The organism is Gracilibacillus massiliensis (assembly GCF_001458115.1).
GTDB lineage: Bacteria > Bacillota > Bacilli > Bacillales > Amphibacillaceae > Gracilibacillus > Gracilibacillus massiliensis.
Genome location: NZ_CZRP01000013.1, coordinates 288,358 through 344,649, shown reverse-complemented (window position 1 = coordinate 344,649; position 56,292 = coordinate 288,358). Strand labels below are relative to the sequence as shown.

The following is a 56,292-nucleotide window of genomic DNA, read 5'->3' as shown; positions in this document are numbered from 1 at the left end:
GCCTTTGATTTAAGAGTCTTTTTGCTAAATCAATCGATTCAATATCCAAAAAATAGCGTGCTTGCTTATTCGTAATGGTTGGTCCAAAAATCAATGCCCAATCCTTCAATGCTTTGACATGCATGTTTTTGTCTTTAGTTCCGCATTTAGGACAATACCAAGTGCCATAGATTCTTGTTACTTTTACTTGGACACATTTGGAACAAAAAACACCACGCTTAATTGTTTTGGGAGAGATCTTAAATTTTGCTAATATATCTGTTTGTCTTTCTTGATGATTTTTCGAGAGAAAGGAAGTGAGTTTCTTCAACTGAGAGGTAGAAAATGGAGTTGCTTTACTATCCAATAAAATCTCTTTCATTCTAATAGGTAATTGTTGAATAGGGATAATGTCTGGCTGTTGGAAGTTAAGATTGGCACCAGGGTGAGTAAAAACAATGACAGGATGAATCGAAGGTGATTGGAAACCACTTGAAGAGAGGAAGGATTCAAGTTTATCTTTTTGATACTGTGCTTGAATTAATGGATTATCATATACCTGTATTTGTTCGTTTTCTGTTTCCTGAATAAGCTGATTTGATTGATTCAGCGTGATTTTTCCCTTTAAATGTTTGACTTCACAGATAAATATCTTTTTTGGAAAAACAACTAAACCGTCAATTTGAAAAAAGTGATGCTGAAAGGGAAGGCGTATTCCGAATAGTCGACTTACTGATGGCAGTGAATCTAAATAATAGGGCAAGTTCTTTTCGCCAGTATATCCTGCTATTTCGCGACCAAAGGATTTTTCAAGTTGCACACAATCATGGTGAGATAACCGTTGGATCGTTGCTTCAAGCTGTTGTAAATAAAAAGATTTATGGGGAATGGAAAGGTTCAATACATTTCACCTTCTTCTATATTTGGTTTATTCACAGCGTTTGCTACCCCTCAATCCAAAAACGTTTGACGACATTTCCGTTTTCCTCTATAAAATCCTTATCCTCCACGCCGTTATTTTTTAAAATAGCTTTCCATGAAGCGATGTTGTTTTGATCGCAAGTTACTAATATTTTCTTAATGCCTAATTTGCGCGCCTCTTCGATTGATAACCTCAGTAACTGAGTAGCATAGCCCTTCTGTCGCTGACTAGGACGTATACCATAGCCGATATGTCCACCGATATTCATTAAATAATCAGTGAGCTGGTGACGAATATTAACGACACCTAAGACTTGTTCTTGTTCATTTATCAACCAGTAAGTGGAATCTGGAACCCAGCCTTCAGGTAAATGCATCCCGTTTTTATGTTCATCAAAAAAAGTTAACATTTTTTCAATATCATATGGATATTTGTCGATCACCCAAGGAATTCTAACTTCCCCACTATGTATCCACTCTTTGTAAAATCAAGATAAGCATCATGTAATTCTTTAGCTGGTTCTACTAATTTTACTTTTTGCATTTTCTGTAGCTCCTTCAATAAAATATTTTATCTTCTTTCCTTTTCTTATATTGAAATACAACGACATTGATAAAAGATAGGACTACGATCGCTATTACGTAATAAAAGTCATTTAGATCTCTAGGCAAGTTGAGCTCATCAACGATTTCCCCACTCATATATAAAGTAACATTTGCAAGGATAATAAACGAGATAGCGAAGGCAAGGACTGAGAAGGTTGTAAGTAACTTATGCTGAATTAAAATTACTAGAAATAATAATAAGAGAAGTATGATCATGGTGATAAAAATAGGTCGTATGTAAACAAAGATATCGATTCCCATCACCTCCATTTTCTATATATTAACACAATATGCCAATCACACAACAATCGAACGTGCATTCTGATTTATGCTCTGCTACAATAATAGAAAAGGTAGGTGAATCTTTTGAAAAAACAATTAACCTTTCTTCATTGTGCGGATTTACATTTGGATAGTCCTTTTAAAGGATTAAGTGATATACCGTCCAATATATTAGCGGATATTCGAGAGAGCACATTTACAGCACTAACTAATCTGACCAACCTTGCTATTCAGGAAAAAGTTGATTTTGTCCTATTAGTAGGTGACATTTTTGATCAAGAAGAACAAAGCATGCGAGCACATATTGCATTGAGAAAAACACTAGAAAAGTTAAACGAACATGATATTAGCGTATATATTTCCTTTGGTAACCATGACTATATAAACAGTCAGACCTTTCCAAGAAATTATCCCGATAATGTCTTTGTGTTTGAAAAAGAAAAAGTAGAAGCATTTGAATTCATAAAAAATAATGAGCAAATAGCCAAGATTTATGGCTTTAGTTATGAAGAACGAGCAGTTATCGAAAATAAATCATTGCAATTCCAAAAAACAGAAGAATCGATTTATCATATCGCAACATTGCATGGTACCTTTGGCAATGTAAAAACTGAAGAACATACACCCTATGCACCTTTTCAACTTTCTGATCTCAAACAGGCTGGATTTGATTATTGGGCACTTGGTCATATTCATAAAAGAGAAGTTTTATCTAAAAAACCGAGTATCGTTTATCCTGGAAATATCCAGGGGAGATCAATGAAAGAAACGGGAGAAAAGGGCTGTTACCTAGTTACTTTAACAGAGACAGAGCAACAGCTTGACTTCCATCAGCTTCACTCTATTCGATTTGAAAAGTGCACGATTTCAACTGAATCATGGACAGATATTCACCAAGTACTTGAAGACATTGAAAAAAAGTTAGCTGAATTTTCATCAGGAATGCATGTAGTCGAACTGCAGCTCCAACAGGTAACTACTACTGTGCAAGAATGGATCAACAACGGTTCATTTGATGAAATACTCGAGATTATCAATCAATCAATTGAAACAAAAGAGTGGACTTATATTAGTGGTTACAAATGGCAGAAAAAGCAGCAACGATCAGAGTGGATACAAGATGGCGGTTTTTTACAAGAACTAGCTCAATCCTTTTCTACAAAAGAAGATTTAGTAAAAATGTTGGCAGAACTCTGGCAGCATCCTGAAGGACGTAAGTGGCTAGACAAGCTCGAGAAAGAAGAAATCGAAGTTACTATTATGGAAGCAGAACAACTGTTAGATCAATTATTACATGAAAAAGGAGGATAGAAGAATGCGTATTGAAAATATACATATATATGGCTTTGGAAAGTGGCAAGATCAACGATTTAATTTTTCAGGCTCGACAGATATGATTGAAATTTCAGGGAATAATGAATCGGGAAAATCTACATTACGCCAATTTATTTTATATGTTTTATTTGGTGAAAAACCTGCAAATTTAAAACGCTATATTCCCAAACAAGGTTCAGCAATAGGCGGAAGAATCATCGTTTCAGATTTGTCTTCACAATCTGTCACGATTGAAAGAGTCGATGGGAAAAATAAAAATAAGGCTCTCGTATTTATTGAGGGAGAAAAGCAAGATGAAGACTGGTTACAAGAAAATTTAAAAGGGATGGATCGAGCACAGTATGAAGCTATTTTTACCTTCGACGCAATCGATCTTCAACAGATTCAGCAACTAGATAATCATGCAATACATGATATATTAATTGCGATAGGTATGTCAGGATCTGATCGTATATACCAAGCAGAAAAAAAGTTAGACAAAAGCTTAGCAGATTTATTTAAACCATATGGTAAAAAACCTGAGATCAATCAATTCTTTCAAGAACTCAAAGAATTAAATCAACAGTTGGCAAAGGCAAAACAAGAAGAAGCGACATACCGTGATCAAGTGGAAGAAATCAATCAATTAAAGACAACACTGCAAGATCGACTAATCGAAAAAAAAGAATTAACTGAAACTTACCAACAATTAGAAAAGCAGAGTACCCATTATCAGCTTATCAAAGACTTCTATTTCGCTTCAAATGAACTAAAACGTCATAACAAAACAATTACTTTTCCGACGGATGGATTGGACAGACTGAATCAATGGAAAGAAAAACTATTACCTTTACAAAGTGAACAACATGTCATTGAAAAAAATATAAAAGAAGTTGAACAGAAACAAACCGAGTTAGTTCTATTAACAGAAGAAGAATGGCAACAATTAAAACATGCAGTGCAACTAACTGAAGAAATCAATCAGATCACCTCAAAAGAAAAAAACATTTCTAATCAACTAGCAACCATTCGTAATGAAATAAACGAAAAGCTTGAAAGCATGCAAATCAATGTAACGATTGATGAATTAGAAGAACTATCCTTACCATTTTATTTAGAGGAACATTGGGCAGAACTTGCAAAACAGGCAGAAAAAATCGAATTAGAAAACAAATATGTTAAAAATGATCATACATCGAATCTGAACCATATCTCTGATTTAAAAAACGAGAAACAACAGGCAGAAGACAAGTTAGTCGATTCGGAGATTATAGAGAACTATCAAAAACAAATCGAACAAGCTGATGTTACAGTAGAACAGGAAAAACAACAAACACATTTTCAAAAATGGCAAAAAAAATATGAGCAACAGTGGAAGTTATCACTAATTGTTATGGGAATCGGACTTGTGTCCTCATTGCTTTTAGCTTTTACTACCGACTGGGTGTGGGGCGGTATCATCGCTTTTCTTGCGATCACACAATGTCTCGCAGTACGAGTTTATGGCAAAACATTTAAAAGCTGGCTTCAACCAGATCAAGTAAATTCTGTTCAATTAACTTTAGATGAGCGGCAGCAAAGAAAGAAACAAATAGAGGAACATCAAAAACAAAAAGATCTGATCGCTTCAATCGAGAAGAATATCCAACATTATCATAGTGAGCAAATAAAATTAGAGGCAAGGTCAACTTTTATAGATGAGCAACAAGTTCAGATTCATGCCAAAATACAAGATCAGCAGTCTCAATACCCTTTCTTAACAAATGCAAACATAACTTACTGGTCTAAGTTATATCAATTATTAATGATTCAAAAAGAAAGATTATTAAGTACCAGACAGTTGCTAGATGAAGTGGATCGATCTCGACAACTCAAGAAAAATAGGGAAGAGGAACGTTCCATCCTTTCTGTAAATTTAAACCAAAATCTTACTGAGACATTACAACAGGAGAAAGAAAAACGAGATGAATCAATGCGATTAGTTGAGCGATTACAAGAATTAACAAATCAGCTCAAAGAATGTAAGGAAAGGCAACAACCTTACCTTGATGAGATCGATCAGCTTTTACAACATGCAAAGGTGGAGAATCAAGAACAGTTTATCGAAAAAGGAGAAAAATATCATCAATTAGTCGAAACAGAACTAAAAAAGAATCAGCTTTACGATAGCTTAACTGTTTTATTTGAAGAAAAAACAATTCAGTCATTTGCGAATGGTGAGTTTGCAGATGAAAATAATTTGAAATTACAGATGAGAGAAGTAAAAGAAAAACTAGAGAGAATAGAACAAATGATGGCTAAGGTTCAAAAGGATTTAAGTGATCGAAAGGCAACGGTCGATCTATTAGAAAAAAAGGAAGATGTATCGATATTAACCCATCAATTATCATATAAGAAGGAGAAGCTCCAAAAATTAGCTGGGGAATGGGCGGTTCAAAAAGTAGCACACGCAAAGCTAATCAATGCAAAAAAAAACTATTCAGAAAAATACATGCCGATTGTATTTGAGAAAGCGAGTTATTATTTTAAATGGTTAACGGTTGATGGCTATCCAAATATTTATATAAATGACAATTCAAAAATTATCGTGGAAAATAAAGAAGGTTTTCAATTTGATGTGATCGATCTATCACAAGCAACGAAAGACCAATTATATATTGCGCTTCGATTTGCGTTAAGTCATGTGATGGCAAATCGGTTCGCTTTACCTTTTTTGATCGATGATGGCTTTGTTCATTTTGATGGGGAGCGAAAAGAAAAAGTATTAGAATTATTAGAAGAAATCAGTGAACAACATCAAGTATTTTACTTTACTGCAGCAAAAACAAAAAATGCCAAATTGACATTAAATTAAATGGAAAAGTATGGTGCGATAAAAACAGAAGCAGAGGGAGTGGCGAAAATGAACGATATTATGTATAAAGATGATATTACGATCACACCGATTGACCTATCTGAAATATTTAAAAGATCAGGGATTAAAAGACCTTTTGATGACCTAGATCGATTGCAGCAAATGTTGGATCATGCCAACGTTTTAGTTACTGCATGGGACGAAGAGAGGCTTGTTGGTGTTGCTAGAGGTCTAACCGACTTTAGTTATTGCTGTTATTTATCAGACTTAGCTGTTGACGAATCTTATCAAGAACAAGGGATTGGTAAAGAATTAATCCGTCGTGTGCAGCTTTTATTAAATGAAAATGTCGCGCTGATTTTACTATCGTCGCCAAAAGCGATGGATTATTATCCGAAAGTAGGATTTGAAAAAATTGATAATGGCTATAAAATAGCACGAACAAAATAAACGAAGAAAAAGTATGTATCACATTTTAGGATCATACTGCGACATAGCTGAAGAGGTAATTATGAGATTTTATATGTGCTTTGCAACCGCTACGGCTTGCCCGCTTTCCTTTCCGCAGGAGTGAAAGCTGACGCCTTCGCTTTGATATACTCGACAACTTAAGCAAGAGTATTCATGTTGGCTTTTTTTACTATTTTTTAATAGTCGCAGTTTCCATACGTTGCGCAACAATATGTATTGAATCTTTATTGTTTGAAGAAGTGGAAAATATCAGTTCATCGACTCATTTTTTAGATGGAATTTATTTTCTGCGTACTAGCTTACGAAGGATGATAATTACTAGAACAAACAATATTAGATAAATAACAGTTGAATATACTTCAAGATAATTTAGGATTTTCTCCCAAGAGGCACCTAGGGTAGCTCCTACAAAAACTAATACCGTGTTCCATATGAGTGTGCCGAGGGTAGTAAATAATAAAAATAAACCAATGTTCATGTGAGACATGCCAGCAGGAATTGAGATTAAACTTCTGATAAGAGAAACAAATCGGCAAAAGAATATGGTCCAGTAGCCATATTTAGCAAACCACCTATCTGCTTTATGAACATCCTCTTTTTTTACTCGAAGGATATGTCCCCATTTACCTATTATTTTCTCTAATCGTGCTACATCCAACTGTAATCCAATAATATATAGAACGATCGCACCTAAGACAGAGCCAGCAGTAGAAGCAAAAATGACTCCTGCAATATGCAAAGAAGAAGTTGTCGTAACAAAGCCGCCAAAGGTAAGGATAATTTCGGAAGGGATCGGTGGAAAAATATTTTCAATAGCGATTAAAAACATGATTCCTATGTAGCCGTACTCATTCATAATTTGGATTAACCATTGCTCCATTATAATCTCCTTTATTTCTTAATCATACAATCTTTTTCAGTAAAATTAAATTTTCGATAAAAATCATGAGCGTCTTTCGTAGCAAGCGCAAACTTCGTATTAATTAGATCCGGATGTTGAAGCATACACTCTATTAGCCATGTGCCAATGCCTCTTCCTTGATAGTTTGAGTCAATCACCACATCTAATATCCAAGAAAATACAGCTTGATCAGAAACTATGCGACCGAATCCAATTTGATTATTATGATGGTAAACTCCAAATGCATAGGAGTTCTCTATGCTTTTTTCGATCGTTTCAATGGCACGCTCTTTGGCCCAATATGTAGGGGAGAGGAGGTTATATACAGTCTGGATACTAATTAATTTTTTGTCATCACTTATAATGAAATCGTCTTTATAGACTTCCAAATATAGTCCCACCTTTTTTAATTGTTGACATCTTATAATAGAAAACGGAATGTTTTACTTATCGCGTAATTCCTTTAATAATTCTATCATTTCTTGGTTTTGTTGAATCATTTCACTGTTTTGATTCCTTAATTTTGTTAAATCAAAAGTTAAAATTAATAAAATAATAATTAATATGATAAAGATCATCATGTCACCTCATAAGCTTTGTTATAGCTTATTTTAGCATAATATTACCAATGTTGTTAGTTGTTTCAAAATTTAAAGTGCACAAGTACGAATAAGTTTCTGTTAATTTTAAGCGCTACACGTAAAGAAACAAGTGACTTTAAAACCGAATGTCGCTGATGTTTCACGCCAACTTGCAACTTTTGATGATATAGCTTGCGCAAACTCGTGCCTTCAGTCGTGAGTAAGCAAGCTTCGGTTGAGGCATCGTTTAGCGATGTTCATCAACCGACACGTTTTTACATCCAAGACAGATAACATTAATTCCGAACGTGCGTTTGTCGCCGAGCGATGCTATACTATAGTAGAGGAACTTTTCTGTAGGAGCTATTCATGAAGATTGAGCGTACATCCACCCATTATTCGAAAAAGAAAAAAGGAGAAGACGATGCTGCGACACAAAGCTTATAAATATAGAATTTATCCAACCAACGAACAAGCGATTCTGATCATGAAGACAATCGGTTGTGCCAGATTTGTGTATAATCATTTTTTGGACCAATGGAATACGTCCTATGCAGATACGGGAAAAGGACTAACTTATTCCGTCTGTTCCAAGCGATTAACCGATTTAAAGAAACACCCCGACACGGATTGGCTTCGGGAAGTAGACAAGTTTTCTCTTCAAAATGCGCTTCGAAACCTCGCAGATTCTTTCACACGTTTTTTCTCCCACCAAAATGGTAAGCCACAATTTAAAAGCAAAAAGAACTCCGTTCAAAGTTACACGACACACTTCACGAATAACAATATTGTCGTTTTGGACAAGTCGATTAAATTACCCAAACTTGGTTTCGTCAAATGTGCAAAAAGCCAAGAACCTCAAGGACGTATTGTCAAAGCAACGATTCGCAAACAGGCTAGTGGTCGGTTTTTTGTCTCGATTATTTGTGAAGAAGACATACATGAATTACCCAAGACAGATTCGGCAATAGGGCTGGACCTTGGCATCACAGAATTTGCAATTTTTTCGGATGGGCGAAAAGTAGACAATCATCGGTTTACAACCAAAATGGAAGCGAAACTGAAACGCGAGCAGCGAAAATTGTCCAGACGAGCATTAGTCGCTAAAAAGAACGGCATTCGCCTGTTTGAGGCGAAAAACTATCAAAAGCAAAAACGAAAAGTGGCCCGCTTACATGAAAAAGTAATGAATCAACGCAACGACTTTCTGAATAAGCTCTCCACAGCAATCATCCAAAACCACGATGTGATTTGTATGGAAGACTTACACATAAAAGGTATGTTGCGTAATCACAAACTAGCGAAAAGTATCTCAGACGTATCCTGGTCTAGCTTTGTTGCGAAATTACAGTACAAAGCGGAATGGTATGGTCGTGCCATCGTCAAGGTCGATCAATGGTATCCATCTAGTCAAATCTGTTCGGAATGTGGTCATCGAGATGGCAGGAAATCACTCGACATTCGAGAGTGGATGTGTCCTGCTTGTCACATCCATCATGACCGTGACATCAATGCGAGTGAAAATATACGAGACGAAGGTCTAAGACTCTATACGTTAGAATAGTCACGAAAACGAAGAACCGTAGGAACTACGGGGATAGCTTGGTAAATAAGAGAAACCGCTGCTTATTAGGCAAAAAATGAGCAAGTAGGTTCTCTTCCCAAGAATCTCGTGACTTTACTTTAGTCATGAGAGGTTCAAGATAGAAGTAAACAGAAATAATAGCAAATTATTATAGCTACAGGATTTAATGAAGAGTATAATTGGATCGAGATATCAGATGTGATTTCTCGATATGGTAACCTTATCCATAAATAAGGTTTCAGATATTTCTGGTTTTTATTTTTTAGGATTGCTGGTTATCGTAATGAGGTTCAGTATTCAGTTGAGGAGTTAGAACGGATGCACAAAATGTATTATCAAAAATACTTCATGAGGCCTGAAACTCAGACCTCACTATTCTTTTAAGGCTGACACATCATTAAATGGTTACCATCTGGATCCTTAAAATTGAAAAATTGATTAAACTGGATGTCAGATGTTAATTCTATCCCTTTTTCTTGAATGTATTGGTACGATTGCTCAATATTATCTGTATCAAAGTGAAAAAGGGGAGTTTGTATAATCGTTTTTTCACTATAAATCTTACTATCCAGAACAAGATTTAAATTATTTAACTCAATCACATAAAGATGTCTACCTGGAAACTCATTTATTGGTTGCACGGCTAATAAATCACAATACCAATCACGGGCTTTTTTAATATCCTTTACAGGAATAAAAATACCTGTAATTTTCTTAGATAATGGAATCATTTAATAGCTCCTTCCTGATAACAATCAGTAGGAAATCAAAAACTCTAACTGATTGAAGTCTCACTTTATTTTTGATGATCTGCTTCAGTATTTTCATACCTGCTATCTAAGTAATCTACGATGTGGATAAGGTAACCTTCTAGATTAAGAGGTTTACGCACTGCGCTACCCCATTCGGGTAAACCGTGATGACATAAGATGCAGTGTGACATGAGGTGTATTGCTTCCATACTGACCTGGATCTTGTTATGTTCAATTACTTTGGTAAGAAGTAAAACTCCATAAGGAATATGACCAATAGTAACACCTAATGGATCCATCGCAATTCCAGCTTGTTTTCTTTGGGCATCCTCGAAAGTGGCAGTAGGATACAAATAATCGAAAACGTTCATTGATTTCCCAGCATAATCGTATTCTGCCAACTTCCCAATGTCATGGAATAATATACTGGTTATTAAGGCGTTATAGTTGATCTCTTCGTATTTATGTTCTCCCATGCCTTGTAACATGTGATACAAGTGGTCGATTGCATCTTTCCATACAAATAAAGGTCGTTGTCCATCTTCTTTTAGAGATTCCCAAATTTCCTGTTTATATTGGGTTTCAACTTTATGTATGAGCTTCATAACAGCACGAAATGGATTGTCTTCCTGTATGGTAATGTAGCGGCAAAAACGCATAAGACCAACTGTATGTTTTAATAATCCTCCTAAGTAATTGTGATGAAAACCTTTTGCAGCAGGGCTTATCCGGAAAGATTCCCAAAGTTGATCCATCGCTCGAAGCGCAATCTCTTGATAAGGATTATCTAATGCATACAGATAAGCAAATAATTCTTCTGATAATTGTTGAATATCTTGTTTTGTATAGGCAAGTAGTGTGAATGGATCGATATCTTCTTTACACGGAGTCATGTCATAAATAGTCACACTTTTGAAACCATTAAATTCATCGACTTGACCTCTTATATCAAAGACTCCTACTTTTTCTAATAGCGGGAGCATTGCTTCCACTTCTCCATTGTTATCCCACATTTTTGCAGAAATATTACCTGATTGGTCACTTAATGTTATTTTTAAAAAAGATTTATTCGTTTTTGTTTTTTTAACTTCAAAATCATTTAATAACACTCGTGTTGCAACAGGGGTACCTTTTGTTAAATTATTTAGGTCTAAACCAGCAATCTCATCTGGTAGAGCAGGTGGTGGGAAGGAGGATTTAACTTGTTCACGTTGTTCTTCAGTCAATTCATAATTGATCGGAATCATGTCGTAAAAATAATTCGATTTATTCACCTTTAACACTCCAATTCATTTAAATACGTTGGTAGTATAAATATAACATAAGAAAACCCTATCCTCATAGTTGATGAAGATAGGGTGATCGATGTATTATTCTTCAGTTTCTTCTTCTGTACTATCAGATTCTTCAGTATTATCTGCTTCCTCTTCTGTACTTTCAGTATCTTCTTCTGCAGGTGCTTCAGGTGTTTCCGGTGCTTCTGGTTGTTCAAATAAATCTTCAAACTCTTCAATTTTTACATCAATATCAGCATTTGACATTAAGTCTTGAATCTTAGTTTGTAATGCTGTTTGATCAATTTTTGTTTGAGCAATTTCTCTACGCAGTTGATCTTCAACGTCTTCTAACGGTTCTACATCTTCTACTTCGACACGATCCGTTACTTTGATGACATGGAATCCATGTTGTGATTGAACCGGTTCGCTAATTTCATCTATTTCAAGATTATATGCAGCATCTTCAAATTCGGGAACCATTTCTCCAACTCCAAATTCAGGCAGTTCTCCACCATTTGCTGCACTACCAGTATCTGTTGAGTATTCTTCTGCAACAGCTGCAAAATCTTCGCCATCATTTAATTTTTCAATTACTTCGTTTGCTGTTGCTTCATCTTCAACAAGAACATGACTTGCTACTAAGTTTGTTTGCATTCTTTCGTAACGGTTTTGAATTTCTTCGTCTGTTACTTCAATGTCTTCAGTGGCAGCTTTTTCTTGTAAAAGGTTGATACGTAAGTCCTCTCGGAAAGCATCCTCATCTTCGTAACCACTTTGAGTCAAGACCATCTCAAACTGTTCCCCATATTGCTCTTTAAATGTTTCAATTTCACTATCCACTTCTTCATCGGAAATTTCATAGTTTTCTTCAAGAATAGTTTCTAAAACCATTTGTTGAAGAACTTGTCCACCATTAGCGGATTTTAATTCTTCATAAAATTCTTCTTTAGTGATATCACCTGATCCAGTTTCTACTACTGTTTCAGAATCTTCTTCTGAAGAACACGCCGAAAGCGCGAAAATACTTGCTGCAACTGTTGCAGTGATTGCTAATTTTTTCATTCTACCTACACTCCTAATTGTTTACTCATACATTTTTTTCTCTTGCAATAATATAACACACTTTTTATTAAAAAAAACAGAAAATATAGATATTACATTGTTTTTACTAATTTTATTAGGTGTAAATAACCTCTACGTAGGAGGACACTAATAATATTGTGATTAAAATATTGATGGTTCGGAAAACGTTCGGTTGTTTTTCTTTGGACATTTCCGTTTGTAAACACAGTCTCATTGTCAGTGAGTTGAAAATAAATAATGTAAAAAAAGCAAAAATGACAAAAACAAAAAGCATGAAGCCTACCTCCTTAATCTACTTTAATTACTTTAACAAAAAATCGCAGTTTTGAACAGTATGTCTTCTTTAATTAATTGAAAAAAATGTATATCGCAATTGCAATATATTCGTTTAAAAATAAATAAGACCAACATTATCGTTGGTCTTAACGTGGTATAAGAATGTCATATCCTTTTTCATCGTTAGAAATCACGCATCTTTTTGGTGCTCTCCATAGGTGTCGGATATAGAGAATATCAATATAAGACAAACTTAGATTAATCGCACCAGCTAATAAAAAGTACGGATAATACGACGGGAGAAAATAACCACCAATAATACATGGAATCGTTATAATGACTGTTGGTAATAATAAAGCTATTAATAATATTGGTTTGGTAGTATGTGAATTCTCACATAGATCAAAGTTAGGAAAAACTTTCTTTTCCCACTTCCATTTTAGTTTAATTTTTTTATTCATGCATTTTAACGGGATTATTCTTATAATTTTATGGATTAAAGGCAATATCGCTATTCCAAGCGTTAACGGGATTATTCCGTGATCCTTTACCAATGCATCTTTGTGAATTAAAGTAAATGGTACATATAATAAAATAAATGATAACAGTCCAAAAATAAAAGACATAATGATACTGCGATAAAAGCCCAACTGTTTTGTTAGATTAATGGAATCCCAACAATTCATAGGATCACCCCTTAGTTTTAAAATCCGTTTTCCTAAATAATACTACATGACTATAGTATGTTTCGTATGAAAAATCAACCGTTTTTTTGTAAAAAAAATAAGTAAACGATTCCATAAGGGAAACTTGAAGAACTAAAAGGTTGAAAAAAACTAAAAAGAGCTGGCATTTGCCAACTCTTGAGTAATGTTTAATATTCGGTTTGAGATTTTGTTTTTTCTTCTAATTCTTTTAGGCTTTCCTCAATTTGTGTTAAATATTTTTGGATGTTTTTTTGATGTGGTTCCACTGTTTTTTTCCAGGATTCAATTGATTCCTTCACATCAGCAGAAAGATCTTTAATTAATGCTGCACCTTCTTTAGAGGTTTTGGTAATTTGCTCTTTAAGATCAACACCCTCTGTTCTCAGGTTATTAATATAGTGTACAGCTTTATCACTTGTTACTTTTACATCTGTCCTTAATTCTTTACCTGCTTTAGGTGTACTTAAAAGTGTGGCAGCAGCGCTTACTAACCCGCCTGCAAGAATTCCAATTAATAATGACTTACTGTTAATCATTCCGAACACTCCTTTCTTATTATATAACATTCTCTTTTTTAGAGACAATCAAACCAGTTTTTTATAAAAATTAGATGTTTTTGTTGATGGATGAGGCAATCTCAGCTAAATTATATTTATCTTCATGTGTCTGCCATTTAGCATCAAATCCATCTTGCTCATCATATCGTGGAATTAAATGCATATGTAAGTGAAAAACAGATTGCCCAGCGGCTGCTTCATTATTATTAAGTATATTAAGACCAGCTGGCTGAAATGTTTCTTTTATTGCGTTTGCAATTTTTGGCACACGAGCGAAAAATGTGGAAGCAACTTGTTCATTTGTTTCATAAATATCTTTGGTATGATGTTTCGGTATAACTAATGTATGTCCTTTTGTAACCTGACTAATATCAAGAAAAGCATAGACATCTTCGTCTTCATAAACCTTTGCTGATGGTATTTCGCCATCGATAATTTTGCAAAAGATACAGTCCGAATGCGTAGTCATTTATCTCGCCCCTTTATTAAATAATTCTTTTTTCTCATTATACATTATTTTGCGGTTCCTTTAAAATGCTAACTATAAAAAAATAGCAGGAGTGCTATAAAACGATCTCTCGTTCAATAGCACATCCTGCTTGAAGGGGACAAGTTAGTTCTTTTTCACAAAAACCGGGGAAGATTTTTGTTAGAAAAAGGTCGTTCTAAACATTTGAAAGGATTGATACGACTCATAGCAAGGAAGAGTAAACGCTCTCCTTGTTACTTTCATGCAACGAAAGGCTTTCACCATTTCATAAACCTGTTTTCATCCAAGCTTTTTTATTGCTTCCTTGCCCCTTCATGATATAGTTTGTTCAATATCATTTTCTTTATACGCATCATTTGAAGTTTTAAATCTTCAATGTCCGACAAAGAGATATATCGCCCAAAAGGAGAAGGTCACACCATCGTTTTTGTCCGATAAAAGTATATATCACCCAAAAGGAGAAGGTCACACCATCGTTTTTGTCCGATAAAGAGATATATCGCCCAAAAGAAGAAGGTCACACCGGCGTTTTTGTCCGATAAAAGTATATATCGCCCATAAGGAGCAGCCACACCAGCTGTAATAAAGAGAAAATTCGAGAAAAGACAAGATTAATGTTTCCTTTTTCTATTACAAAAAGAATTTGGTATAATGGATAGCAATTGGTAATACTTTTTGGATAAGTAATTAAAGAAGGGACGTTAGGGAATGGAACCTTTATTACATATTAAGAATTTAGAAGGAGGTTATACGCATAAGAATGTTTTGCATGGCATTTCTTTTGACGTAAAACCGAATGAAATTGTAGGATTAATTGGCTTAAATGGGGCTGGTAAAAGTACCACCATTAAACATGTCATTGGTTTAATGCAAGCTAAAAATGGAGAAGTTTCAATAAAAGGGAAGTCATTTCAAGAGGCGCCTGAAAGCTATCGAAACCATTTTTCCTACATTCCGGAAATGCCGGTGTTATATGATGAATTAACATTAGAAGAACACTTGCGTTTGACCGCGATGGCTTATCAAATCCCAGAAGATGTCTACCAGCGAAGAGTAACCCCCTTACTAAAAGAGTTCCGCTTAGATAAAAAACTGAAGTTATTTCCGATTCACTTTTCTAAAGGTATGAGACAAAAAGTGATGATTATGTGTGCGTTTTTAGTAGAGCCTGATTTATATATCGTGGATGAACCATTTGTTGGACTTGACCCATTGGGGATTCAGTCTTATTTACAGCTGATGGATCAAATGAAGGAAAAAGGGGCAGGTGTGTTAATGTCAACACACATTTTAGCGACGGCAGAACGTTATTGTGATCGGTTTGTTATCTTACATGATGGTCAAATTCGGGCAAAAGGTACACTGGAAGAATTGCGAAAGTCCTTTGACCGACCACAAGCGACATTGGATGATCTATATATTCAATTAACGAAAGAAGCCGATTCCTATGCTTAATGACCGTCAATTGTTTACTACTCGCTTATCCGCTCATATAAAGGAGCTTAGCCGTTATTTAAGGTATATCGTGACAGGGCATATTGTGATAGCAATGGTTTTTATTGTGTCCGCAATGTCGGTTTATTATCAGCAGTTCTTAGAAAATATACCGAATTATTTTCCGTCTGCTTGGGTGATTGCGCTCGTATTAGGGTTAGTAACTTCTCATAGTCCGATTCAGACTTTATTAAAAAAGGCTGACATTGTATTTTTAATACCTGCTGAACATCTTTTGCAAGGTTATTTTATTCGCACATTAATTTATAGTTATGTTACCCAAATTTATTTGTTTATTTTAGCAATTGCAGCAATTGCCCCTCTTTATGCAGCTGCTTTTCCAAATCAGGAGACACCAGCATACGGAATGTTATTTATCGTTTTGTTAATTGTGAAGGCATGGAGTTTGGTAGCGAATTGGTGGATGCTTCGTGTTAGAGATAAAAATACCAGGTTAATCGATAAAGTAGTTCGCTACGCATTAATTGTGACATTAATTTATTTTTTTATTGGACAAGAAAGGCTTTTCCTGGCTATTATTACGGCCTTACTGATTATTCTTTTTGCAACCAATTACCTGACAGCAAGTAAACAGAAAGCTTTGAATTGGGATTTATTAATCGAGAGCGATTATTTACGGATGCGTTCTTTTTATCGGTTAGCAAACATGTTTACCGATGTACCACATTTAGAGACACCAGTTAAGAAACGCCACTGGTTAGCTAAAGCTTTAACAAAAGGTATCCCGTTTCAGCAGAAGAATGCTTATCCTTATTTATATCGCTTAACAACTGTGAGAAGTGGAGAATATTTAGGGATATATCTAAGGTTGTTAGTGATCGGTGGTCTGCTGATTTACTTTGTTCCAAATCAATGGTTAAAACTGATATTTGCGATTCTTTTTATTTACATGATCTTTTTGCAAATAGTGCCATTATGGAAACATCACGCCACATTGGTATGGCTGGATTTGTATCCAATTGCGGAGTCTGTGAGAAAGCAAGCCTTTATGAAATGGATGCAACAATTAATCGCCGTGGTCGCTATTCTTTTTACATTGTTTTTAGTAATAATAGGAGAGACGTTGATTGGCGCACTGATGGCTGTTGCTAGCTTGCTTTTTGTTTTAGTTGTCATACCGAACTATCTTAGGAAAAAACTTAAAGTGTAGATAAAAAGCCTCGTTTCCCAATTGAAACGAGGCTTTTTACACTTATCACGGTGTAATCGTCCGTAAAACCCTAAACGAAAAGAGTCGAGCGACAGCAAAGAAGCTAAGTGTGGGATAAACGGACGCTAACTTCCTGATAAGTTTCGCTAACAATCAGTGGGAGTTTAAAACACCCACTGATTGAAGTCTCACTTTATAAATTATTGACATTCCATGTAGCCGCGATCAAAGTTTTGGCAGCGATTTTCATTGCCCGTTCATCGAAATCAAACAATGGATGGTGGTGGGGAACAAAACCATTGTCAATTTGAGCACCAGTGAAGAAGAAAGCACCAGGTTTTTCTTGCAGATAATAGGCAAAGTCCTCGCTTGTCATGCTAGGTTCGACCATTTCTGCTCTTTCTACTTCTTCCACCGACTCTGCCGCCTTTAAAATCTTCTCGGCATGCTCTGGATGGTTCACAACAGGCTGATAACCTTTTGCATAATCAAATTGATAATCAACATCATACGTCATACAGGTACCTTTAATTATTTTTGTCAGCTCATCTATCATAAACTGCTGCATATTTTGATCGAATGTTCGAACCGTTCCTTCAATTGTCGTTGAGTCTGGAATGACATTATAGGCATTTCCGGCATGGAACGAACCAATCGAAAGTACTGCTGTATCTAATGGATCGATTCTTCTGCTAATAATTTGTTGCAAGTTTGTCACGAGTTGGGAACCAACAACAATAGGATCTTTTGTTTGGTGTGGCATACCACCATGGCCGCCTTTTCCCTGGATCTTGATCGTGAATTTATCTGCTGCTGCCATAAAATTATTAGGTGCTGTTTGAACGATGCCGTATGGTGTGTTCGTCCAGAGATGTGTACCATAGACCACGTCCACATTATCAAGAGCGCCATCCTTTATCATCGGTTGGGCACCGCCAGGAGCCAGTTCTTCAGCATGCTGATGAATAAATACGACAGTGCCAGCTAGTTCGTGTTGATACTTTTTTAATACTTTAGCAACCGCAAGTAATGTTGTCGTATGGCCATCATGACCACATGCATGCATTACACCATGAATCCTTGATTTGTAAGTTACCGTCTTTTCATCTTGAATCGGCAAACCATCAAAGTCAGCCCTGAGTGCCACTGTTTTTCCGGGTTTCGCACCTTGTAGTGTTGCGACGACACCATTACCTCCTAAATTTGCTTGGTAAGGTATGTTGAGTAGTTTATATTGATCTTGGATAAATGCAGCAGTCTTAAATTCTTGAAAGGAAAGTTCGGGGTATTGATGTAAATATCTCCGCATTTCAACCATTTCATCGTATAATTGATCAACTTCTTGGAATAATATCTCGCGCATTTTGTCACCCCTGATCGTTTTATTTCTAGTATATCATAGACTTATCGACTTTCTCCTGTAAAAAAGAAAACAGCCTCCATTTTTGGGAGGCTGCTCTCATCTATTTTAAAAAAAGGGAGGGGGTTAGTTATTGAAAACTTGGATCTGCTAATAATCGTTGTGTTTCTTCTTTATGTTTTGTTTCATCTGCAATCATATCTTCAAGTTGTACAACAAGTTCTGTAAAACCTAATTCATCTGCTTGTTGTTTTCTTTTTTCATAGCGGTCAATTGTGTCTTTTTCTGCTTTATAAGTAGCTTCTAACATCTCTTTTACATCTGTAAGTTGTTCTACCTTTGCAGGAGTAGTGGTTGGTGTACCACCTAAAGTTTTAATTTTATCGGATAAATATAAGGCGTGTCCGATTTCATCGTTTATTTCATCTTCAAAAAATGGTTTTAACGATGAACGATATAAGCCTGATACAACTGATGCGTGGTACGTATACATAATTGTTGCTGCATATTCATTAGCTAAATCTTCGTTTAAACCATCGAGTAAAGCTTGTAATTTTTCTTGATCTTGTGCCATTTCGACAACATCCTTTCTAAATGTGTTTCCATTATATGTCTACCCTTCTTTGCAGTAATTAAACATAAAATTTTGCTATTGGCTTATTTTTTATAGTATGTTATTCTTTTCCTGTATAAAAAAATACGATTGAACACTAGGGGAGCCATTTAATGGCTGAGACGAAAACTTCGGACCCTTTGAACCTGATCTGGTTAACACTAGCGTAGGGAAGTGGTAAAAGAGCAACTTATAACCTTGCCTTTACTAAATGCCACTTGTCCATACTGGATGAGTGGCATTTTTGCTTCCTATACAAGATGAAGGAGGAATGGCTGAAATGAAAGGAATACACCTTATTACCAATGGGAATTCAACTGAAAAACAACTTCAGGATCTATCTTTTTTGCATCAAGATCTTGACTATATCCATATCCGAGAAAAATCGAAAAACGCTCAAGAAATACAAGCTATCGTATCCTTTTTATTAGAAAAAGGCATACCCAGACGAAAAATTATGATTAATGACAGGGTGGATATTGCTGTTATCAATAATTGCCATGGTGTTCAACTCGCGTACCATAGCTTATCTGTTGACACAGTAAAAGTAACTTTTCCAGAACTATCTATTGGTAAATCTGTTCATTCCTTAGAAGAAGCGATTCATGCTGAAAAAGATGGAGCTAACTTCATCATATATGGTCATATTTTCCACAGTTTATCTAAAAAAGGATTGTCCCCAAATGGAGTCAATCTACTAAAGGAGATAACTCAGTCTGTTTCGATTCCAGTGATTGCGATTGGTGGGATAACGCCTGAAAATACTCGAACTGTAATAGAAGCAGGCGCTAGTGGAATTGCGATTATGTCAGGGGTCTGGAATGCAGAGGATTCGTTGAAAACATTAAAACAATACCAAAGAGTGTTCAATAAATGGAAGGGGGAAGGAATTGTCTAATCAATTTGATCAAATCATTGTCGGTGGCGGAATAATCGGAGTATCGATCGCTTATCAATTAAGCAAAAGAGGTTACCGTGTTCTCGTGTTAGAAGCAAAAGAGATCGGTGCGGAGGCATCTACTGCTGCAGCAGGAATGTTAGGTGTCCAAATGGAGTTTAAAGAAGATTCCCCATTATTTCAATTTGCAAAAGAAAGCAGATCTCTTTTTCCAAAATTGGCAAAGGACCTCAAACAAGAAAGTGGTATAGATATTCAATTTCGAGAAAAAGGTGCTTACAAGCTGATATACAGTGAAGAGGAACGAAATCATTTAGAAAATATCGCGCATTTTCAAACGAATCAAGGTATTGAGGTACAGATCGTTTCACCTGAAGAAATAAGAGAAAAAGAAATGTCACGCGATTTTTATCTAGCCCTTGATTGTCCAAAGGAAGGGCAAGTCTCAGCTCCGCACTTAACAAAGGCATTTGCCATCGCGGCTGAAGCTTATGGGGCCACAATATATGAGTGTAGTGAGGTCCACCAATTAGTCATTGAACAGAACAAAGTATCAGGTGTGAAGGTAGGTAATCAATATTATGCAGCGGATCAAGTCATCATCACATCTGGATTTAAGAGTCCTCAGTTTAAAGAATACATTCCAGCGTTAGATATCACACCTGTCAAAGGAGAATGTCTTTCGGTTGTAACTGAAAAACCATTGATTCAGTCCACTATTTTTACGGATGATTGTTATCTCGTTCCAAAGTTAGGAAATCGAATCATTATTGGTGCGACCTCTAAACCAGAGCAATTAGATAAACAAGTAGAAGTGGCTAGTGTGCTAAAACTATTAAACAGTGCTAAAAAAGTTGTGCCTAAAATAAGGGAAGCTTCTATTGAAAACATTTGGGCTGGAATAAGACCATTAGCGAAAAGAGGGTCTCCATTTTTAGGGGAAGTGCCAGATACATCAGGCCTTTTTGTTGCAACAGGCCATTATCGTAATGGCATTTTATTAGCACCGAAAACATCTCTATTTATGACTGATTTACTAGAAGGAATATCAGATGAACCAGACTATGTTCGCGCGTTTTCTTTGACTAAAGATTGCCATATATCTGTGTAAAGGAGGAGATACAATGGGAATTATTGTAAACGGTGAAAATTTAGAGTTGAATCAAAAAATAGCAACGGTAGAAGATTTGTTAGAGCATTTACAATTAAAGAAAAAATCATTAATTGTTGAGCACAACCAAACAATCCTGAAAAAGGAGCAACATGGAACAGCGAAAGTAACAGAAGGGGACCGATTTGAAATCGTTCATTTTGTAGGAGGAGGATAAACAATGCTTACGATAGGAAATCATCAATTTAATTCACGTTTATTTTTGGGAACAGGTAAATATCCCGATTATGATATTCAAAAGAAGGCAGTAGACGTTTCAGAAACAGAAGTACTTACGTTTTCAGTGAGACGTATGAATATCTTTGATCCAGACCAACCTAATTTTTTAGAAAAAATCGATCTGAACAAGTATCGTTTTCTACCAAATACTGCAGGAGCAAAAGATGCAGAAGAAGCGGTTAGGATAGCAAAATTAGCAAATGCCTCAGGACTTTGTGACATGGTGAAAGTGGAAGTGATCGGGTGTCCTAAAACGCTCTTACCTGATCCTGTCGAGACATTAAAGGCAACTGAAATATTGCTTGCAGATGGCTTTACTGTTTTACCATATACTTCAGATGACGTAGTCCTTGCAAGAAAATTAGAAGAGCTAGGTGCTCACGCTATTATGCCTGGTGCTTCACCGATAGGATCCGGACAGGGAATTATTAATCCACTTAATTTGCAATTTATTATCGAACAAGCGAACGTTCCCGTAATTGTGGATGCTGGGATCGGTTCACCAAAGGATGCCGCATATGCAATGGAATTGGGAGCGGATGGTGTATTACTAAATACGGCTGTTTCTGGCTCACGGAATCCCGTACAAATGGCAGAGGCAATGAAGTTGGCGATAGAGGCTGGACGGTTAGGTTACTTAGCTGGAAGAATTGACAAAAAAACATATGCGGTTGCAAGCAGTCCTGAGGATGGGATCAGTGTTGGTGGATAATCGATATTCTCGGCAAACCTTATTCGAGCCAATTGGAGAAATTGGTCAAAAGAGATTACGAAATAGCCATGTGTTGATTATTGGTGTTGGTGCCCTTGGTTCAAGTAGTGCGGAAATGCTTGTAAGAGCTGGCGTAGGGACAATTACACTTATGGACCGGGACTATGTAGAAGAAAGCAATCTCCAGCGTCAACAACTATTTTCAGAAGAAGACGCCAAAAATAAAAACCCAAAAGTAATGGCGGCCAAAAATAGATTGCAAGAAATCAATAGTCAAACAAAAATAAATGGCCAACTTACCGACGTAGGAGTAGAAGAACTTGAAGCGATTGTACATGACGTGGATGTAATCATCGATGCGACAGACAATTTCGATACACGTTTAATCATTAATGATATTTGTCAAAAATACCAAACCCCTTGGATATATGGGGCATGTGTAGCGAGCTATGGTGTCACCTTTACTGTCTTACCAAATAAAACTCCATGCTTGCAATGTATAATGGATCATATTCCAAGTGATGGTGCCACATGTGATACGGTTGGTATTATCAGTCCCACCGTTCAAATGGTGGTGGCTCACCAAGTCTCCGAGGTATTAAAGATATTAACAGAAAACTTTAGAGCACTTTCTGGTAAATTGATCGCCTTTGATCTATGGAAAAATCAAAAAATGGAGATAGAAGTGGCTTCATTAAAAGATGAGAGTTGTCCATCCTGCGTTCAAAAAATCTATCCTCACTTAGATTATCAATCACAATTGAAGACAGCGGTATTGTGTGGGCGAAACACGGTACAGATTAGAGCCGGAAAACAACGAAGTTTCCATTTTTCTGATTTTAAAAGACATTTGAAAAAAATCGATTTAACAAATTACCTTGAAAATCCTTATCTTGTTTCCTTTGAAATCAATGAGTATAGAGTAGTGGTATTTCATGATGGCCGAACGTTAATTCATGGTACTAAAAATATTCAAGAAGCAAAAAAAATCTATTATCATTTTGTTGGTTGAAGCAGTTTTTAAATCTGCTTCTTTTTTTTTCACAAATCATTCATTTGTTTTTATAGGCGGGGTATGTATAATTAATGTGAAAGGGGAATGTGAAAAATGGACAAGAAAAAAGACACATTGCTATTTATTGTCTGGGCGCAGAGCTTAGTCGCTACGATGGGTAGTTTATTTTATTCCGAAGTCATGGGATACATACCGTGTGAGTTGTGTTGGTATCAGCGCATCTTGATGTATCCACTTGTTGTAATTTATGGATATGCATTATATAAAAAAGACATACGCTTTGCCTTTCCAGGACTCCTTTTAAGCGGGATCGGTATTTTAGTATCGACGTATCATTATTTGATCCAAAAATTTCCTGGTTTACAGGACGCAGGAAGTGCTTGCGGGGTCGTTCCGTGTAATGCTACTTATGTCGATTATTTCGGATTTATTACCATTCCTTTTCAAGCATTGATAGCTTTTCTTGTTATCTTTAGCATTCACGCCTATTTAATGGTTCAACAAAGGAGAGTATAAAGTGAAAAAAATGATTATATTTGTACTAGTTCTTGTTTTAATTTTCGGAGGATTAGTATTTATTGTGAATTATCAAAATTCCAAGCAATTAGATGGTGTTGATAACCCTTATGGTAAAACGGATTTAAACCAGACAACAATTGATCAATTAGATGATGAAATCTATCAAAATCAAATATTGCCTGATGAACTAGCAGAACGGCTTGATAATGGTGAAGATACAACTGTTTATTTCTATGATCCTAACTGTGTTCATTGTCAAAAAACAACTCCTGTCCTTGTGCCTATTGCAGAGGAATATGGTGTGGATTTAGTCAAGATGAATTTAGAAGAATTTCAAGATCAATGGGGCGCCTACAATATTCAATCCACTCCAACAATGGTGCACTTTGAAGATGGAGAGGAATCAGCAAGAATCGTAGGAGAACAACCACAATCGAATTTCGAAAGCTTTTTTGAAACAGAAGTGTTGGAATCTGAATAGTTAAAAAGAGGCTGATTGCGCATCAGCCTCTTTTATATTTTAAAAATTATGTTCTTTTCGCAATTTGAATGTCATCGGAAAACACCAAAAAACATCGATCGAAATCCCGACGAGGAGCGATCTAATCGGCAAAAAAGCAGAAAACATCGATCGAAATCCCGACGAGAAGCGATCTCATCGGGAAAAAACAGAAAACATAGATTGAAATCCCGACGAGGAGCGATCTCATCGGCAAAAAAGCAAAAAACATCAATAGGAATCCCGATGAGTTTTTATTCTTCCTCTTCTCCAACGTCGAAAGTCTCTGTATAGACATCCCCAGAAATATAGGAATCCTTTTTCTTATTAGGTAAAGGTTCTGTGTTTTTCCATTTTTGAAAATACTTCTGTTCCTGCCATTCCACTAATAAGATATAAGAGTGACCACGTTCTGGCTTTAAAATTCTCGCGGCAATCACTCCTTCAACAAGAGCGAGTTCCTTTACTTTTTGTTTGAAGTCCATCTCAAAAATTGGTTTCCCTTCCTCTGTAACAGGGAGATGGGATAAGCTGCTAAAAGCTATCTCTGTTAAAGTACCTAAATGTTCAAGAACATGGTAATTTCTACTCGATTCAAATATAGACGGTTTTGTATCTTCATAATAGGCAACAGTTTTCACACCATTGTGCATAAGGAGAAAAGTTGAGAGACTGTGCTTTTCTTTTAACGTTTCTAAAAATGGATAGGTCCCATTCGTCATATAAGCTTTCATAATTTATCTCCTCCATTCTTCTCATAATTATAACATTCGTCTCTTTCTTCCATTCTATGATAAAATAAAACTATTGTCGAAATTTAGAAGAAAGGTGGTGTAACCGTTTGGAAAAAGAGAAGCTACTATCAGTGCTTCGGTCTGCATGGAGTTGGATAAAACGATATAAATGGATCACTATTACAGTGTCGGCAATGTTGTTGTTATCGGTATTAGGTTATCTTTTTATTATTTTTGGCGGACGCTTTATTTTTGATGAAAAGGCAGTTATTTTACCTGCTGCTTCTACTGTTGTAGCAGAAGATGGAACAGTAATTGGAAAGCTATATACCGAAAACAGAGACTATGTGACGATCGAGCAAATTCCGGACCATGTCGAAGAAGCATTTATTGCCATGGAAGATCAGCGTTTCTATGAACATGCGGGTATTTCTTTTCCTGCTGTTGCACGCGCTGTTTACCGTGATATATTAGCAATGAGTAAAGTGGAGGGTGCTAGTACAATTACCCAACAATTGGCTAAAAACCTCTTTTTAGTTAATGATAAAACATGGATGCGAAAAACGAAAGAAGTAATGGCATCGATTTATTTAGAGCGCAATTATAGTAAATCTCATATATTGGAATTATATTTAAACGAAATTTACCTTGCACATGGCATTTACGGGGTAGGAACGGCAGCAGAATATTTTTTTGGGAAAGATATTGAGGATTTAAATGTAGAAGAGGGTGCATTATTAGCTGCAATGGTGAAAGCGCCAAATACATACAGTCCACATAACGATCTTGAAGCGGCTAAGCAACGACGAGACCTTGTATTACAGCAAATGGCTAACAATGGTACTATTTCAACGGAAGAAATGCTTGATTTACAAGCAACATCGATCGACCTGCAATCACAAAAAGAAGAAAGAGATCCATGGTTGGATGACTACTTCGCCTATGTATTGGAGGAAGTAGAACAATCCTATGGCTTAAGTCGAGAAGCGCTAAAAAGAGGTGGTTATACGATACATGTCAATATCGATTCCACTGCCCAAAAAATTGCGTACAATCAGTTGCAAAAGAGTGATTTTTTTCACGGATCGAATCAGTCGATCGATGGTAGTTTTGTATTAATGGAACAAGAAACAGGCAAACTGCGAGCATTAATAGCGGGTCGAGATTTCGAGTTGAATGATACCAACCATCTTATTACCAAAAAACAACCAGGTTCCGTGATTAAACCACTAGCTGTATATGGACCAGCAATGCAATTAGGGAAATATTCACCCTATGATCTGATCCCTGATCAAGATATTGATTATGACGGTTACCGAGTAGGTAATGCTGATGGTGATTATGATGGCGAGGTGACGCAGTATCAAGCAGTTGTAGAGTCGAAAAATGCTCCTGCTGTATGGTTGCTAGATCAAATAGGCATCGAGTATAGTAAATCGATTTTGGAAAAAATGAATCTAAATATAAAGGATAATGGGTTAGCAATAGCATTAGGAGGACTTGAAACAGGACTTACTCCAATTCAAGTAACAGAAGGCTACCGCACCTTTATTCATCATGGAGAATGGGTCGATTCCAGTAGTATTGCAGCGGTGTATGATCGTGATCAAGATCGTCTGCAATCAAAACAACGAGAGAAAACAACTGTGTTTAATTCGCAAACTTCTTGGAATATGCTACGGATGTTGGAAGCCGTAGTTAAGGAAGGAACTGCACAAGCTGGAGATTACCCAAAAGCATTAGCAGGTAAAACAGGCTCTACTCAACATCCAAAGGTCGATGGAGCTGTGAAAGATGCATGGTTTTCTGGGATGACACCTGAATATGTGGTGACATCATGGATTGGTTATGAATCTGCAACAAAAGATAACTATCTAACAATTGGTTCAGAGGCTTCGGTTCGATTAACAAAATCGATCTTAACAGAGATTGATAAACAAGTACCACTTACAGAAGAATTCACTATACCGGATGATGTCGAGGATTTGCCGGAACCAATTGAATTACCAGTCATTGAAGACTTAACAGCGACGATTCAATTCGGAGGTTTTTCGATATTTAATGGCGTCTTAAATTGGACTCCTGCTGACGATAAGAGAATTATTTATCGTATCTATGAACAAACTGCTGAAGGAGAGCAATTGATTGGTGAAGTAGAAGGGCAAGGTTCCTATAAAATAGATCGAATCAATGTTTTTAATACAGGAGAGTATTATGTGGTTCCATATAATCCACTTACAAACAAGGAAGGAGAACCTTCTAATATCGCGTCCTTAAAGATTGACTTTTGACCAGTAACTATTTACAATTACTTTTTAGTTATAATAATTACAATTTAGTGAACATTTTTTGAAAATACTATACAGGATAGGCCAAAACTTCTATAGTAGAATGGAATGGTAAAAAAGGGTGATAAAAAATGACAAAATTCAATGATACAATTTTAAAAGCATTCAGAGGAGAAGAAACAGACTACACGCCTGTCTGGTATATGCGACAAGCGGGTAGATCGCAGAAAGAATATCGAGAGTTAAAAAAGAAATATTCTTTATTTGAAATTACACATCAACCAGAACTTTGTGCCTATGTAACTCGATTACCAGTTGAAATGTATGATGTAGATGCGGCAGTCCTATATAAGGATATCATGTCACCATTACCAGCTATTGGAGTCGATGTCGAAATCAAATCAGGAATCGGTCCAGTGATTGATAACCCAATTACTTCTCTTCGTGATGTTGAGAAATTAGGAACAATCGATCCAGAAAGCGATGTCCCATATGTAATGGACACAATTCGCCTCTTAACAAAAGAACAATTGAACGTACCTTTGATCGGTTTCAGTGGTGCACCTTTTACACTGGCAAGTTATATGATTGAAGGTGGGCCATCTAAGAATTATCATAAGACGAAAGCATTAATGTATAGTGATTCAAAAGCATGGTTTATGCTAATGGATAAATTAGCCGACATGACGATTACGTACGTTAAAGCCCAGGTAAATGCCGGAGCACAGGCAATTCAAATTTTCGATTCATGGGTAGGAGCATTAAATGTAACAGATTATCGCACCTACATTAAACCGATTATGAATCGTATTTTCAGTGAATTACGTGAAACAAATGTACCGTTAATTACGTTTGGGGTAGGGGCTAGTCATCTTATCAATGAATGGAATGACTTACCCGTAGACGTAATTGGACTTGATTGGAGAATGTCAATTGCCGAAGCACGTGATTTAGATGTTACAAAAGCACTTCAGGGTAACCTGGATCCAGCCTTTTTGTTATCGGACTGGCAAGTTGTTGAAGAAAAAACAAAACAAATTATTGACGAAGGTAAAAAACATCCAAGTCACATATTTAATTTAGGACATGGAGTAACACCTGAAATTAGTCCAGATCGACTCAAAAAACTAACTGAATTTGTTCATCAATATTCACAACGATAAAGAGAGGATGCATATTCATCATGGCAAAGAAAAAAGTAGGATTACTCGTAATGGCATATGGAACACCTTACCAAGAAGCGGATATTGAACGTTATTATACCCATATTCGTCGTGGCCGCAAACCAACCCAAGAAATGTTGAATGACTTAACCGAACGTTATCAGGCGATTGGTGGTATTTCACCTTTAGCACGTATTACAAAAGAGCAGGCAACAGCACTTGAAAAGCAGCTTAACGAAAAACAAGATGAGGTTGAATTTGTCTACTATCTTGGCTTAAAACACATTGAACCTTTTATCGAGGATGCAGTAGAACAAATGGCTCAAGATGGTATTAAAGAAGCGATTTCGATTGTATTGGCACCTCATTATTCTACCTTCAGTGTCAAGTCCTATAACGGCAGAGCACAAGAAGAAGCAGAAAAGTATGATATCGCGATTCAGTCTGTCGAAAGCTGGTATGATGCAGAAGGCTTCATCAGCTATTGGTCTGATGCCATTAAGCAGGAGTATCAAAAGATTGAGGATAAGGATAAAGCAGTTCTTGTTGTGTCTGCCCATAGTTTACCAGAGAAAATTTTACAAAATGGTGATCCATATCCAAAACAATTAGAACGAACTGCTGAATTGATTCAGCAACAAACAGGTATTCCAAATGTTGAAATTGGTTGGCAAAGTGAAGGCAACACGCCTGATCCATGGTTAGGACCAGATGTGCAAGATTTAACGAGAGATCTTTTTGAACAAAAAGGTTACCGCTCATTCATTTATGCACCTGTTGGTTTTGTTGCTGATCACTTAGAAGTATTGTATGACAATGATTACGAATGTAAGGTGGTTTGTGAGGAAATTGGTGCAGACTATTATCGACCACCAATGCCAAACGTTGAACCATTGTTTATTGAAACTTTAGCAGGAGTAGTTCTTGAAAAACTGCAAAGTGATGATCAGTCATGAAAAACATAACGATTATAGGCGGCGGTATTGCAGGGCTTACTGCCGCTTATTATTTAAATAAAAAGATAAAGGAAGAAGGCTTGGACTACCATCTGCAATTGTTGGAGGCTGGTAACCGCCTAGGCGGGAAAATTGATACAGAACGTCGGGATGGATTTACGATTGAACGTGGTCCGGATTCCTTTTTAATTCGAAAGCAATCTGCTGAACGCCTTGCACAAGACGTAGGTATTGGAGATAAGCTTGTCAAGAATGGAACAGGTAAATCCTACATTTTAGTTGAAGATGAGCTTCATTCAATGCCACAAGGTTCCTTTATGGGGATTCCAACACAAGTAAAGCCATTTCTAAACTCTAGTCTATTCAGTTTTACTGGTAAATTACGAGCAGGACTAGATTTTGTCAAACCAAAAGGTGAACCAGCTGAAGACCAATCATTAGGCAAATTCTTTAGAAGACGTTTAGGTGATGAAGTCGTTGAAAACTTAATTGAACCATTACTGTCTGGTATTTATGCAGGAGATATGGACGATCTAAGTTTGATGGCCACCTTTCCAAATTTCTATCAATTAGAACAGGAATATGGCAGTCTGATTAAAGGATTGCAAAAAACAATGCCAGCTCCACCACAGACACCAGCAAAAAAACGAAGTATGTTTTATAGTATTACTGGTGGATTACAGACATTAGTTGATGCATTAGAAGATGCTTTAGGTGAAGTAGTGTCAAAGCAAACAGAGGTTAAGGAAATTTCGAAAAAAGAAGATGGTTACCAATTAACACTGGAAAATGGTAAGGAACTGCAAAGTGATGCCGTGTTAATTGCTACCCCATATCCTGTTATGAAACAGATGCTAAAGTCTTATGATTTTGTCTCAGAATTAGCGGATATGAAAGCTACTTCAGTCGCAAATGTGGCGTTAGCTTTTGACCAATCCGCCATTAAAGAGGATATCGATGGAACTGGTTTTGTTGTATCACGTAATAGCAATTATCGAATCACCGCATGTACCTGGACCCACAAGAAGTGGCCAGAAACAGCGGCACCGGAAGGAAAAGCATTATTGCGCTGTTATGTTGGGCGTCCTGGTGACGAGGACATTGTAGACCTTTCTGATGAATCTTTAGAAGAGCTTGTATTGCATGATTTAAATAAGATTATGAAAATAGATGAAAAACCTTTATTCACTGTTGTGTCTCGTTGGAAAAATGCAATGCCACAGTATCGAATCGGACATAAGCAACGAGTCGAACAATTAGAAAACGGCTTAGCTAATCACCTTCCGGGTGTATTCGTAGCGGGCAGTCCATATCGTGGTATCGGCATTCCAGACTGTATCGATCAAGGCGAAGCAGCAGCAGATAAAATAATGAATTTCTTAGCAGAGTAACAACATGTTTCTCTGCTTTTTTTATATAAAAATACACAAAAAAAAGCAGCTAATAATTAGCTGCAGGTGTCTGTCTTTCACATATATCTCGATTAATTGGATGGGAATGTTCATCATCCTTGTTCAGCAGGATAAGAAGGATGAAAGAAACGAAAGATATGGGTGTAAAAGACATTAACAGGTTAAATGGCGGGATGACTGCAGTTATCACAGGTGTTATGATAACAGTCTGCTTGTTCTACAATATCATTTCCGCACTTGTCACACTTTTTTCTGGGAATGTTGCGAAAGAATTCTAAGATGTTGATCATTCTGATACCCTCCCAAAAGAGTGTCGTACGAATATTGTATTATAACAAAATAAAAAAATCAATACTTTGTATTAGTACAATTTCAAAAAATTGTTTTATCAACGTTGATCTTTTATACTGATAGTTAATGAGAAAAATATAAAGGAGTGTTGTTGATAGATGAAATTTATTGATAATAAAGGGATTATAGATCCACAGATAAATTTGGCAATAGAAGAGTATGTGCTCAAGAAGTTTGGGGAAGAAGATACATATTTATTATTTTATATTAATCAACCATCGATCATCATCGGAAAGAATCAAAACACAGTAGAGGAAATTAATACCGATTACGTCGATGAAAATGGTATAAAAGTAGTTCGCCGCTTATCTGGTGGAGGAGCTGTCTATCATGATGAAGGTAACTTGAACTTTAGCTTTATCACAAAAGATGATGGTGACAGTTTTCATAATTTTGCAAAATTCACAGAGCCTGTAGTGGAAGCTTTAAAGAAATTAGGAGTACCAGCTGAACTAAAAGGTAGAAACGACCTTCTCGCAGATGGACGTAAAATCTCTGGTAATGCCCAGTTCACTACGAAAGGACGTATGTTTAGTCATGGTACGTTGATGTATGATTCGGAAATCGAAAATGTCGTACGTTCTTTAAACGTAAAAACAGAAAAAATTAAATCAAAAGGTATTAAATCAATCCGCAGTCGAGTAGCTAATATTTCAGAATTTATGGAAGAAAAGCTATCGATGGATGATTTAAAAGCACATATTTTAAAACATGTTTTTGAAGTAGAGAATGTGGAAGACGTCCCGCAATATGTGTTAACAGATCAAGATTGGGACAACATTCACCAACTATCAAAAGAACGTTACCAACAATGGGATTGGAACTATGGGAAATCCCCGAAATTTAATATTCAGCATTCCCATAAGTTTGATGGTGGTTTAGTAGATGTGCGCTTAGATGTTCATAAAGGAATCATCGAGCAATGTACGATCTACGGTGATTTCTTTGGTGTGGGAGATGTCAAAGAATTAGAAGAAAAATTAAAAGGGGTACGTTATGAACGAGCAGCAATAAACGAAGTATTAAGTGAGTTAGACGTTTCACACTATCTTGGTAAAATTACAAAAGAAGATTTCCTTGGATTAATTTATTAATATTCAAACCTCTTATCAAAGGCGATAAGAGGTTTTTTGAAAAATTTTATAGTGTGATACATGTATAATGATGATAATAGATGTTGAGACTTTAATAAAAATGGAGAAAACTTATGAAAAAAATATTATTCTTATATATAGCATATCTAACAGTAGATTTCCTATACTTTTATTTCCTCTATCCATTGGACTCCTTAAGTGATTCAAGATATGGTGCAATGTCCCATGCGTTCTTTTTTGCGATGTGGCCGTTGCAACTTCTTATTTTAGCATGGCTGGTAAAACATCCAAACTTCGTAAACCGATTAGAAAAAAAGAGATATAAGTTTGTCCTGTATACTACATTTTTAATCGTACTAGATTATATCATTCACTTCCCGCTTCGAGTGATCTGGTACATACTCAGTGTTAGAGAAGGAACACGAACTCAAGGATTTATCTCATGGTTACTCGAAGGTTGGTTGAGCACGGGGTTATTTTGGGTTTCGTTATTTGTGATCGTAGCAGGGACAAGTTTTGTTATTAAAAAATGGCCAGCAATATGGGGATGGATTTTATGGGCACTATCGATTCCAATTGTGTTATTTGTTATGTTTGTGCAGCCGATTTTGATCGATCCGTTATTTGATGACTTTAGCTCATTAGAGAATGGCGAGCTAAAGCAGGGTATAGTCGATTTAACTACGCAGGCAGGTGTTGAAGATGCAGATATCTTTGTCGTTAACAAAAGTGAGAAGGTCTCTACCTATAACGCTTATGTGACAGGAATTTTTGATCATGCTCGCATTGTCTTGTGGGACACAACGGTAAATGGTATGCAAACTAGCGAGATCCTATTTATTATGGCTCATGAGATTGCGCACTATATTTATCACCATGTTTACTGGGGAATCGGATTGTATCTTGTCTTAAGTCTGCTCATTTTATTGGTACTTCAAAAACTCTCACACAATTGGATTGATGCCTATAAACTACCATCATTAACAAAGCTATTGCTTATAACAGTCATCATATTAATGGTGATGCAGCCTGTTCAGTTGTTCGTCTCACGACAAATGGAAATACAAGCAGATCGATACGCAATAAAACAAACGGAAAACCTGGAACCCGCACTAGCAAGTTATCGCCAATTAGCAGAACAATCGAAAACAGATATTTCACCGGCTTTCTGGATCAAACTTTTACGTTCCAGTCACCCGCCAATTGCCGACCGAATTGCACGAATTGAGGAAGAAATAAAAAATCGTGAAACGAATCAATAGGTCTGTTCGTATATAGTAATAGAGGTGATAGAAAAAATGGATGCATTTTATCAAAAAATCGTAAAAGCTCAAGAGGAAAAACGAAAAATCAATCGTTTAAAACACGAACGGAAAGAATTGTCGGTTGATTTAGAGAAATTAGAAAAACAAAAAAGCGAATGCTACCAAAGACTGCAAGACGAAAAGGTAGATGTGGAAAAGTTAGAATCAATCAGTATCAGCAATTTATTTTATACGGTTACTGGTAAGAAGTTAGAAAAACTCGATCAGGAAAAACAAGAAGTCGTCAGAGCACAATTACAATATCAAGAGGCAAAGGAATCGCTTGAAGACGTCAAAGAGGATATTGGTGAACTCGATCAACAGATTCGTGCTTTAGGTGAGCCTGATGTCCGTTATCAGAATTTACTAGAAGAAAAATATCACCTTTTACTAGATTCTAATCATCAGAGTGGCCAAGAGGCGTTAGATTTATTAGAGCAACTCGGTGTCATGCAGGATGAGAAATCAGAAGTAGCAGAGGCGATTGCAGCTGGAGAAGAAGTGAAACGAGCATTATCCTCGGCAACTGATTCATTAGATAGTGCAAAAAACTGGGGAACGGCTGATATGCTTGGCGGCGGGATCATTTCGACATCTTTAAAACACAGTCATTTAGACGATGCTGAACGTGCCACACATGAGGCGCAGCGTTTACTTAGAAAATTTTCCCATGAATTAAATGATATCGGAAAATCATTTAAGGCGAACATCGAAATTTCAGGTGGTTTAACTTTTGCAGATTACTTTTTCGATGGTTTAATCATGGATTGGTTTGTCCAGGATAAAATCAATAAATCGGCTGAACAAGTGAGTGATATGTATCAAAAAGTAGATCAAACAATCAGTCAATTGAAACAACTAAATCTCAATTTAAATGAAACGATAAAGAAAGCCGATCAGCAGTGGGAAACGATTGTATATAATGCTTCGTAAATAGTGATCTATTTGAATATTGTTAAAAGAAAGGGCATTACTTGATAACAGGTAATGTCCTGCCTTATTGAACTAGCACCAACAAGACTAAAGCCTATTCCACAATCTATTAACACCCCTTAACCCTCTACCGTCAAAAGTTAATTTATAAACATCTGGCATATCGAGATTTTTCCAAAATGAAAAATCATACTGAGAATCGAAGTGATTCATAATTAGAGCCATTATATTACCATGTGTACCGATAACAATGTTTTTATCAGTGTACTTATTCAATACGTTATAAGTTGCTTCTACACCTCGTTTTTGAGCAACCCTATTGGACTCACCACCATCCAAGAAAAAATTGAAATCCTCCCATACTTTCACTACTTCCTGATTAAAATCTTTAACAGGATTTGCTGTTAGTAATCGTTCTTTAAATTCCTCTATAATTACAACCTCTTTACCTAATTGAGATGCAACACCTTCTACCGTTTGAACTGCTCTCATATAAGGGCTAGATAAAACAATGTCAATTTTCTCCGTTTTTAATAATTCATTTACTATAGCGACATCTGCAAAACCTCTATCTGATAAAGGCCTTCCTAATTCATCAGGCGTATAGAAAGAGTGGGCGTGTCTTACAAAATATAACTTAGTCAAGTTAATATCAGCTCCCATTTTTTTAGGTGATCCTCCCAGCTATTCAATTTTAGCAATCTATAATACTACTTAATTTTGAAAAATTTTAAAAATTAAAGTGTATATATTTTTAAAGCGTGCTACATTCGATATGTGTCAAACAAAAACAAGATAAGAAGGGATGAAAAATAATGAAATTTAAAGTCGAAGTATTTCCAAATTATCGAATTGCTTATATGCAAAGAGTTGGACAATATGGTCCTGACAACATTAAAGTTATGGAGAATTTGAAACAATGGGCTAAAGAGAAAAATCTCCTTGAATCTGCAATTCTATTTTGTATCTCACATGATAATCCAGAAACAACACTTCCTGAAAACTGTAGATTTGATGCGTGCATTGTAATTTCAGATGATTATAAAGTGGATGATTCTGTTCTTGAAAGACGGCTTTCTGGTGGAAAGTATCTTACTTACGAAGTTAAACATACAGCAGCTGATATTCAAGAAGCTTATAGTGATATTTTTCAATCACTACAAAATAACGGGTTTGAAATGGATGAAAAGCCAATTTTGGAAAAATACATTGGCGATAGGATCAGCAACGATTATTGTGAAATTTGTATTCCTATAAAATGATAAAAGGTTTTAAAAATATCATTGATTGAACCAATATTATATTAACAAAATAAGAAGAACAAATTGTTTATGAATGTTGACAACTTTTGTTCTTCTTTCATCCATGTAATATTGAAAGAAATTATATGTAGAATCTAATTATAGAAATACGCCATTTAAATTTATAAATCTTGAGACAGTCGAACCATGTCCCGACAATGTATACCGTTTTCAAAAATATCTTCTGGATAGTGTCTAATGAAAAAATCAATATCAATATTTACAATTCTAAAACCGCATTTTTGGTAAAGTGCCAATTGTTCGATGCTTGAATTTCCGGTTCCGATTTCTATTGTTTTGTATCCTTTTGACTTGGACTTTTCAATCGCATCTATTACAAGTTGTTTTCCTAAACCTTTACCATGATGCTTTTCTGTTACTGCAATATTTACTAACTCCACTGTTTCTGGTCTAGTTGGAAGTAATACAAATACACCAATAATTTGAGTATCACTTTCTGCTAGATAGCATTCTCCTCTTGATAAATATTTTTCTACTATATCCTTGCAAGGGTCAGCAGTTAATAATAAATCCATTGGAGGCTTTCCATCTTTTGTTAATTTACGGATAATCATAATATTCTCCTAAAATTACTTTATTTTTTACACTTTTCATTTTCTAATAAGCTTAATAACAGTTTTTTTACTGCTTTCCAATCGTCATCAATAATACTGTAAAAGACATAATCTTTCCCATTATACTTTTTCCTTAAAACTCCCTCTTTTTTTGCTCCTATACGCTCAATCGCTTTCTGAGACCTGATATGGTTAATAGTTGTAATCAATTCAACACGAACTGCATGCCACTGCTCAAAAGCATATTCTAATAATAGATATTTACATTCGGTATTAACTTTTGTTCTCCAAACTTCTGGACTATACCATGTCCATCCAATATTTAAGTTCTTATTGGATTCGGATATTCTTAAAAATCTTGTCATGCCAACAACTTTATCTAAGTGCTTATCAAAAACTACATAGGGAAACTCTTCTACACGTTCTTTACCTTGAATCGCTGAACGAACAAATTCTTCCATATCTTTCGCGGAATTAACCTTTGTAGGTAAGAAACTCCATATTTCTGGGTGCTTCGCGCTTAGATATAGTTCTTTAATATGTGCCATTTCAAGAGGAAATAATATTATCCTTTCACCTTCTAACTTTATAAAATTCATCTGATATTCACCCAACTTTTAATGTTTTAATAGTTAAACTGCTTGCTTTGCTTATATAAAGATTAGTTTTACTTTATAAGGGCATATCTTTTTCAAATAAAAATACGTTAGAAGAGAGAGTTAATGAACAACCCCTTGGAATTCATAAGGAACTGATTTATCAAGCAAATATCTGATGCCATTCTTATGGTATGGCATCATTTCACCAGCTGTTTGTAAATTTACCCACTTCACCTCTGAAATTGTTTCTGTGTCTTGTATAGCAATTGCACCGCTTATTATCCTTGCTTTGAATGTGATAAAAAGTGCATGATTGTTATCATTTTTCATCAAGGCTTCATTTACGGAAAGGATATGATCTATCTCGATATTTAAGCCAGTCTCTTCTTTTGCTTCACGAACAGCTGCTTGCAATAGAGTTTCTCCTGGTTCAACAGATCCACCAGGTAACGACCAATTATTATGTTTAATATTTTTAACCATTAAAATTCTTTCTTGAATGTCATCATATATAAGCGAATATACTACATCTACTCTTTTCATTGAAAACAACCCCTTTTATGTTTCTTGTTTCATCGTATACATAATGATATATATATCTTGACAAATTAAATATACGTTAGCATTGATTCCAATCTCTTTTTAACAAAGAAAAAGAATAATGGTCATAATACTTACCTCTAAATAAATGCTTGTCTCTATATACTCCCTCATTAACAAAGCCAAGTTTTTCTAATAACTTTATAGAGTTGACATTATCTAAAGCAACAAAAGCGTTAATTCTATTCAATCTCATATTATTAAATCCACTTTCAATTACACTAATTAATGCTTCCTTCATATATCCTTGTCCCCAATATTCGTGCCATAAATCATAGCCTATTTCTGCAATATTGTTTAACCTGTCCCAATTATCATATCCACAGGTTCCAATTTGTTCTTGGCTAGCATCTTTTTTAACTAATATCCAACGATTGTATCCCTTTTCTTCTGGATCTTTATTCCACTCAACAAACTCTATTGCATCATTTCTACTAGTAAATAACTCTTCATCATATAAAAATTTACAGACTCTATCATCACTATAAAGCTTATAAATAAAATCAATATCCTCATTATTTACATTTCGCAAAAATAATCTATCTGTTTCAAAATTCGGAAACTTTTTATGGTCAATCATTTGCTATACTCCTCAAGATTTATTAAATTAATGTGATACACTGGTACAATAAGGGCTGCCGAATTAATTATCCTGTATTAATAACATTGGGATGATGTGATTATTTCAACTAATTCTTCAATTGATCCAGTAATTTTTTGGACTTCTGATAGATGATAGAACGTACTGGTAGTCTCGAAATTATCCACTTCATTATTGGGTGAGTAAAGAAATATCTTTTTACTCTGTCCAAGTGCAATACCTAATTCAATATGACTTCCTTTTCCTGCTGGCAATAAGATGATTATAAAATCCGCATCCATTACTGCATTTTTTTCTTGTATGCCTATTTCCCTTAAATCCTCGAAAGTGGTAGCCCTTTCATTTCTGGTCCAATCATAGGTTTGGATATAGCCCTTATCTTTTAACTGATTACTAACGAATTGAACGGTCTTAAAATTTTTAAAGCTTGATGCAATATAAAATCTTTTCATATCATATTTCTTCCTCTGTAGTTGAATTGATAAGCTAATTTAGAAGTACTTTGTTTTAGGAATATAATTTTAGTAAATCTTGGTGAAAAATATTAGTCCCATTAATTTCGAAAAAATATTCTAATTGCCACTTTTGTGTCTCAACAGCTTGTTTGTTAGTGGGATGATCCCAAATAGGGTAAACTCTCAAAGCCATTTTTCCTTTTGTAGTATCTGTTTTAAGGATATTTTGTTTTAAAAGAACATTCTTTGGAAAAACAAATTGTCCAAATCTTTTTCCACTATCAAATGTATTAATAACCAATAAATCAGTAGCTTTGTCATATGAAAAAGCTTGGTTTTTATTGGCATCATTCTTTTCCCAAAAGGATACAAACTGTCCTACTTTATTGGGTGTTTTCTTTGCCACTCTGAATCTAATAGATTTTGAATTTAATTGAAACATACCTGCACCATATTCTGAATTTTGAGATTCTTCTTGGATAGCTGTTAAAACAAATTGATTTGGTTTATATAATTTGTCTTTTACAAAGGATAATGCCTTATAAAATTCATTCATTATCTGTTCCCCCTTAAATTCTCACTATTTATGAATTATAATTAATTATTAAATAGCACCCTTTCCTTTTATTTGCATAAAAAAGTTAGGCTTGTCAAGTGGGGTAAAACCAAATTTCGCATAAAATGAATGTCCATCATCTGTGCTTAACAAAAGTCTGCGAATATTCAATTCTTCATAATTAGTAATTATATCAAGCAACCAATTTCCCAACCCTTTCTTTCTATACGGAGTTAGAATAAACACGTCTTGTAAATATGCATGAGTAACCAGATCGGAAATTACCCTTGCAAACCCTATTTGTTTCTTCTTCCTATCAAATGGGTTTATATAATACAAGCCGAAACAAAGAGATGAATTATTTATTGATTTAATAACATCTTCTTTGGAAATTCCTTTTGACCAGTAAGATTCATTGCTCAAAAAGTTATAAATAACATCCAGTTCTAACTCAGTTTTATCCATAGTAATAAGATAATCTCCATTTCTCCAATTTTTTTTAACCAAAAGCTTCACCTCAAATTATATTTTTGTATAATTATACATTTTTTTGAATGTTAATACAATGTTTGTAGGTTATCTTCTTTAACATACCTGCCCGTTTAATATAATTATTTCTATATAAACAGCGTTAATCCTTCCTGAATTAATACCTTGTATGTTCAATGAGGTTATTTATTATTCAGTAGTCTATTCGCAAGAAAATCCTTTGTGATAAAATAAGCATTAGTTGTAAATAATGGTGACTTTATTTGGTTTGTTCTTAGTAGATCTCCCAATTCATCAAAGTCAAACAAGTTAGATTTTATATCCTCTGTGTCATCTATATCTTGTTCAAATTCTTTATAGTCTTTAAAAGTGCTCTGACGGTAATTATTACTGCACCTATAATAGTAATAGTGATTCCCATTCCTTTTTTAGAACGTTTAGATGTAGAGAAGTCCCCGCAACTTCGCAAGACTATAAATCTGTATATTTATGTTGGAATACTATGGATGGTTCTTGAATCTCTTTCATCATCTTTACCCAATACGTTTGTTTAATACTATTGGTAGAAACAGCATATTGACTGGATATTTCATTCCATTTTGATGTCGTAGTATATATATGTTCTAGCTTTGATTGCGCTTCTGGTGGAAATGTTATTATATCAAGTCTATCTAAGTCTTCTTCTAAGAAATTTTCTTCTATATATTCTAAATCACTGGATATTAAAGAAGAGGTATTTTTCGTTGCGTTTTCTAATCCTTTCGCACGACTTGGATGTATCGCTCTACCCATTTTTTCTATTTCATAACTACTCTGTTCTAATACTTTGAATCCCTTTTTTAACTGTTTCCATTGGGCATACGGAATTTCATTTTCGCTCTTTAAAGTATATAAAATGACTGAAGTGATATATGCCTCATTCTGGAACGAATGCAACATTTCCGTTAGTTGTGGGTTTAAATAGTCTCGTTGATTATTCACCTCACTATGCTTATTATATCCATATAAAACGCTCAGAAATAATAAAAAAACTAATATATAATATCTCTTTTTTGAAAGTTTAATCATATGAAATCATCCTTAAAGCAGTTTCTAATTTTTCTTACATATCTTTCAGCTATACTTCTTTCTAAAAATTGGGAGTGACCCTCTCTTAATAGTAAGGATTACTTAAATTGCTCATAGTAGTTCTTTGGATTAGATATATTATTTTCTACGAAGAGCTCTGCTTGGCTTATAAACATTTCAATGTAGGATTCCTTATCCATTGATATACCTTTTAGATCCTCAATACTGCCTTCAATATTCACTGTATCTTTCTTCAAATCTATAACAACAGTCATATAAACTTTATCCTTGTATGAAACCGTTCCAGTCACTTGTTTATTCTGCAAATCAACCACTGGATATTCATGTTTTACACCTGTTGGTCTGAATAAAGTATATCCAACATTTGATTTATCACTATTTTTTGTCATTATGAATTACCACCTTTTTAAGCACCCGTTACTTTAAGTGACATTCTTTTTACGACGGAATTAAGGCCCAGTCCAATATAATGTTCTGACTAAGTAAGGGAAAACCACAGTTATAAAAATGATCGCACCATTTCCTCCTAATCCACTCTTTTTAAGACCACCTTTTTCTGCAAATAATGCTGCTATAAAGCCAATTACAGATGCAATGACTCCACTTATAAAAAATATACCGTTAGCAAATAAAATAGAAACAAGGTAAGACATCAAACCAATGAAAAAGAGAATAATTGAAAATGCACCTAGTTTTCCTTTCATAGTATTTCACCTCCAATTATTTTACTGAAAACAACTGCCAATTCGCTCATGATGAAACTTTCATTCACGCTACATTTATATTAACATAAAATGACAAATCCTTTTTTGTAGAAATGTTGAGAATGGCTTTGATCATTGTGTATTAAGCTTAAGATTTTGTACAGATATTATTTTTATACAGATTAATAAATATAGAAAGAGTAAATCTCAGTCTATATTATTTTCCTTCATCAAACGAAAAATCAGATAATATTCAGGCTACTTTTCCAGTATATACAGGGGTTGAATAACAGGAATATAATGGTATAATCTTATGAAATCATTAATTCAATAATAGATTCCTATATTGAAAGGACCATATATATGAAAAAAACAGATTATTCTGCAATAGCTGACAGGTATGATCACAATCACTTTCGAGTGGATGAAATACAACATGACCATGACCTGAAAAATTACATAAACGCTCACCACCAACAAGAATACCAAGTATTAGATTTATCATGTGGAACAGGGAATTATTTAGTAAAGCAAGATCACTTTTTAAAAGATTTCCCTATTAAGTGGTTTGGACTTGATGCCGCTGAAGAAATGTTGAGAATCGCTAAAGAAAAGAATGGACACGTAACATTTGACCATGCCTATGCAGAAAACATGCCCTATCATTCAGGAAAGTTTGATTACATTGTAAATAACTACGCCTTTCACCATTATCTTGATAAAAATCAAGTCATTGACGAGGTTTACCGTATAATGAAAAAAGAAGCCGTATTTAAAATGCATAATATTGCTATCCACCAAATGCATAAATGGTGGGTTTATCATTATTTTCCGTCTGCTTATGCTGAAGACGCTCAACGTTTTTTGGAAAAAGATATGATTTATCATGAACTGAAAACAAGGGGATTCGAAGTGAAAATACACATTCATTATAGAATGGAAGAAATAAAAGTAGTCGAATACCTAAGATTAGCTGAAAATCGCGATATATCTGTTCTTACTCTCATCAGTGATCAGGATTATCAAGAAGGTTTAGAAAAAATGAAATTTGATCTTAATAAAAACCTCGAGAAAACCATTATAAATGATTTTGCTGAAATGTTCTGTCTTGCAAGAAAATACTAATTGCCACGAGGTGAGTGTTTATGACTATACCTGAAGAAAACAAAAAATTAGATCTTAATCGTATCGTCTATATCGGCAGAACCTTTGATGAGTATATCGACATGTTTGCTCTGTCCGATGATTTTCTAAAAGGAAAAAGAATCCTGGATTGTCCAGCTGGAGCATGTTCCTTTACTGCCATCGGCAACAAAAAAGGATACGATATTACTGCCTGCGATATTGCCTATTATTATGATGTGGAAGAGTTGAAGGATAAGGGTCTTCAAGATATTGAACATGCCATGGAAACTATGAGGAATGTTCGAGATAATTACAAATGGGAATATTTCAAAGACATAGAGTCACTAAGGCGCCACCGACTAAGTGCTTTACATGACGTTACGAATGATAGAAGAGAAGCAAAGAAAAATTATATTCCAGCTGCATTACCTCAACTACCTTTTGAGGATAACTCTTTTGACGTCCTATTATCTGCACACTTTTTATTTATGTATGCTGACCGCTTAAATTATCAGTTTCATATCGATACTTTAAATGAATTACTAAGAGTAACAAAAGATCACATTCGTATTTTCCCATTAGTAGATTTAGAAGGGAATACGTACAAATCTCTTGATAAAACCTTGCACTATTTAGAAGAAATCGGCTGTACGACTGAAATAGTGCAAGTACCATACGAGTTCCAGATACATGCGAATTCGATGTTAATTATTTCGAAGGGAATGGAAAATGACAAATTATAATATTATACAAAAAATCGAGGAGTTATCTATGAATGCTCTTCCATCTATCCAAACAATCCTTTTGGATGGATGGATCTTACGTTATTCCAATGGTTATGCCAAGAGAGCAAATTCGGTAAATCCATTGTATTCATCTACAGAAAATGTCGCTAAAAAAATAAAGAATGTCGAACAGATCTATCAAAAGAAACAACTACCAGTTATCTTTAAACTAACCTCAAACGTCTTTCCTCATGATTTAGATAACATACTAGAAAATGCCCAATATGATCGTGTTGGATTAACTAGTGTACAAATACTTACCCTTGATAACATACAACAAGTACCTTCTAGAGCTTATATTACATTTCAAGATAAATTATCAGATGAATGGTTTATGGTTTTTTGCAAGTTCAATCACATAGACAAGTCAGCTCAAACTATCATAAAGACAATGCTTACGAATATTATCCCAAAAGTCTGCTATGTCATGTTGTTAAATGATAATAATGAAACAGTAGCATGTGGAATAGGTGTTTTAGAAGAAGATTACATAGGATTATTCGATATCGTCACGAATGAAAAGTATAGAAGAAAAGGATTTGGTGAACTATTAATCACTTCTATTTTAAACTGGGGGAAGAGTAATGGAGCGAATTATGCTTATCTTCAAGTTGTGAATGATAACAATCCAGCTCGAAACCTTTATCAAAAATTAGGTTTAAAGAAGCCTATCAATATTGGTATCGAATTAAAAGGTGATTGAATTCTTAATAGAACGGAGGAGCTATAATGAAAAATAAAATTCATATTTTAGGCGCATCCGGATCCGGCACATCAACACTGGGTTCTGCACTTTCTAAAGCTTTACCACATACTTATCTTGATACTGATGACTATTTCTGGATAAACAAATTCACAGAACAACGACCAGTTCCTGAAAGAAGGAAAATGCTAAATAACGATCTATTAAAATACGAAAATTGGATACTATCTGGATCTGTCTGTAAGTGGGGGGATAACTTCAAACCTTACTTCGATTTAGTTGTGTTTCTGTGGATTCCAGAAGAGATAAGACTTGAAAGGTTAAAGGTAAGAGAATATCAGAGATACGGAAAAGAAGTATTATATGGTGGCAGCAAATATAATCAATCAAAAGCTTTTCTGGAGTGGGCGGCTCTATATGATCACGCAGGAATGGAAGTTAGAAGTAAAACATTACATGAGCATTGGATGCAAGATTTATCTTGCCCTGTATTAAGGTTAGAAGGTGACTATTCAGTTGAAGAGCGTGTGAATCGGGTTTTAGAGTATTTGGGAACTCAAGGAAGTAAATTCAAAAAATGAACTAATATATCAAGGAGATGTCAATGATGTACGGTGTGTATCCATATTTTTTGCTTCAACTTATAATCACTTTAACTGTCATCATTGCTTTGTGGTTTCTTGTCACTTATTTGTTGAGAAAATGGCTCAATATAAATAAGGAAAGCTTACACTCTAACCAGCAGTTTAACATTGACTATAACCAAATATATTGGTCTATTCGTATCCTATTTCTATTAATTATGATCACAGGCTTTGTCATAAACTTGGAAAGAGATCCATTTGAAAGGTTTAAGTTTTTAGAGCCATTTTTCTTATTATTTATATATCTACTGGTAAGTCAGGTCACGAGAGCGTTTATCCAGTGGAAATATATTGGAAATAGAAATGTCGCTATCTATATATTAAGCCGTTTATTTCTAGTCATTGCTTTCATCATTTCTTTTATCATCACTAATGCATGGGGATTATTTTAAAAGGAGGAGACCAAGTGGAATTAATCTATAAATCTACTGTCCCAAATAAAGAAGAATTCTATTTACTATATGAGACAACAGGATGGAACTCAAATAATACCTATAGCAAAGAAGATCTATTCACTGCAATCACTAACAGTTGGTACTTAATTTCCATATATAAAAACGAAACATTAATAGGATTTGGTCGCATTATTTCAGACGGTGTATATCAAACATTCATTGTAGATATGATCGTGCATCCGATCTATCAAGGGAAGGGTATTGGATCAAAAATTATGTCTTTACTTATTGAAAAATGCACATCCAGGGGCATAAAATGGATACAACTATCTTGTGCAAAAGGGAAAAAGGATTTCTATAAACGGTTTGACTTTAAAGAACGATTACCAGATGCTCCTGGTATGCAAAAATTTATTCGGTATGTTGAGAATTAACACAACATTATATGTTTTAATCACTTAAACGACGAAAGGATGAAGTTTTATTTATCAAATTGATTCAATGTTCTGGTTTAAGCTCATAATATTATTATTCTTTTTTGTCCTTTTTCAGAAAACATTCGAAATTATGATGAGGAAGAGGCTGCAAGTAGAAAAAAGAAAAATTCTTTCTAATAGTTATGTGAATAAAAAACACGAGTGGGTGGATTGGACAATTCGCATTATATTTTGTTTAATATTGTTATTTCTTTTTGCCTTAAATGTTGCTTATTATCCTCATGAAGGAGACTGGGGTGAAGAATTATTTGCTATCTCCATAGCGTTTGTTATTGTATCAGAATTGGCTCGAGCTATTATGGAATGGAAATACAAAGAAAATAAAAATGAAGCAATTTTCACGATCAGTCAACTTGCGTTTAGCCTAATATTACTAAGCACTTTATTATTAACTAATGGGTGGGGATTATTTGGATAAAATAGCATCTATGATTCTACTATTAGTTTTTTCAGTCGGTTGCACTTTTCCTGAAAAAGAAGTATTTGAAGGTGAAAGTGAACATTGGAAAGGTAAATTAGAAATTGTGCATGGAGACTCAAAAGAGTTTTATGATTTAGTGATCACATATAAAGGTAAGTTAGAAGATCTTGCCTCGATGGAACAAATCATTCACACCGCTGAATTCGGAACAACTCATCATAAGCAAGAGATCAATTTTGAAGGAAATGCACCATCAGAAAAAAGTTTTGACACAGTGATCTCTCAAAAGGATTTAGAGGGTGTTAATCTGATAGAAGTAAAGGTTGAGTGGTTAGATCAGGAAGAAACATTTGAGGTAGTTAATAGATAACCGGTAATGCAGTGTATGTACGTAAGTGGGAAGTTCACATTTAATTGAGAGGGGATAACTTGAAATGAGTGGTGTATTATTAGTTCCCCATCACACTAAATATGCAAGATCCATCTCCAGGCTTTCTTCTGATTCAGCTATTAAAAATACTTTAGGCCTAAGTGATGAACAGACATCGGTGTTAGGTACGATCAATTTCATTCATTTTATTCTGGAACAAGAAAAGCTAGGAAAGCAATACTCCAGAGTAATCGTAAATCAAAAGAACGAGTTAATTGGCGTTATAACTTTAAAAGACATCGATGCTTTAAATAGAACTTGTCATATTGGTACATGGATTGGTCAAGCTTATTGGGGTAAGGGCTATAATCAAGCAGCAAAAAAGGAAATCCTTATCTATGCTTTTGAAGTATTAAAATTAGAGAATGTTTTTGCTGGTGCTAAAGTTTCAAATAAGCGGTCTCAACGTTCTCAAGAAAAACTTCCGTATGCACGAATTAACGTGGGAAATGAGTTTCAATACGAACAACAAAAGTTAGAAGCAGAAGTAAAAGAAGCCTGTATATTAAATGTTATAGAGAAAGAGATATTTTTAAACTGGTTAAAAGAGTCTTAAGTAATATTCAAAGTGGAAGGTGTGTTCAGTATGGAAAATGAATCAAATAAATGGATTCAAGATCAAAATCGCGACTACATAGAGCAATATGTTAATGATTTATCTAATGTGATACTAGTTGAAAGAGAAACGACAATATCCATTTTACTTAATATTTTTTCTTAGCATTTTGAAAGTTATAAAAATCTAAGAATATTAGATTTTGGTTGTGGCTCAGGTATTTTAACTCATAATTTATCAAAACATTACCCATCTAATAATTATGATTTGCTAGATGGTTCAGATATTATGCTGGAAAAAGCAAAAGAAAGTTTAAGTGGTGATAACTTCGAATATATTCACCAAACTTTTGAGAGTTTTATTGATGAACCTGTGGAAGCCTCTACATATGATTTTATTTGTTCTTCGAATGCAATTCATCACTTGGATCATACGGAAAAAGAACAATTATATAATAAGATGTACAAGGCATTGAAAAGTAATGGCTTATTTATAAACATAGATCCTGTTTTACCAAATTCAAGCTTATCTGAAAAGTATCAATTCCAATTATGGGTAGACTGGATTAATAACAACCTAAAAGATCATGGCAGTCAAGATAAAATTGGAAAATACGATCATACACCAAACAGCTATAAAGATAAAGACGAAAACAAACCTAGTAAACTCTCCACTCAATTAAGTATGTTGGAAAACGTTGGTTTTAAGGATGTGGATTGTTTTTATAAGTATGGTGTATTTGCGGTTTTTGGTGGCACTAAATAATAGTTCAAGTGAAAAGCGCGGAATCAAAGATACGTGCTTTCCTTATTAATGCAGACACCCCGACATCTCTGTACACAAATTATCGGATGATCATCTTTAATACCTGCTATTGTTGTTTATAGAGGAGGTCAGAAAATGGAAGGCTTAAAAGAAATGAATCGAGCTATGAATTATATCGAAGAAAACTTGACGAATAACATTGATTTTAAAGAAGTAGCAAGAATAGCACTTTGTTCCGAGTATCATTTTAAACGAATGTTTTCATTTCTTGCAGGTGTCACATTGTCGGAATATATTCGTCGCAGAAGACTAACATTAGCAGCATTTGAACTGAACAATGACAAAATAAAAGTGATTGATATTGCTATTAAATATGGCTATCAATCACCGGATTCTTTTACACGAGCGTTTCAGATGCTACATGGTATTACACCCACGGAAGCGAGAACTAAAGGTGCAAAGCTCAAATCCTATCCTAAAATGACCTTCCAACTAACAATTGAAGGAGGACATGAGATGAATTATCGAATTGAAGAAAAAGAAGCCTTTCATATAGTTGGCTTAATGAAAAGAGTGCCGATTGTTTTTGAAGGGGAAAATTCTGAGATTACTGAAATGTGGAAGTCTCTAAATGTAGAAAAAGTTAAACAATTGAAAGACTTATCGAACACTACCCCAAAAGGATTGATTCAGGCATCCACTAATTTTTCTGAAGGCCGGATGGAGGAAAAAGGTGAGTTTGATCATTATATCGGGGTAGCGACGACAAAAGAGGCACCTCATAATTGGACTTCCTTTAAAGTAGCTGCATCAACTTGGGCGGTATTTGAAGTAGTCGGGCCATTCCCAGAAACGTTACAACAAGCTTGGGGCAGAATTTATTCTGAATGGTTTCCTTCCATCAATTATCAACTTACAGAAGGACCAGAAATATTATGGAATGAAAACAATGATTTTGATTCACACAATTTTAGAATTGAGATATGGATACCGGTAGAGAAGAAATAAATTATCTGAATAACTGGATTGAGAATTATAAAGTAGTTCATCTAAGGAGCACAACATAGATTGAACTACTTTATTTAATTATTAAAAAGTCGTGATGAGCAAGGAAAAATATGTGTAACCAAACAAAGAGCGTTATCGTCTAAAACTAAAAATGGTGGCTTTGTATTTTTAGATAATCTTCAAGTGGTTTAGCCATAAAATTAACTATTCATGAGAACTTTTACAGTTAGGAGGATTTTATGAAACGGTTAAGCACTATTATTATAGTATCCCTTTTATTTCTTACCTCTTGTAGTTTTGCTGAAATGAAAGATGACAAGGTGGCGGGTGAGGAGGGTACAAACCAGCAAAACGAGCAAGAAATTGAGCATGCATTAACTAAAATAATTGGCTCACCATCAGCGACGTCTAATCCTAATGATTATGTTAAAGCACATCCCGAGGAATTTGCTTATATCGTAGGACAAGGAGAATTAGCATTGGGTTATTTTTTGAGCGAATTCAAAAAAACTTCAACAGATGGGTTAAGGGAGTACGTGATGGCTCTAGCATGTACTGAAATCTTAGGTAGTTTAAATCCAATTGATAATTGGGAGACAGGAAGAGCTTGGTATAACAGTTATAAACAATGATGCCGGTGTTTTTAAGAAACTATTTTTCAGTTTCTGCCACCTTTTTAAGTTCATTTGCACGAGAAATTATAAACTCTCTCATATATTTTTCTAAAAACAATTTGTCAGCAATTGAACCAATCAGACCAAATGGTGACTTGTACTCAAATCTATCTGTCATGATAGTCCCATCCTGTTCTTCTGAAAACTGATGGTGATGAGTAAATGAATGAAACGCGCCTTTGACCATAACGTCAACAAACTCATGAGGTTTTTTCATGTAGATTACTTTAGCGGTTAGCTTTTGTCTAACAGCAAAATGAGTAGCTTCCCATGTAACCGTATCTCCTTCTTTCAATAAACCTTGTGTAACACCACCCACCGCTTTCTCTTTTGTTTTAGCAGTGGTTTTCGTATGGACATCCACGTTTCTTGCTAGATCAAAACACTTATCTATAGGTGCGTGGATGAATTGACTGTGTTGGATAACTGGCATTAAAACTTCTCCTCTTTATGATAGTGAAAGATTATGGAAAGTTTATCTCTCTTTCAAAAAATGCTGATATTTTAATATAGTAGCTTACAAGCTAAAGGTCAGACATAGTTTACTAAATCATGAATATTCATTAATTCAACTATTTTGTCATTTTTATAATCGGCTCCAATTTCTATTCCATACCCACCAATATCCATATTAATTGCTAATTCTATATCTACTGGCGAATCACCAACCATAAAAGATTCCATTAAATTAATGTTTGGGTATTTATTGATTGCTTGTTGAATCATACCAACTTTAGGCTTTATACAAAGACAGTTTTCACTTTTGGCATGAGGGCAATAAAAAACATCAAGCACTTCAATGTTATGATGATTTAGGTCATTAATTATTTGTTTCGTTATAGAATGATATTGGTTTGGTGTGATATACCCCTCGTTAATAATGTATTGATTGGTTATAATAATAATTTTGTAACCCATACTAGTGACTTGTTTTAAAGTATCTATGGCCCCTTCTAAAAATACAGGATGTGTGATATAAGACCACTGTGGATCCGGATAATCTTCTATAATAGTCCCATCCCTATCCAAAAATGCAACCTTCATATTACTGCACCCCTTTTAAAAAAGAGATTACTTATTACCTGATATTGTCCCAAACGTTTCCTGAGAGCCATTTTTAAAAAGATTTACCTCTGAATAAGCTTTATCTAACTTTATTTCGTAAAAAAGTTCGTGTTCCAATGATGAGTTTGAGTAATCAGATGTCTCATCGCTCTTATATAACAGGTTTAACGTGTCAACCTCTTCTTCAACTTCAAATTCAGTAAAATGAAGAGCATTCTCACCTTTAACAACATTCGCTCCATTTAAATATACCAAAATTGTTTCATTGTGATTATCAAAATAGAGGTGAACGCCATTTTGTTGTTTCATATCTATAAAAAATGCTTGGATATCCTTGTTAAGACTACCTTTACTGGTTTTGGAGAAAGACAAAGATGATTCTGTACTACACCCCGTTAAAAATAAAACACCTAACATTAGTAACCATATATTTTTCAATGTAATTCTCCTCAACATGCTATTTTAGCTAAATAGTTTGATCATCATAGCATGAGTTTCGTTTATTTTTTTATGGAAGTGTAATCATCCGTAATCACACTCTATATATTTAATTATATATCATTCTATTAAATGAATGATAATCTAATTTTAGTTTATTTTAGTAACGATTCTTTTTAAAATATATTTTCATATAAAATAAGCATACAGAATTCTTAAAATATAGGAAACTGTCCATAAGAATTAATCTTATGGACAGAATTTTAAATTAAGCGGGAGAAAGTATTCTACCCTGTTACTGTTGATCATGTGCTTCGTCTTTAATTTCATCTCTCATACCTGAAATAGCTTCTTCTCTACGACGATTTTTCGCTACAATTTTTTCCTTTTCTTCTGGTGAAGCAAACTGCATGGTATCATGAGCTGCTTCAATATTTTCGATTGTGTCCTGTACTTTGTTTTGTAATTTTTCCACATTGTCTGATCTGTCATCTGGATTAGGGCGGTTATTATGGTTTGCCATTAATGTTCCTCCTCAAGTTATAATTATTTTTAGTATGACTATATTTATGGAAATTATGTATGAATCATCCCTAATGTATTTAGTATCTTTTTGGAATAATATGTTAGTATAAAAGAGAAAAGGTATTATTTATAAAGGGCAATTTTGCTATCACATGTCCTGAATGGTGGAGGATTCTTATGAAAAATCAGAATAACGTCTACATTATATCTGGTCCAGCAGGTGTTGGTAAATCAACAATTTCTCATCAACTGGTGAAGCAGTTTTATCAAAGTGCTTATATTTCAGGAGATGATATAAGCCACATGCATGTTAATGGGAGACAAAAGCCGTGGGAAAGCCAAGAAGAAATCACTTTAATATGGTCAAATATTTTAAGTCTTACTAAAAACTTTCTTCTTTTTAATAATGATGTAGTGATTGATTATGTTACCTTTCCATCTGAAGCAAACTGGCTAAAAGAAAATTTAACCGATATGAATGTCACTGTTCATTATGTTGTGTTGTGGGCGAATCAAGATATATTACTGAAGAGAGATGCGCTAAGAATCCCGGAACATCAAATGGGCAAAAGGTGTATAGAACTAATTCAAGAATTTGAGGATGCAGAAGTGAGTGAGGAAAATATTTTAGATACGAGTGAATATGAGGGCCATGATGTTCCATTGATAGTGAAAGAGATATTAAATGCACGAAAATATATCATGGTGTAATATGTCGAATAGCGTGTGTGACCTATTGATACAGGTGACACAGTTTTTGCTTGATAAAAGGAAAGAGTTTTTCACTGTTAAGGACTTCCCTTTTTTATGGGAGAATTTGCATGGTGGTACTAAGAATAATGCAACCTTGCGTTTTCGATACACCCGTAAAATGTATATAGAAGGATATGTACATATTAACGAAGTAGTGTTGTTTGTTGTACTAACGAGCATTAATGTTCAATAAAGGGAGGTGTTAATAATGAGTAGGGCACTTGTTATTATGGGAGTAATCTCAATAGTTGTTAGTCTGATATCAGGACTATTTATTGGAGATTTCTTTGCCTTTTAATTTCGTTAACAAGTGGGGTTTTAGTTGGCGTGCTATTCTTTTCATTTTCTCAAATTATAGATAATCAGTTAAGCATCTTATATCAATTACAAATACATAATGAGCGTGAGAGACAACTTCACACAAGATTTATAAAATGCCCAAATTGCGACAATGAATATGAGTATAACCTTACATCCTGTCCACAATGTGGGAATAGAAAATCAAAGTAATATGTAAGGAATACTATTCAATTAAAGGCGCGAATATTCAATAAGAATGTTCGCTTCTTATGCTAATGAAGAAGGTTTATGCAAGAAAAATACAGGTAGGGGATGGAGAACTATGGAAACAGGAATCAATTGTTTAGGGTGTAGATTATCAAATAAAGTCCAACCCATAAATATTGTATATGAAAATGATTATATAACTTGTATTTTAGACCATGCTCCTTTTAATGAAGGACATACCTTAATTTTACCTAAACAACACTTTGTAGATGTTGAAGAACTTGATAATGAAACAGCAAGTTCGATTATGAGTGCCTCTATTCTTCTATCAAAAGCTTTGAAGCAGTTATTCAAACCTGATGGGATTACTGTTACACAGAATGGCGGAATCTTTAATGAATTAACTCATTATCATATGCACGTTGTTCCAAGATATGAAAACCAATCATTTTCAGGTTTTTACAACGAGGATGCAGTATTAGATAAAAATATAAAAGAGCTGTCAGATACAACAAATTTGTTAAGGGAAGTAATTGATAATTTGCAATAGACTTATTCAACTATAAGGAGCGAATTTTGAATTAGGAGTTGTCGAATCAGTTATACTAATTCAATAAGAATTATAGCGATTCTCCGTTTGAAGAATCGCTAACTAACTCCTATTTCACTCGGGCAATCGTAATCCCATCCCCAATTGGTACAAGTATAGCGTCCAATTTCGGATGATCGGCTACCAATTGATTAAATTCCTTCATGATGTCAGTATGGCCTTTTGCTTCCAGCGTATCATCCACGACAGTGCCACGCACTAATACATTATCCACGGCAATCACTGCATTTTTTTCAGCAATGTTAATACATGCTTCTAGATAGTTCGGATAGTTGCCTTTATCTGCATCAATAAAGAAGAAGTCATACCGCTTGTTTTCCTGTGCTAGTGTTTCTAAACTTTCAAGTGCAGGACCTGTTAGATAAGAGACTTGATCGCCGAAGCCTGCTTTCGTCAGGTTGCTTTTTGCTAAGTTTGCATACTTTTCTTCTAATTCTAAAGAGGTAAGTTGTCCTTTCTCTTGAAAACCTCTTGCCAGACAAATACCACTGTAACCTCCGAGTGCCCCAATTTCCAAAATGTTTTTTGCGTTAGCAATAGATACTAATAGTGTTAGAAACTTCCCTGATGAAGGTGAAACAGATATGTTAGGCATGCCATTTTCTTTAATGGAATCTAATACCTCTTCAAGTAGCTGATCTTGTGGTTCAAACACAGTATCGATATAGTGGTTAATTTTGTTCATAATTTTCAGTTCCTCCTTTTTATCTTAGTAGATTTTGTTTCATCCGATATAAAAAAAAATTGCTAGTTATAGGCGAAATATTCAGCTCAATATATTTGGATGAGATTCCTCCAAATTTGTCATGGCACATATTATGTATTCTTCTAGTGTATACGAATCTATATGAATAAGACAACGATTTCACATTCCATATATTAGCAATAAATGATAAAATAAAGATAATTAACCTCCCAATAAAGGAGTTCTTTTATGCGATCAATAATACGATTTACTGCAGTTTCTTTGACGATATTGATAGGAATCACACTTCATGCAAATATAATACTTGCAACTTCTTGGGTCTATCCGTTCGTGGTATGGGAGGGCTATACCTATGAGGTGTTGGATGAAAAAATTACGGATGTTGATGAGGAGATTGGGTCTGTAACAAGATATTCAGATATGGAAACGTATTCAGGTAACTTTTCCAATACATATAAAAAAGGCACAAAATATTATGCCATTCAAGGGATCGATACTGCCAAAGCTATTGCAGTAGAAGTAGAAGATGGTATATACAAAAAAGCAGAAAGAAGAGGACCATTTGTAGCTGAGAAACAAGATCCATATATTTTTGTGGAAAAGATTATTGTAACCTTCTTTGTGCTAATTATTTTCTCTGTCTTGATTGCTATAGGTTTAACATTTAAAAAGAAGAACAGGAGGTAAGATGTATTCACCATCTTAAATATAAGGAGATCCCTTTACTCGAAATATGGTTTTAAACCGATAGATAATCCCGAGATATTCATGCAAATAGTAGTGATGAATTAATTTTTATCAATTAAAAAACTTGCCAAAACTTCCATTGCTTAGACACTAACAAAATATTGGTGGAGTAGGATAGTTTAACAATTTTAAAGATAAGGAGCGAGTGTTATGGAAGATAAAATCGAAAAAATAATACAAAAAAATTACGAATTGGATTATTTTATAGGAAATGTATTGGTTGCGAAAAATAATCAAATTATCTTTAACAAAAGTGATGGTATGGGTGACTATGAGAAGCAAATTCCACATACTTCTTCGTCGAGGTTTTTCATTGGTTCTGTATCGAAACAATTTGTAGCTGTTGCGATCATGAAACTGCAAGAAGAGGGAAAATTGTTAGTTACCGATACAATTGACAAGTTTCTTGAAGATTATAATTATGCCTCTCGTATAACCATTCACCAATTATTGACTCATAGTTCTGGAATTATCAACTACACAGAAACCCCTGATTATTATCTGAACAGGGAAAAAGAGCATACTCCTCAAGAAATCATTGATTATTTTAAAGATAAAGAGCTAATGTTCGAACCCGGCAGTTCATTTTACTACTCTAATTCAGGATATGTTCTACTAGCCCAAATAATTGAAAGTGTTTCGGCTCTTCCATTTGATGTTTATATGGCAGAAAACATCTTTTATCCCCATAACATGAATCACACTGGAGTCCTCAAAAAAGGTACAAATATTGACTCACCTATGATTGGCTACACCGGAACTATGGAAGGTTATAAAGCAGGGCCCGCTTGGAACATATCTATATTTTATGGAGCCGGCAACTTATATTCCACAATTGAAGATCTTTACAAATGGAACAGAGCATTATACTCAGATTTAATACTGTCGTCACATTCCCGTGAAGAGCTTTTTAAAAAACATATAGGAAACTCTGGATATGGATGGTTTGTTAATCAAGATCACGTATATCATGATGGAAGAATTACAGGATTTAATTCCCTAATTAAAAGAAAATTAGATGAGAAGTTAGTTATTATCATATTAAGTAATCGAACATATTATGGTTCTCGAATTGTGAACATGTGTGATGATATTTCCTCGATTCTGAATGGAAGGGAAATCGTATTGCCAAAAAAAGTAGAGTGCCTTGATGTTGTCAATGCAGATCTTACAAAGTACGTTGGTGAATATTTTGAACCCAACATGAAAGTATCATTCTTTGCAGAAGTAATTAATAAGAAGCTTTGTTTTTATGTTGAACTAAATCCTACATATAAATTTGAAGTTAGTCCCATCAAACAATCCACCTCCGAAGACACCTTTAGTTTAGGAATGTCCCCAGGGGTTGTAACATATAAGAAGGACTCTGAAGGTAATGTAACAACAGCTACACTTGCAGAGGATGGATTTTTAGTTAGTTTAGATAA

Annotated in this window: 71 protein-coding genes, 1 pseudogene and 1 riboswitch (2 of these 73 cut by a window edge); of the genes and pseudogenes, 39 read left to right on the top strand and 33 right to left on the bottom strand. The window is 34.8% G+C overall.

All coding sequences use genetic code 11. From position 1 onward, the window contains the following. The 3 genes from BN3107_RS14060 to BN3107_RS14050 form a co-directional block, all read right to left on the bottom strand. A protein-coding gene (locus BN3107_RS14060; protein WP_058308273.1) for an NERD domain-containing protein crosses the window boundary here: on the bottom strand, positions 1-880 show its 5' portion. 68 nt of this gene lie to the left of the window's left edge; the window shows 880 of its 948 coding nt (coding positions 1-880); its start codon is at positions 878-880; its stop codon lies beyond the left edge, outside the window. A gap of 43 nt (positions 881-923) precedes the next feature. Then, a complete protein-coding gene (locus BN3107_RS14055) occupies positions 924-1,343 on the bottom strand; it encodes a GNAT family N-acetyltransferase (RefSeq protein WP_316245036.1) in 420 nt (139 codons plus the stop codon). 115 nt (positions 1,344-1,458) lie between these two features. Beyond that, positions 1,459-1,767, bottom strand: coding sequence for a hypothetical protein (locus tag BN3107_RS14050; protein ID WP_058308272.1), 309 nt, complete (start codon positions 1,765-1,767; stop codon positions 1,459-1,461). Between the two features lie 105 nt (positions 1,768-1,872). Between BN3107_RS14050 and BN3107_RS14045 the strand changes: the two genes are divergently transcribed. The 3 genes from BN3107_RS14045 to BN3107_RS14035 are packed head-to-tail and all read left to right on the top strand — an operon-like array spanning position 1,873 to position 6,406. Beyond that, positions 1,873-3,099 (top strand): metallophosphoesterase family protein, encoded by a 1,227-nt coding sequence (locus BN3107_RS14045; RefSeq protein ID WP_058308271.1) that lies wholly within the window; start codon positions 1,873-1,875, stop codon positions 3,097-3,099. A gap of 4 nt (positions 3,100-3,103) precedes the next feature. Beyond that, on the top strand, positions 3,104-5,956 hold the full coding sequence (locus BN3107_RS14040) for an ATP-binding protein (RefSeq protein WP_058308270.1): 2,853 nt from the start codon (positions 3,104-3,106) through the stop codon (positions 5,954-5,956). A 48-nt stretch (positions 5,957-6,004) separates the two neighbouring features. Then, the gene (locus tag BN3107_RS14035) at positions 6,005-6,406 is read left to right on the top strand and encodes a GNAT family N-acetyltransferase (protein ID WP_082631367.1); all 402 of its coding nucleotides are present in this window, start codon (positions 6,005-6,007) and stop codon (positions 6,404-6,406) included. Positions 6,407-6,707: 301 nt separating this feature from the next. Here BN3107_RS14035 and BN3107_RS14030 read toward each other — a convergent pair whose 3' ends face one another. Genes BN3107_RS14030 through BN3107_RS19855 form a run of 3 tightly spaced genes read right to left on the bottom strand, consistent with a single transcriptional unit; the run spans position 6,708 to position 7,909 of the window. After that, complete coding sequence (locus BN3107_RS14030) at positions 6,708-7,307, bottom strand: DedA family protein (protein WP_058308269.1); 600 nt, start codon at positions 7,305-7,307, stop codon at positions 6,708-6,710. Between the two features lie 11 nt (positions 7,308-7,318). Continuing rightward, entirely contained in the window at positions 7,319-7,717 is a 399-nt protein-coding gene (locus BN3107_RS14025; protein WP_058308268.1) for a GNAT family N-acetyltransferase, read from the bottom strand. A 54-nt stretch (positions 7,718-7,771) separates the two neighbouring features. Then, the gene (locus tag BN3107_RS19855) at positions 7,772-7,909 is read right to left on the bottom strand and encodes a hypothetical protein (RefSeq protein ID WP_156416119.1); all 138 of its coding nucleotides are present in this window, start codon (positions 7,907-7,909) and stop codon (positions 7,772-7,774) included. 424 nt (positions 7,910-8,333) lie between these two features. On the opposite strand from BN3107_RS19855, the gene tnpB reads away from it, so the two are divergent. Next, positions 8,334-9,473 (top strand): IS200/IS605 family element RNA-guided endonuclease TnpB, encoded by a 1,140-nt coding sequence (tnpB, locus tag BN3107_RS14020; RefSeq protein WP_058308267.1) that lies wholly within the window; start codon positions 8,334-8,336, stop codon positions 9,471-9,473. A gap of 401 nt (positions 9,474-9,874) precedes the next feature. On the opposite strand, the gene BN3107_RS14015 is transcribed toward tnpB, so the two are convergent. The 7 genes from BN3107_RS14015 to BN3107_RS13985 form a co-directional block, all read right to left on the bottom strand. Beyond that, positions 9,875-10,225 carry a VOC family protein gene (locus BN3107_RS14015; RefSeq protein ID WP_058308266.1) on the bottom strand — a complete coding sequence of 117 codons (351 nt, stop codon included), beginning with the start codon at positions 10,223-10,225 and terminating at the stop codon, positions 9,875-9,877. A gap of 65 nt (positions 10,226-10,290) precedes the next feature. Continuing rightward, entirely contained in the window at positions 10,291-11,520 is a 1,230-nt protein-coding gene (locus BN3107_RS14010) for a hydrolase (protein ID WP_231735335.1), read from the bottom strand. 96 nt (positions 11,521-11,616) lie between these two features. Further along, positions 11,617-12,585, bottom strand: coding sequence for a peptidylprolyl isomerase (locus BN3107_RS14005; RefSeq protein ID WP_058308265.1), 969 nt, complete (start codon positions 12,583-12,585; stop codon positions 11,617-11,619). A 115-nt stretch (positions 12,586-12,700) separates the two neighbouring features. After that, on the bottom strand, positions 12,701-12,880 hold the full coding sequence (locus BN3107_RS20130) for a hypothetical protein (RefSeq protein WP_058308264.1): 180 nt from the start codon (positions 12,878-12,880) through the stop codon (positions 12,701-12,703). Positions 12,881-13,028: 148 nt separating this feature from the next. Further along, positions 13,029-13,568 carry a DUF3267 domain-containing protein gene (locus BN3107_RS13995; protein ID WP_058308263.1) on the bottom strand — a complete coding sequence of 180 codons (540 nt, stop codon included), beginning with the start codon at positions 13,566-13,568 and terminating at the stop codon, positions 13,029-13,031. Positions 13,569-13,756: 188 nt separating this feature from the next. Further along, a complete protein-coding gene (locus BN3107_RS13990; protein ID WP_058308262.1) occupies positions 13,757-14,125 on the bottom strand; it encodes a YtxH domain-containing protein in 369 nt (122 codons plus the stop codon). Positions 14,126-14,195: 70 nt separating this feature from the next. Beyond that, positions 14,196-14,615: an HIT family protein gene (locus tag BN3107_RS13985; protein ID WP_058308261.1), complete on the bottom strand. Its 420-nt coding sequence runs from the start codon at positions 14,613-14,615 to the stop codon at positions 14,196-14,198. A 729-nt stretch (positions 14,616-15,344) separates the two neighbouring features. Between BN3107_RS13985 and BN3107_RS13980 the strand changes: the two genes are divergently transcribed. After that, complete coding sequence (locus BN3107_RS13980) at positions 15,345-16,091, top strand: ABC transporter ATP-binding protein (RefSeq protein WP_058308260.1); 747 nt, start codon at positions 15,345-15,347, stop codon at positions 16,089-16,091. Beyond that, a complete protein-coding gene (locus BN3107_RS13975; protein WP_058308259.1) occupies positions 16,084-17,301 on the top strand; it encodes an ABC transporter permease in 1,218 nt (405 codons plus the stop codon). Before BN3107_RS13980 ends, BN3107_RS13975 begins: the two co-directional genes overlap by 8 nt. 193 nt (positions 17,302-17,494) lie before the next feature. Here the strand turns inward: BN3107_RS13975 and BN3107_RS13970 are convergent, their stop codons facing one another. Both BN3107_RS13970 and BN3107_RS13965 read right to left on the bottom strand, forming a co-directional pair. Beyond that, complete coding sequence (locus BN3107_RS13970) at positions 17,495-18,664, bottom strand: M20 metallopeptidase family protein (protein WP_058308258.1); 1,170 nt, start codon at positions 18,662-18,664, stop codon at positions 17,495-17,497. Positions 18,665-18,791: 127 nt separating this feature from the next. Further along, positions 18,792-19,235 (bottom strand): ferritin-like domain-containing protein, encoded by a 444-nt coding sequence (locus BN3107_RS13965; protein WP_058308257.1) that lies wholly within the window; start codon positions 19,233-19,235, stop codon positions 18,792-18,794. Between the two features lie 128 nt (positions 19,236-19,363). Beyond that, positions 19,364-19,464: riboswitch (TPP riboswitch) on the top strand. A 90-nt stretch (positions 19,465-19,554) separates the two neighbouring features. Between BN3107_RS13965 and tenI the strand changes: the two genes are divergently transcribed. The 7 genes from tenI to BN3107_RS13930 all read left to right on the top strand — a co-directional run bounded on the left by tenI (position 19,555) and on the right by BN3107_RS13930 (position 24,289). Then, a complete protein-coding gene (gene tenI / locus BN3107_RS13960; RefSeq protein ID WP_058308256.1) occupies positions 19,555-20,172 on the top strand; it encodes a thiazole tautomerase TenI in 618 nt (205 codons plus the stop codon). Then, on the top strand, positions 20,165-21,283 hold the full coding sequence (gene thiO / locus BN3107_RS13955; protein WP_058308255.1) for a glycine oxidase ThiO: 1,119 nt from the start codon (positions 20,165-20,167) through the stop codon (positions 21,281-21,283). The genes tenI and thiO overlap by 8 nt, the downstream gene beginning before the upstream one ends. A gap of 13 nt (positions 21,284-21,296) precedes the next feature. Next, entirely contained in the window at positions 21,297-21,500 is a 204-nt protein-coding gene (thiS, locus tag BN3107_RS13950; protein WP_058308254.1) for a sulfur carrier protein ThiS, read from the top strand. 3 nt (positions 21,501-21,503) lie between these two features. Further along, positions 21,504-22,274 carry a thiazole synthase gene (locus tag BN3107_RS13945; RefSeq protein WP_058308253.1) on the top strand — a complete coding sequence of 257 codons (771 nt, stop codon included), beginning with the start codon at positions 21,504-21,506 and terminating at the stop codon, positions 22,272-22,274. Continuing rightward, positions 22,267-23,286: a MoeB/ThiF family adenylyltransferase gene (locus tag BN3107_RS13940; RefSeq protein WP_058309251.1), complete on the top strand. Its 1,020-nt coding sequence runs from the start codon at positions 22,267-22,269 to the stop codon at positions 23,284-23,286. The genes BN3107_RS13945 and BN3107_RS13940 overlap by 8 nt, the downstream gene beginning before the upstream one ends. A 96-nt stretch (positions 23,287-23,382) precedes the next feature. Then, the gene (locus tag BN3107_RS13935) at positions 23,383-23,805 is read left to right on the top strand and encodes a disulfide oxidoreductase (RefSeq protein WP_058308252.1); all 423 of its coding nucleotides are present in this window, start codon (positions 23,383-23,385) and stop codon (positions 23,803-23,805) included. A 1-nt stretch (position 23,806) separates the two neighbouring features. Further along, positions 23,807-24,289 (top strand): thioredoxin family protein, encoded by a 483-nt coding sequence (locus tag BN3107_RS13930; protein ID WP_231735333.1) that lies wholly within the window; start codon positions 23,807-23,809, stop codon positions 24,287-24,289. 272 nt (positions 24,290-24,561) lie between these two features. Here BN3107_RS13930 and BN3107_RS13925 read toward each other — a convergent pair whose 3' ends face one another. Continuing rightward, positions 24,562-25,041, bottom strand: a complete 480-nt coding sequence (locus BN3107_RS13925) for a hypothetical protein (RefSeq protein ID WP_058308251.1) — start codon at positions 25,039-25,041, stop codon at positions 24,562-24,564. A gap of 107 nt (positions 25,042-25,148) precedes the next feature. Between BN3107_RS13925 and BN3107_RS13920 the strand changes: the two genes are divergently transcribed. The 4 genes from BN3107_RS13920 to hemY all read left to right on the top strand — a co-directional run bounded on the left by BN3107_RS13920 (position 25,149) and on the right by hemY (position 30,839). Then, positions 25,149-27,332, top strand: coding sequence for a transglycosylase domain-containing protein (locus BN3107_RS13920; protein ID WP_058308250.1), 2,184 nt, complete (start codon positions 25,149-25,151; stop codon positions 27,330-27,332). A gap of 128 nt (positions 27,333-27,460) precedes the next feature. Further along, positions 27,461-28,492: a uroporphyrinogen decarboxylase gene (gene hemE / locus BN3107_RS13915; RefSeq protein ID WP_058308249.1), complete on the top strand. Its 1,032-nt coding sequence runs from the start codon at positions 27,461-27,463 to the stop codon at positions 28,490-28,492. Positions 28,493-28,512: 20 nt separating this feature from the next. Next, positions 28,513-29,448, top strand: coding sequence for a ferrochelatase (gene hemH, locus BN3107_RS13910; protein ID WP_058308248.1), 936 nt, complete (start codon positions 28,513-28,515; stop codon positions 29,446-29,448). Next, the gene (gene hemY / locus BN3107_RS13905) at positions 29,445-30,839 is read left to right on the top strand and encodes a protoporphyrinogen oxidase (RefSeq protein WP_058308247.1); all 1,395 of its coding nucleotides are present in this window, start codon (positions 29,445-29,447) and stop codon (positions 30,837-30,839) included. The genes hemH and hemY overlap by 4 nt, the downstream gene beginning before the upstream one ends. 182 nt (positions 30,840-31,021) lie before the next feature. On the opposite strand, the gene yhfH is transcribed toward hemY, so the two are convergent. Further along, positions 31,022-31,150 (bottom strand): protein YhfH, encoded by a 129-nt coding sequence (gene yhfH / locus BN3107_RS19460; RefSeq protein ID WP_077065130.1) that lies wholly within the window; start codon positions 31,148-31,150, stop codon positions 31,022-31,024. Positions 31,151-31,309: 159 nt separating this feature from the next. Between yhfH and BN3107_RS13900 the strand changes: the two genes are divergently transcribed. The 3 genes from BN3107_RS13900 (at position 31,310) to BN3107_RS13890 (ending at position 34,542) form a co-directional block, all read left to right on the top strand. Continuing rightward, positions 31,310-32,305 carry a lipoate--protein ligase gene (locus BN3107_RS13900; RefSeq protein WP_058308246.1) on the top strand — a complete coding sequence of 332 codons (996 nt, stop codon included), beginning with the start codon at positions 31,310-31,312 and terminating at the stop codon, positions 32,303-32,305. A gap of 113 nt (positions 32,306-32,418) precedes the next feature. After that, on the top strand, positions 32,419-33,567 hold the full coding sequence (locus tag BN3107_RS13895) for a M48 family metalloprotease (protein WP_058308245.1): 1,149 nt from the start codon (positions 32,419-32,421) through the stop codon (positions 33,565-33,567). 36 nt (positions 33,568-33,603) lie between these two features. Continuing rightward, positions 33,604-34,542, top strand: coding sequence for a hypothetical protein (locus BN3107_RS13890; RefSeq protein ID WP_058308244.1), 939 nt, complete (start codon positions 33,604-33,606; stop codon positions 34,540-34,542). Positions 34,543-34,629: 87 nt separating this feature from the next. Here BN3107_RS13890 and BN3107_RS13885 read toward each other — a convergent pair whose 3' ends face one another. Continuing rightward, complete coding sequence (locus BN3107_RS13885; protein WP_058309249.1) at positions 34,630-35,187, bottom strand: histidine phosphatase family protein; 558 nt, start codon at positions 35,185-35,187, stop codon at positions 34,630-34,632. Positions 35,188-35,357: 170 nt separating this feature from the next. Here BN3107_RS13885 and BN3107_RS13880 point away from each other — a divergent pair, with 170 nt between their 5' ends. Continuing rightward, positions 35,358-35,804, top strand: a complete 447-nt coding sequence (locus tag BN3107_RS13880) for an AraC family transcriptional regulator (protein ID WP_058308243.1) — start codon at positions 35,358-35,360, stop codon at positions 35,802-35,804. A 161-nt stretch (positions 35,805-35,965) separates the two neighbouring features. Here BN3107_RS13880 and BN3107_RS13875 read toward each other — a convergent pair whose 3' ends face one another. The 10 genes from BN3107_RS13875 to BN3107_RS13830 all read right to left on the bottom strand — a co-directional run bounded on the left by BN3107_RS13875 (position 35,966) and on the right by BN3107_RS13830 (position 41,511). Next, positions 35,966-36,418 carry a GNAT family N-acetyltransferase gene (locus tag BN3107_RS13875; protein ID WP_058308242.1) on the bottom strand — a complete coding sequence of 151 codons (453 nt, stop codon included), beginning with the start codon at positions 36,416-36,418 and terminating at the stop codon, positions 35,966-35,968. A gap of 20 nt (positions 36,419-36,438) precedes the next feature. Beyond that, on the bottom strand, positions 36,439-37,017 hold the full coding sequence (locus BN3107_RS13870) for a GNAT family N-acetyltransferase (RefSeq protein WP_058308241.1): 579 nt from the start codon (positions 37,015-37,017) through the stop codon (positions 36,439-36,441). Between the two features lie 120 nt (positions 37,018-37,137). After that, positions 37,138-37,560, bottom strand: coding sequence for an NUDIX hydrolase (locus tag BN3107_RS13865; protein ID WP_058308240.1), 423 nt, complete (start codon positions 37,558-37,560; stop codon positions 37,138-37,140). A 76-nt stretch (positions 37,561-37,636) separates the two neighbouring features. After that, positions 37,637-38,197, bottom strand: coding sequence for a GNAT family N-acetyltransferase (locus tag BN3107_RS13860; RefSeq protein WP_058308239.1), 561 nt, complete (start codon positions 38,195-38,197; stop codon positions 37,637-37,639). A 77-nt stretch (positions 38,198-38,274) separates the two neighbouring features. Then, a complete protein-coding gene (locus tag BN3107_RS13855) occupies positions 38,275-38,670 on the bottom strand; it encodes a hypothetical protein (protein ID WP_058308238.1) in 396 nt (131 codons plus the stop codon). 55 nt (positions 38,671-38,725) lie between these two features. Then, entirely contained in the window at positions 38,726-39,229 is a 504-nt protein-coding gene (locus tag BN3107_RS13850) for a MepB family protein (RefSeq protein WP_058308237.1), read from the bottom strand. A gap of 48 nt (positions 39,230-39,277) precedes the next feature. Then, on the bottom strand, positions 39,278-39,736 hold the full coding sequence (locus BN3107_RS13845) for a GNAT family N-acetyltransferase (protein WP_082631318.1): 459 nt from the start codon (positions 39,734-39,736) through the stop codon (positions 39,278-39,280). A gap of 453 nt (positions 39,737-40,189) precedes the next feature. After that, a complete protein-coding gene (locus BN3107_RS13840) occupies positions 40,190-40,786 on the bottom strand; it encodes a hypothetical protein (RefSeq protein WP_058308236.1) in 597 nt (198 codons plus the stop codon). A gap of 98 nt (positions 40,787-40,884) precedes the next feature. Next, the gene (locus BN3107_RS13835) at positions 40,885-41,196 is read right to left on the bottom strand and encodes a hypothetical protein (protein WP_058308235.1); all 312 of its coding nucleotides are present in this window, start codon (positions 41,194-41,196) and stop codon (positions 40,885-40,887) included. 60 nt (positions 41,197-41,256) lie between these two features. Beyond that, positions 41,257-41,511, bottom strand: a complete 255-nt coding sequence (locus BN3107_RS13830; RefSeq protein ID WP_058308234.1) for a hypothetical protein — start codon at positions 41,509-41,511, stop codon at positions 41,257-41,259. Positions 41,512-41,874: 363 nt separating this feature from the next. Here BN3107_RS13830 and BN3107_RS13825 point away from each other — a divergent pair, with 363 nt between their 5' ends. The 13 genes and pseudogenes from BN3107_RS13825 to BN3107_RS13770 all read left to right on the top strand — a co-directional run bounded on the left by BN3107_RS13825 (position 41,875) and on the right by BN3107_RS13770 (position 49,472). Then, positions 41,875-42,636: a class I SAM-dependent methyltransferase gene (locus BN3107_RS13825; protein WP_058308233.1), complete on the top strand. Its 762-nt coding sequence runs from the start codon at positions 41,875-41,877 to the stop codon at positions 42,634-42,636. Between the two features lie 20 nt (positions 42,637-42,656). After that, positions 42,657-43,379, top strand: coding sequence for a methyltransferase domain-containing protein (locus tag BN3107_RS13820; protein ID WP_058308232.1), 723 nt, complete (start codon positions 42,657-42,659; stop codon positions 43,377-43,379). Next, complete coding sequence (locus BN3107_RS13815; protein ID WP_082631317.1) at positions 43,366-44,124, top strand: GNAT family N-acetyltransferase; 759 nt, start codon at positions 43,366-43,368, stop codon at positions 44,122-44,124. The genes BN3107_RS13820 and BN3107_RS13815 overlap by 14 nt, the downstream gene beginning before the upstream one ends. A gap of 26 nt (positions 44,125-44,150) precedes the next feature. Beyond that, positions 44,151-44,705 carry an ATP-binding protein gene (locus BN3107_RS13810; protein WP_058308231.1) on the top strand — a complete coding sequence of 185 codons (555 nt, stop codon included), beginning with the start codon at positions 44,151-44,153 and terminating at the stop codon, positions 44,703-44,705. A 23-nt stretch (positions 44,706-44,728) separates the two neighbouring features. Further along, positions 44,729-45,160, top strand: a complete 432-nt coding sequence (locus BN3107_RS13805; protein WP_187371033.1) for a DUF4181 domain-containing protein — start codon at positions 44,729-44,731, stop codon at positions 45,158-45,160. A 14-nt stretch (positions 45,161-45,174) separates the two neighbouring features. After that, positions 45,175-45,597, top strand: a complete 423-nt coding sequence (locus tag BN3107_RS13800) for a GNAT family N-acetyltransferase (protein WP_231735331.1) — start codon at positions 45,175-45,177, stop codon at positions 45,595-45,597. A 67-nt stretch (positions 45,598-45,664) separates the two neighbouring features. Further along, positions 45,665-46,078 carry a DUF4181 domain-containing protein gene (locus tag BN3107_RS13795; RefSeq protein WP_058308228.1) on the top strand — a complete coding sequence of 138 codons (414 nt, stop codon included), beginning with the start codon at positions 45,665-45,667 and terminating at the stop codon, positions 46,076-46,078. Then, positions 46,071-46,451, top strand: coding sequence for a hypothetical protein (locus tag BN3107_RS13790; RefSeq protein WP_058308227.1), 381 nt, complete (start codon positions 46,071-46,073; stop codon positions 46,449-46,451). The genes BN3107_RS13795 and BN3107_RS13790 overlap by 8 nt, the downstream gene beginning before the upstream one ends. 64 nt (positions 46,452-46,515) lie before the next feature. After that, the gene (locus tag BN3107_RS13785; protein ID WP_058308226.1) at positions 46,516-47,067 is read left to right on the top strand and encodes a GNAT family N-acetyltransferase; all 552 of its coding nucleotides are present in this window, start codon (positions 46,516-46,518) and stop codon (positions 47,065-47,067) included. Between the two features lie 30 nt (positions 47,068-47,097). After that, positions 47,098-47,232, top strand: coding sequence for a hypothetical protein (locus BN3107_RS20230; RefSeq protein ID WP_262359962.1), 135 nt, complete (start codon positions 47,098-47,100; stop codon positions 47,230-47,232). 21 nt (positions 47,233-47,253) lie between these two features. After that, a pseudogene (locus BN3107_RS13780) lies at positions 47,254-47,832 on the top strand (class I SAM-dependent methyltransferase); the annotation flags it as partial. A 135-nt stretch (positions 47,833-47,967) separates the two neighbouring features. After that, complete coding sequence (locus BN3107_RS13775; protein ID WP_058308224.1) at positions 47,968-48,840, top strand: AraC family transcriptional regulator; 873 nt, start codon at positions 47,968-47,970, stop codon at positions 48,838-48,840. A 239-nt stretch (positions 48,841-49,079) separates the two neighbouring features. Further along, the gene (locus tag BN3107_RS13770; protein WP_058308223.1) at positions 49,080-49,472 is read left to right on the top strand and encodes a hypothetical protein; all 393 of its coding nucleotides are present in this window, start codon (positions 49,080-49,082) and stop codon (positions 49,470-49,472) included. A 19-nt stretch (positions 49,473-49,491) separates the two neighbouring features. Here BN3107_RS13770 and BN3107_RS13765 read toward each other — a convergent pair whose 3' ends face one another. The 4 genes from BN3107_RS13765 to tlp all read right to left on the bottom strand — a co-directional run bounded on the left by BN3107_RS13765 (position 49,492) and on the right by tlp (position 51,540). Next, positions 49,492-49,947, bottom strand: coding sequence for an SRPBCC family protein (locus tag BN3107_RS13765; protein WP_058308222.1), 456 nt, complete (start codon positions 49,945-49,947; stop codon positions 49,492-49,494). A 98-nt stretch (positions 49,948-50,045) separates the two neighbouring features. Further along, positions 50,046-50,558 (bottom strand): HAD-IIIA family hydrolase, encoded by a 513-nt coding sequence (locus tag BN3107_RS13760; RefSeq protein WP_058308221.1) that lies wholly within the window; start codon positions 50,556-50,558, stop codon positions 50,046-50,048. 27 nt (positions 50,559-50,585) lie between these two features. After that, positions 50,586-51,017 (bottom strand): hypothetical protein, encoded by a 432-nt coding sequence (locus tag BN3107_RS13755; protein ID WP_058308220.1) that lies wholly within the window; start codon positions 51,015-51,017, stop codon positions 50,586-50,588. A 295-nt stretch (positions 51,018-51,312) separates the two neighbouring features. Next, positions 51,313-51,540, bottom strand: a complete 228-nt coding sequence (tlp, locus tag BN3107_RS13750) for a small acid-soluble spore protein Tlp (RefSeq protein ID WP_058308219.1) — start codon at positions 51,538-51,540, stop codon at positions 51,313-51,315. A 179-nt stretch (positions 51,541-51,719) separates the two neighbouring features. On the opposite strand from tlp, the gene BN3107_RS13745 reads away from it, so the two are divergent. The 3 genes from BN3107_RS13745 (at position 51,720) to BN3107_RS13735 (ending at position 53,352) form a co-directional block, all read left to right on the top strand. Next, the gene (locus tag BN3107_RS13745) at positions 51,720-52,253 is read left to right on the top strand and encodes an AAA family ATPase (protein ID WP_058308218.1); all 534 of its coding nucleotides are present in this window, start codon (positions 51,720-51,722) and stop codon (positions 52,251-52,253) included. 46 nt (positions 52,254-52,299) lie between these two features. Next, the gene (locus tag BN3107_RS13740) at positions 52,300-52,488 is read left to right on the top strand and encodes a hypothetical protein (protein WP_148434736.1); all 189 of its coding nucleotides are present in this window, start codon (positions 52,300-52,302) and stop codon (positions 52,486-52,488) included. Positions 52,489-52,917: 429 nt separating this feature from the next. Next, positions 52,918-53,352 (top strand): HIT family protein, encoded by a 435-nt coding sequence (locus BN3107_RS13735; protein WP_058308216.1) that lies wholly within the window; start codon positions 52,918-52,920, stop codon positions 53,350-53,352. A 109-nt stretch (positions 53,353-53,461) separates the two neighbouring features. Here the strand turns inward: BN3107_RS13735 and BN3107_RS13730 are convergent, their stop codons facing one another. After that, positions 53,462-54,097, bottom strand: a complete 636-nt coding sequence (locus BN3107_RS13730; RefSeq protein WP_058308215.1) for an O-methyltransferase — start codon at positions 54,095-54,097, stop codon at positions 53,462-53,464. Between the two features lie 249 nt (positions 54,098-54,346). On the opposite strand from BN3107_RS13730, the gene BN3107_RS13725 reads away from it, so the two are divergent. Both BN3107_RS13725 and BN3107_RS13720 read left to right on the top strand, forming a co-directional pair. Then, the gene (locus tag BN3107_RS13725; RefSeq protein ID WP_058308214.1) at positions 54,347-54,805 is read left to right on the top strand and encodes a hypothetical protein; all 459 of its coding nucleotides are present in this window, start codon (positions 54,347-54,349) and stop codon (positions 54,803-54,805) included. A 210-nt stretch (positions 54,806-55,015) separates the two neighbouring features. After that, on the top strand, positions 55,016-56,292 hold the 5' portion of the coding sequence (locus tag BN3107_RS13720; protein WP_058308213.1) for a serine hydrolase domain-containing protein. 10 nt of this gene lie beyond the right edge of the window; the window shows 1,277 of its 1,287 coding nt (coding positions 1-1,277); it begins with the start codon at positions 55,016-55,018; its stop codon lies beyond the right edge, outside the window.

Excerpts from the sequence above, each read along its gene's own strand:
- BN3107_RS19855 (WP_156416119.1), bottom strand. The coding sequence starts at position 7,909 with ATGATGATCTTTATCATATTAATTATTATTTTATTAATTTTAACTTTT.
- tlp (WP_058308219.1), bottom strand. The coding sequence starts at position 51,540 with ATGGCAAACCATAATAACCGCCCTAATCCAGATGACAGATCAGACAAT.
- BN3107_RS13875 (WP_058308242.1), bottom strand. The coding sequence starts at position 36,418 with ATGATTATCCGTAAATTAACAAAAGATGGAAAGCCTCCAATGGATTTA.
- BN3107_RS13995 (WP_058308263.1), bottom strand. The coding sequence starts at position 13,568 with ATGAATTGTTGGGATTCCATTAATCTAACAAAACAGTTGGGCTTTTAT.
- hemH (WP_058308248.1), top strand. The coding sequence starts at position 28,513 with ATGGCAAAGAAAAAAGTAGGATTACTCGTAATGGCATATGGAACACCT.
- BN3107_RS14035 (WP_082631367.1), top strand. The coding sequence starts at position 6,005 with ATGAACGATATTATGTATAAAGATGATATTACGATCACACCGATTGAC.
- BN3107_RS13805 (WP_187371033.1), top strand. The coding sequence starts at position 44,729 with ATGATGTACGGTGTGTATCCATATTTTTTGCTTCAACTTATAATCACT.
- BN3107_RS13880 (WP_058308243.1), top strand. The coding sequence starts at position 35,358 with ATGAAATTTAAAGTCGAAGTATTTCCAAATTATCGAATTGCTTATATG.
- BN3107_RS14050 (WP_058308272.1), bottom strand. The coding sequence starts at position 1,767 with ATGGGAATCGATATCTTTGTTTACATACGACCTATTTTTATCACCATG.
- BN3107_RS14040 (WP_058308270.1), top strand. The coding sequence starts at position 3,104 with ATGCGTATTGAAAATATACATATATATGGCTTTGGAAAGTGGCAAGAT.
- BN3107_RS13860 (WP_058308239.1), bottom strand. The coding sequence starts at position 38,197 with ATGATTGACCATAAAAAGTTTCCGAATTTTGAAACAGATAGATTATTT.
- BN3107_RS13815 (WP_082631317.1), top strand. The coding sequence starts at position 43,366 with ATGACAAATTATAATATTATACAAAAAATCGAGGAGTTATCTATGAAT.
- BN3107_RS13775 (WP_058308224.1), top strand. The coding sequence starts at position 47,968 with ATGGAAGGCTTAAAAGAAATGAATCGAGCTATGAATTATATCGAAGAA.
- tnpB (WP_058308267.1), top strand. The coding sequence starts at position 8,334 with ATGCTGCGACACAAAGCTTATAAATATAGAATTTATCCAACCAACGAA.
- BN3107_RS20130 (WP_058308264.1), bottom strand. The coding sequence starts at position 12,880 with ATGCTTTTTGTTTTTGTCATTTTTGCTTTTTTTACATTATTTATTTTC.
- BN3107_RS20230 (WP_262359962.1), top strand. The coding sequence starts at position 47,098 with ATGGAAAATGAATCAAATAAATGGATTCAAGATCAAAATCGCGACTAC.
- BN3107_RS13810 (WP_058308231.1), top strand. The coding sequence starts at position 44,151 with ATGAAAAATAAAATTCATATTTTAGGCGCATCCGGATCCGGCACATCA.
- BN3107_RS13895 (WP_058308245.1), top strand. The coding sequence starts at position 32,419 with ATGAAAAAAATATTATTCTTATATATAGCATATCTAACAGTAGATTTC.
- BN3107_RS13865 (WP_058308240.1), bottom strand. The coding sequence starts at position 37,560 with ATGAAAAGAGTAGATGTAGTATATTCGCTTATATATGATGACATTCAA.
- BN3107_RS13795 (WP_058308228.1), top strand. The coding sequence starts at position 45,665 with ATGTTCTGGTTTAAGCTCATAATATTATTATTCTTTTTTGTCCTTTTT.
- BN3107_RS13735 (WP_058308216.1), top strand. The coding sequence starts at position 52,918 with ATGGAAACAGGAATCAATTGTTTAGGGTGTAGATTATCAAATAAAGTC.
- BN3107_RS13825 (WP_058308233.1), top strand. The coding sequence starts at position 41,875 with ATGAAAAAAACAGATTATTCTGCAATAGCTGACAGGTATGATCACAAT.
- hemY (WP_058308247.1), top strand. The coding sequence starts at position 29,445 with ATGAAAAACATAACGATTATAGGCGGCGGTATTGCAGGGCTTACTGCC.
- hemE (WP_058308249.1), top strand. The coding sequence starts at position 27,461 with ATGACAAAATTCAATGATACAATTTTAAAAGCATTCAGAGGAGAAGAA.
- BN3107_RS13855 (WP_058308238.1), bottom strand. The coding sequence starts at position 38,670 with ATGAAAAGATTTTATATTGCATCAAGCTTTAAAAATTTTAAGACCGTT.
- BN3107_RS13840 (WP_058308236.1), bottom strand. The coding sequence starts at position 40,786 with ATGATTAAACTTTCAAAAAAGAGATATTATATATTAGTTTTTTTATTA.
- yhfH (WP_077065130.1), bottom strand. The coding sequence starts at position 31,150 with ATGATCAACATCTTAGAATTCTTTCGCAACATTCCCAGAAAAAAGTGT.
- BN3107_RS13745 (WP_058308218.1), top strand. The coding sequence starts at position 51,720 with ATGAAAAATCAGAATAACGTCTACATTATATCTGGTCCAGCAGGTGTT.
- BN3107_RS13900 (WP_058308246.1), top strand. The coding sequence starts at position 31,310 with ATGAAATTTATTGATAATAAAGGGATTATAGATCCACAGATAAATTTG.
- BN3107_RS13830 (WP_058308234.1), bottom strand. The coding sequence starts at position 41,511 with ATGAAAGGAAAACTAGGTGCATTTTCAATTATTCTCTTTTTCATTGGT.
- BN3107_RS13785 (WP_058308226.1), top strand. The coding sequence starts at position 46,516 with ATGAGTGGTGTATTATTAGTTCCCCATCACACTAAATATGCAAGATCC.
- BN3107_RS13850 (WP_058308237.1), bottom strand. The coding sequence starts at position 39,229 with ATGAATGAATTTTATAAGGCATTATCCTTTGTAAAAGACAAATTATAT.
- thiS (WP_058308254.1), top strand. The coding sequence starts at position 21,297 with ATGGGAATTATTGTAAACGGTGAAAATTTAGAGTTGAATCAAAAAATA.
- BN3107_RS13835 (WP_058308235.1), bottom strand. The coding sequence starts at position 41,196 with ATGACAAAAAATAGTGATAAATCAAATGTTGGATATACTTTATTCAGA.
- BN3107_RS13870 (WP_058308241.1), bottom strand. The coding sequence starts at position 37,017 with ATGAATTTTATAAAGTTAGAAGGTGAAAGGATAATATTATTTCCTCTT.
- BN3107_RS14015 (WP_058308266.1), bottom strand. The coding sequence starts at position 10,225 with ATGATTCCATTATCTAAGAAAATTACAGGTATTTTTATTCCTGTAAAG.
- BN3107_RS13965 (WP_058308257.1), bottom strand. The coding sequence starts at position 19,235 with ATGGCACAAGATCAAGAAAAATTACAAGCTTTACTCGATGGTTTAAAC.
- tenI (WP_058308256.1), top strand. The coding sequence starts at position 19,555 with ATGAAAGGAATACACCTTATTACCAATGGGAATTCAACTGAAAAACAA.
- BN3107_RS13970 (WP_058308258.1), bottom strand. The coding sequence starts at position 18,664 with ATGCGCGAGATATTATTCCAAGAAGTTGATCAATTATACGATGAAATG.
- BN3107_RS13935 (WP_058308252.1), top strand. The coding sequence starts at position 23,383 with ATGGACAAGAAAAAAGACACATTGCTATTTATTGTCTGGGCGCAGAGC.
- BN3107_RS13990 (WP_058308262.1), bottom strand. The coding sequence starts at position 14,125 with ATGATTAACAGTAAGTCATTATTAATTGGAATTCTTGCAGGCGGGTTA.
- BN3107_RS14030 (WP_058308269.1), bottom strand. The coding sequence starts at position 7,307 with ATGGAGCAATGGTTAATCCAAATTATGAATGAGTACGGCTACATAGGA.
- BN3107_RS13725 (WP_058308214.1), top strand. The coding sequence starts at position 54,347 with ATGCGATCAATAATACGATTTACTGCAGTTTCTTTGACGATATTGATA.
- BN3107_RS13890 (WP_058308244.1), top strand. The coding sequence starts at position 33,604 with ATGGATGCATTTTATCAAAAAATCGTAAAAGCTCAAGAGGAAAAACGA.
- BN3107_RS13945 (WP_058308253.1), top strand. The coding sequence starts at position 21,504 with ATGCTTACGATAGGAAATCATCAATTTAATTCACGTTTATTTTTGGGA.
- BN3107_RS13820 (WP_058308232.1), top strand. The coding sequence starts at position 42,657 with ATGACTATACCTGAAGAAAACAAAAAATTAGATCTTAATCGTATCGTC.
- BN3107_RS14005 (WP_058308265.1), bottom strand. The coding sequence starts at position 12,585 with ATGAAAAAATTAGCAATCACTGCAACAGTTGCAGCAAGTATTTTCGCG.
- BN3107_RS13730 (WP_058308215.1), bottom strand. The coding sequence starts at position 54,097 with ATGAACAAAATTAACCACTATATCGATACTGTGTTTGAACCACAAGAT.
- BN3107_RS13925 (WP_058308251.1), bottom strand. The coding sequence starts at position 25,041 with ATGAAAGCTTATATGACGAATGGGACCTATCCATTTTTAGAAACGTTA.
- BN3107_RS13760 (WP_058308221.1), bottom strand. The coding sequence starts at position 50,558 with ATGAAGGTTGCATTTTTGGATAGGGATGGGACTATTATAGAAGATTAT.
- BN3107_RS13980 (WP_058308260.1), top strand. The coding sequence starts at position 15,345 with ATGGAACCTTTATTACATATTAAGAATTTAGAAGGAGGTTATACGCAT.
- BN3107_RS13770 (WP_058308223.1), top strand. The coding sequence starts at position 49,080 with ATGAAACGGTTAAGCACTATTATTATAGTATCCCTTTTATTTCTTACC.
- BN3107_RS13985 (WP_058308261.1), bottom strand. The coding sequence starts at position 14,615 with ATGACTACGCATTCGGACTGTATCTTTTGCAAAATTATCGATGGCGAA.
- BN3107_RS13765 (WP_058308222.1), bottom strand. The coding sequence starts at position 49,947 with ATGCCAGTTATCCAACACAGTCAATTCATCCACGCACCTATAGATAAG.
- BN3107_RS13975 (WP_058308259.1), top strand. The coding sequence starts at position 16,084 with ATGCTTAATGACCGTCAATTGTTTACTACTCGCTTATCCGCTCATATA.